63 protein-coding genes (2 of these 63 cut by a window edge) are annotated in these 55032 nt (G+C 69.0%); 5 read left to right on the top strand and 58 right to left on the bottom strand.

What is annotated here, in order from left to right:
- A protein-coding gene (locus AB3M82_RS11000) for a PucR family transcriptional regulator (protein ID WP_412957924.1) crosses the window boundary here: on the top strand, positions 1 to 1006 show its 3' portion. It extends 506 nt beyond the left edge of the window; only the last 1006 of its 1512 coding nucleotides appear in the window; its start codon lies off the left edge, out of view; it ends in the stop codon at positions 1004 to 1006.
- Between the two features lie 61 nt (positions 1007 to 1067).
- On the opposite strand, the gene AB3M82_RS10995 is transcribed toward AB3M82_RS11000, so the two are convergent.
- The 7 genes from AB3M82_RS10995 to AB3M82_RS10965 are packed head-to-tail and all read right to left on the bottom strand — an operon-like array spanning position 1068 to position 6534.
- Positions 1068 to 1481: a hypothetical protein gene (locus AB3M82_RS10995; RefSeq protein WP_412957923.1), complete on the bottom strand. Its 414-nt coding sequence runs from the start codon at positions 1479 to 1481 to the stop codon at positions 1068 to 1070.
- Positions 1482 to 1510: 29 nt separating this feature from the next.
- Positions 1511 to 2371 (bottom strand): MurR/RpiR family transcriptional regulator, encoded by an 861-nt coding sequence (locus AB3M82_RS10990; protein ID WP_412957922.1) that lies wholly within the window; start codon positions 2369 to 2371, stop codon positions 1511 to 1513.
- Positions 2358 to 3203 carry a phosphonate ABC transporter, permease protein PhnE gene (phnE, locus tag AB3M82_RS10985; protein ID WP_412957921.1) on the bottom strand — a complete coding sequence of 282 codons (846 nt, stop codon included), beginning with the start codon at positions 3201 to 3203 and terminating at the stop codon, positions 2358 to 2360. The genes AB3M82_RS10990 and phnE (AB3M82_RS10985) overlap by 14 nt, the downstream gene beginning before the upstream one ends.
- A complete protein-coding gene (phnE, locus tag AB3M82_RS10980; RefSeq protein WP_412957920.1) occupies positions 3200 to 4021 on the bottom strand; it encodes a phosphonate ABC transporter, permease protein PhnE in 822 nt (273 codons plus the stop codon). Before phnE (AB3M82_RS10980) ends, phnE (AB3M82_RS10985) begins: the two co-directional genes overlap by 4 nt.
- On the bottom strand, positions 4018 to 4842 hold the full coding sequence (gene phnC / locus AB3M82_RS10975; RefSeq protein ID WP_412957919.1) for a phosphonate ABC transporter ATP-binding protein: 825 nt from the start codon (positions 4840 to 4842) through the stop codon (positions 4018 to 4020). Before phnC ends, phnE (AB3M82_RS10980) begins: the two co-directional genes overlap by 4 nt.
- A 1-nt stretch (position 4843) precedes the next feature.
- A complete protein-coding gene (gene phnD, locus AB3M82_RS10970) occupies positions 4844 to 5833 on the bottom strand; it encodes a phosphate/phosphite/phosphonate ABC transporter substrate-binding protein (RefSeq protein WP_412957918.1) in 990 nt (329 codons plus the stop codon).
- Positions 5834 to 5835: 2 nt separating this feature from the next.
- Complete coding sequence (locus AB3M82_RS10965; protein ID WP_412957917.1) at positions 5836 to 6534, bottom strand: HAD family hydrolase; 699 nt, start codon at positions 6532 to 6534, stop codon at positions 5836 to 5838.
- A 119-nt stretch (positions 6535 to 6653) separates the two neighbouring features.
- Here AB3M82_RS10965 and AB3M82_RS10960 point away from each other — a divergent pair, with 119 nt between their 5' ends.
- A complete protein-coding gene (locus AB3M82_RS10960; RefSeq protein ID WP_412957916.1) occupies positions 6654 to 7304 on the top strand; it encodes an amino acid deaminase in 651 nt (216 codons plus the stop codon).
- Between the two features lie 166 nt (positions 7305 to 7470).
- Here the strand turns inward: AB3M82_RS10960 and AB3M82_RS10955 are convergent, their stop codons facing one another.
- A complete protein-coding gene (locus AB3M82_RS10955) occupies positions 7471 to 9027 on the bottom strand; it encodes a glucoamylase family protein (RefSeq protein ID WP_412957915.1) in 1557 nt (518 codons plus the stop codon).
- A 235-nt stretch (positions 9028 to 9262) separates the two neighbouring features.
- On the opposite strand from AB3M82_RS10955, the gene AB3M82_RS10950 reads away from it, so the two are divergent.
- Positions 9263 to 9694: a hypothetical protein gene (locus tag AB3M82_RS10950; protein ID WP_412957914.1), complete on the top strand. Its 432-nt coding sequence runs from the start codon at positions 9263 to 9265 to the stop codon at positions 9692 to 9694.
- 156 nt (positions 9695 to 9850) lie between these two features.
- Here AB3M82_RS10950 and AB3M82_RS10945 read toward each other — a convergent pair whose 3' ends face one another.
- Complete coding sequence (locus AB3M82_RS10945) at positions 9851 to 10369, bottom strand: Lrp/AsnC family transcriptional regulator (protein WP_412957913.1); 519 nt, start codon at positions 10367 to 10369, stop codon at positions 9851 to 9853.
- A gap of 105 nt (positions 10370 to 10474) precedes the next feature.
- Between AB3M82_RS10945 and ald the strand changes: the two genes are divergently transcribed.
- Positions 10475 to 11560: an alanine dehydrogenase gene (ald, locus tag AB3M82_RS10940; RefSeq protein ID WP_412957912.1), complete on the top strand. Its 1086-nt coding sequence runs from the start codon at positions 10475 to 10477 to the stop codon at positions 11558 to 11560.
- Between the two features lie 72 nt (positions 11561 to 11632).
- Positions 11633 to 12835, top strand: coding sequence for a pyridoxal phosphate-dependent aminotransferase (locus AB3M82_RS10935; RefSeq protein ID WP_412957911.1), 1203 nt, complete (start codon positions 11633 to 11635; stop codon positions 12833 to 12835).
- A 4-nt stretch (positions 12836 to 12839) separates the two neighbouring features.
- Here the strand turns inward: AB3M82_RS10935 and AB3M82_RS10930 are convergent, their stop codons facing one another.
- From AB3M82_RS10930 to AB3M82_RS10690, 49 genes are all read right to left on the bottom strand, one after another.
- Positions 12840 to 13238, bottom strand: a complete 399-nt coding sequence (locus tag AB3M82_RS10930) for a VOC family protein (RefSeq protein ID WP_412957910.1) — start codon at positions 13236 to 13238, stop codon at positions 12840 to 12842.
- A 34-nt stretch (positions 13239 to 13272) separates the two neighbouring features.
- Positions 13273 to 14403, bottom strand: a complete 1131-nt coding sequence (locus AB3M82_RS10925) for a UDP-N-acetylmuramate dehydrogenase (RefSeq protein WP_412958038.1) — start codon at positions 14401 to 14403, stop codon at positions 13273 to 13275.
- Between the two features lie 14 nt (positions 14404 to 14417).
- Positions 14418 to 14816 carry a MaoC/PaaZ C-terminal domain-containing protein gene (locus AB3M82_RS10920; RefSeq protein ID WP_412957909.1) on the bottom strand — a complete coding sequence of 133 codons (399 nt, stop codon included), beginning with the start codon at positions 14814 to 14816 and terminating at the stop codon, positions 14418 to 14420.
- Positions 14816 to 15262: an FAS1-like dehydratase domain-containing protein gene (locus AB3M82_RS10915; protein WP_412957908.1), complete on the bottom strand. Its 447-nt coding sequence runs from the start codon at positions 15260 to 15262 to the stop codon at positions 14816 to 14818. The genes AB3M82_RS10920 and AB3M82_RS10915 overlap by 1 nt, the downstream gene beginning before the upstream one ends.
- Before the next feature lie 68 nt (positions 15263 to 15330).
- Positions 15331 to 16068: a GntR family transcriptional regulator gene (locus AB3M82_RS10910; RefSeq protein ID WP_412957907.1), complete on the bottom strand. Its 738-nt coding sequence runs from the start codon at positions 16066 to 16068 to the stop codon at positions 15331 to 15333.
- A gap of 15 nt (positions 16069 to 16083) precedes the next feature.
- The gene (locus tag AB3M82_RS10905) at positions 16084 to 16998 is read right to left on the bottom strand and encodes a PfkB family carbohydrate kinase (protein ID WP_412957906.1); all 915 of its coding nucleotides are present in this window, start codon (positions 16996 to 16998) and stop codon (positions 16084 to 16086) included.
- Positions 16995 to 17837 carry a carbohydrate ABC transporter permease gene (locus tag AB3M82_RS10900; protein ID WP_412957905.1) on the bottom strand — a complete coding sequence of 281 codons (843 nt, stop codon included), beginning with the start codon at positions 17835 to 17837 and terminating at the stop codon, positions 16995 to 16997. Before AB3M82_RS10900 ends, AB3M82_RS10905 begins: the two co-directional genes overlap by 4 nt.
- A gap of 1 nt (position 17838) precedes the next feature.
- Positions 17839 to 18723 (bottom strand): carbohydrate ABC transporter permease, encoded by an 885-nt coding sequence (locus tag AB3M82_RS10895; protein WP_412957904.1) that lies wholly within the window; start codon positions 18721 to 18723, stop codon positions 17839 to 17841.
- 62 nt (positions 18724 to 18785) lie between these two features.
- A complete protein-coding gene (locus AB3M82_RS10890; protein WP_412957902.1) occupies positions 18786 to 20069 on the bottom strand; it encodes an ABC transporter substrate-binding protein in 1284 nt (427 codons plus the stop codon).
- A gap of 19 nt (positions 20070 to 20088) precedes the next feature.
- Positions 20089 to 21093 carry an SIS domain-containing protein gene (locus tag AB3M82_RS10885; RefSeq protein ID WP_412957900.1) on the bottom strand — a complete coding sequence of 335 codons (1005 nt, stop codon included), beginning with the start codon at positions 21091 to 21093 and terminating at the stop codon, positions 20089 to 20091.
- A 186-nt stretch (positions 21094 to 21279) separates the two neighbouring features.
- On the bottom strand, positions 21280 to 22086 hold the full coding sequence (locus tag AB3M82_RS10880) for a sulfite exporter TauE/SafE family protein (protein ID WP_412957898.1): 807 nt from the start codon (positions 22084 to 22086) through the stop codon (positions 21280 to 21282).
- Between the two features lie 123 nt (positions 22087 to 22209).
- A complete protein-coding gene (gene rplQ, locus AB3M82_RS10875; protein ID WP_412957896.1) occupies positions 22210 to 22731 on the bottom strand; it encodes a 50S ribosomal protein L17 in 522 nt (173 codons plus the stop codon).
- Positions 22732 to 22765: 34 nt separating this feature from the next.
- Positions 22766 to 23755, bottom strand: coding sequence for a DNA-directed RNA polymerase subunit alpha (locus tag AB3M82_RS10870; protein ID WP_412957895.1), 990 nt, complete (start codon positions 23753 to 23755; stop codon positions 22766 to 22768).
- Positions 23756 to 23906: 151 nt separating this feature from the next.
- Complete coding sequence (gene rpsK, locus AB3M82_RS10865) at positions 23907 to 24305, bottom strand: 30S ribosomal protein S11 (RefSeq protein WP_045249905.1); 399 nt, start codon at positions 24303 to 24305, stop codon at positions 23907 to 23909.
- Between the two features lie 32 nt (positions 24306 to 24337).
- Entirely contained in the window at positions 24338 to 24712 is a 375-nt protein-coding gene (gene rpsM / locus AB3M82_RS10860; protein ID WP_243229806.1) for a 30S ribosomal protein S13, read from the bottom strand.
- A 159-nt stretch (positions 24713 to 24871) separates the two neighbouring features.
- On the bottom strand, positions 24872 to 24988 hold the full coding sequence (gene rpmJ, locus AB3M82_RS10855) for a 50S ribosomal protein L36 (RefSeq protein WP_005050492.1): 117 nt from the start codon (positions 24986 to 24988) through the stop codon (positions 24872 to 24874).
- 61 nt (positions 24989 to 25049) lie between these two features.
- Complete coding sequence (gene infA / locus AB3M82_RS10850; protein ID WP_005050493.1) at positions 25050 to 25271, bottom strand: translation initiation factor IF-1; 222 nt, start codon at positions 25269 to 25271, stop codon at positions 25050 to 25052.
- A gap of 220 nt (positions 25272 to 25491) precedes the next feature.
- A complete protein-coding gene (locus tag AB3M82_RS10845; RefSeq protein ID WP_412957892.1) occupies positions 25492 to 26157 on the bottom strand; it encodes a DsbA family protein in 666 nt (221 codons plus the stop codon).
- Between the two features lie 123 nt (positions 26158 to 26280).
- Positions 26281 to 27129 (bottom strand): type I methionyl aminopeptidase, encoded by an 849-nt coding sequence (gene map, locus AB3M82_RS10840; protein ID WP_412957890.1) that lies wholly within the window; start codon positions 27127 to 27129, stop codon positions 26281 to 26283.
- A 10-nt stretch (positions 27130 to 27139) separates the two neighbouring features.
- A complete protein-coding gene (locus AB3M82_RS10835) occupies positions 27140 to 27736 on the bottom strand; it encodes an adenylate kinase (protein ID WP_412957888.1) in 597 nt (198 codons plus the stop codon).
- Positions 27733 to 29055, bottom strand: coding sequence for a preprotein translocase subunit SecY (gene secY / locus AB3M82_RS10830; protein WP_412957886.1), 1323 nt, complete (start codon positions 29053 to 29055; stop codon positions 27733 to 27735). The genes AB3M82_RS10835 and secY overlap by 4 nt, the downstream gene beginning before the upstream one ends.
- Before the next feature lie 129 nt (positions 29056 to 29184).
- Complete coding sequence (gene rplO / locus AB3M82_RS10825; RefSeq protein ID WP_412957884.1) at positions 29185 to 29820, bottom strand: 50S ribosomal protein L15; 636 nt, start codon at positions 29818 to 29820, stop codon at positions 29185 to 29187.
- Positions 29820 to 30005: a 50S ribosomal protein L30 gene (gene rpmD, locus AB3M82_RS10820; protein ID WP_067121122.1), complete on the bottom strand. Its 186-nt coding sequence runs from the start codon at positions 30003 to 30005 to the stop codon at positions 29820 to 29822. Before rpmD ends, rplO begins: the two co-directional genes overlap by 1 nt.
- A complete protein-coding gene (gene rpsE / locus AB3M82_RS10815) occupies positions 30005 to 30703 on the bottom strand; it encodes a 30S ribosomal protein S5 (RefSeq protein ID WP_412957882.1) in 699 nt (232 codons plus the stop codon). The genes rpmD and rpsE overlap by 1 nt, the downstream gene beginning before the upstream one ends.
- Entirely contained in the window at positions 30700 to 31059 is a 360-nt protein-coding gene (rplR, locus tag AB3M82_RS10810; protein ID WP_096715099.1) for a 50S ribosomal protein L18, read from the bottom strand. The genes rpsE and rplR overlap by 4 nt, the downstream gene beginning before the upstream one ends.
- 2 nt (positions 31060 to 31061) lie before the next feature.
- Positions 31062 to 31598: a 50S ribosomal protein L6 gene (rplF, locus tag AB3M82_RS10805; RefSeq protein WP_412957880.1), complete on the bottom strand. Its 537-nt coding sequence runs from the start codon at positions 31596 to 31598 to the stop codon at positions 31062 to 31064.
- A gap of 6 nt (positions 31599 to 31604) precedes the next feature.
- Positions 31605 to 32003: a 30S ribosomal protein S8 gene (gene rpsH, locus AB3M82_RS10800; RefSeq protein ID WP_412957878.1), complete on the bottom strand. Its 399-nt coding sequence runs from the start codon at positions 32001 to 32003 to the stop codon at positions 31605 to 31607.
- Between the two features lie 133 nt (positions 32004 to 32136).
- The gene (gene rplE, locus AB3M82_RS10795) at positions 32137 to 32727 is read right to left on the bottom strand and encodes a 50S ribosomal protein L5 (protein ID WP_412957876.1); all 591 of its coding nucleotides are present in this window, start codon (positions 32725 to 32727) and stop codon (positions 32137 to 32139) included.
- The gene (gene rplX, locus AB3M82_RS10790; RefSeq protein ID WP_412957874.1) at positions 32727 to 33086 is read right to left on the bottom strand and encodes a 50S ribosomal protein L24; all 360 of its coding nucleotides are present in this window, start codon (positions 33084 to 33086) and stop codon (positions 32727 to 32729) included. Before rplX ends, rplE begins: the two co-directional genes overlap by 1 nt.
- Positions 33087 to 33088: 2 nt before the next feature.
- Positions 33089 to 33457 (bottom strand): 50S ribosomal protein L14, encoded by a 369-nt coding sequence (gene rplN / locus AB3M82_RS10785; RefSeq protein ID WP_053097479.1) that lies wholly within the window; start codon positions 33455 to 33457, stop codon positions 33089 to 33091.
- On the bottom strand, positions 33454 to 33771 hold the full coding sequence (gene rpsQ / locus AB3M82_RS10780) for a 30S ribosomal protein S17 (RefSeq protein ID WP_412957872.1): 318 nt from the start codon (positions 33769 to 33771) through the stop codon (positions 33454 to 33456). Before rpsQ ends, rplN begins: the two co-directional genes overlap by 4 nt.
- Positions 33771 to 34088 carry a 50S ribosomal protein L29 gene (gene rpmC, locus AB3M82_RS10775; protein ID WP_175985212.1) on the bottom strand — a complete coding sequence of 106 codons (318 nt, stop codon included), beginning with the start codon at positions 34086 to 34088 and terminating at the stop codon, positions 33771 to 33773. Before rpmC ends, rpsQ begins: the two co-directional genes overlap by 1 nt.
- Complete coding sequence (gene rplP / locus AB3M82_RS10770) at positions 34088 to 34507, bottom strand: 50S ribosomal protein L16 (RefSeq protein WP_412953179.1); 420 nt, start codon at positions 34505 to 34507, stop codon at positions 34088 to 34090. The genes rpmC and rplP overlap by 1 nt, the downstream gene beginning before the upstream one ends.
- Positions 34507 to 35265 (bottom strand): 30S ribosomal protein S3, encoded by a 759-nt coding sequence (gene rpsC, locus AB3M82_RS10765; protein ID WP_412957869.1) that lies wholly within the window; start codon positions 35263 to 35265, stop codon positions 34507 to 34509. The genes rplP and rpsC overlap by 1 nt, the downstream gene beginning before the upstream one ends.
- Entirely contained in the window at positions 35265 to 35663 is a 399-nt protein-coding gene (rplV, locus tag AB3M82_RS10760; RefSeq protein ID WP_412957868.1) for a 50S ribosomal protein L22, read from the bottom strand. The genes rpsC and rplV overlap by 1 nt, the downstream gene beginning before the upstream one ends.
- Positions 35663 to 35944 (bottom strand): 30S ribosomal protein S19, encoded by a 282-nt coding sequence (gene rpsS / locus AB3M82_RS10755; protein ID WP_017201589.1) that lies wholly within the window; start codon positions 35942 to 35944, stop codon positions 35663 to 35665. Before rpsS ends, rplV begins: the two co-directional genes overlap by 1 nt.
- A 12-nt stretch (positions 35945 to 35956) precedes the next feature.
- Positions 35957 to 36796: a 50S ribosomal protein L2 gene (rplB, locus tag AB3M82_RS10750; RefSeq protein WP_412957867.1), complete on the bottom strand. Its 840-nt coding sequence runs from the start codon at positions 36794 to 36796 to the stop codon at positions 35957 to 35959.
- Positions 36797 to 36816: 20 nt separating this feature from the next.
- Complete coding sequence (gene rplW / locus AB3M82_RS10745) at positions 36817 to 37140, bottom strand: 50S ribosomal protein L23 (protein ID WP_217177655.1); 324 nt, start codon at positions 37138 to 37140, stop codon at positions 36817 to 36819.
- Positions 37137 to 37799, bottom strand: coding sequence for a 50S ribosomal protein L4 (gene rplD, locus AB3M82_RS10740; protein ID WP_412957864.1), 663 nt, complete (start codon positions 37797 to 37799; stop codon positions 37137 to 37139). Before rplD ends, rplW begins: the two co-directional genes overlap by 4 nt.
- 2 nt (positions 37800 to 37801) lie before the next feature.
- On the bottom strand, positions 37802 to 38461 hold the full coding sequence (rplC, locus tag AB3M82_RS10735) for a 50S ribosomal protein L3 (protein ID WP_412957863.1): 660 nt from the start codon (positions 38459 to 38461) through the stop codon (positions 37802 to 37804).
- An 8-nt stretch (positions 38462 to 38469) separates the two neighbouring features.
- Positions 38470 to 38778: a 30S ribosomal protein S10 gene (gene rpsJ, locus AB3M82_RS10730; RefSeq protein WP_192635686.1), complete on the bottom strand. Its 309-nt coding sequence runs from the start codon at positions 38776 to 38778 to the stop codon at positions 38470 to 38472.
- 851 nt (positions 38779 to 39629) lie between these two features.
- Positions 39630 to 39854, bottom strand: a complete 225-nt coding sequence (locus AB3M82_RS10725; protein WP_412957861.1) for a hypothetical protein — start codon at positions 39852 to 39854, stop codon at positions 39630 to 39632.
- Positions 39855 to 39900: 46 nt separating this feature from the next.
- Positions 39901 to 49074, bottom strand: a complete 9174-nt coding sequence (locus tag AB3M82_RS10720; protein WP_412957859.1) for an isopeptide-forming domain-containing fimbrial protein — start codon at positions 49072 to 49074, stop codon at positions 39901 to 39903.
- A gap of 304 nt (positions 49075 to 49378) precedes the next feature.
- Positions 49379 to 50572 (bottom strand): elongation factor Tu, encoded by a 1194-nt coding sequence (gene tuf / locus AB3M82_RS10715; protein WP_412957857.1) that lies wholly within the window; start codon positions 50570 to 50572, stop codon positions 49379 to 49381.
- Between the two features lie 158 nt (positions 50573 to 50730).
- Positions 50731 to 52845, bottom strand: coding sequence for an elongation factor G (gene fusA / locus AB3M82_RS10710; protein ID WP_412957855.1), 2115 nt, complete (start codon positions 52843 to 52845; stop codon positions 50731 to 50733).
- 120 nt (positions 52846 to 52965) lie between these two features.
- Positions 52966 to 53436: a 30S ribosomal protein S7 gene (gene rpsG / locus AB3M82_RS10705; RefSeq protein ID WP_017201608.1), complete on the bottom strand. Its 471-nt coding sequence runs from the start codon at positions 53434 to 53436 to the stop codon at positions 52966 to 52968.
- A 5-nt stretch (positions 53437 to 53441) separates the two neighbouring features.
- On the bottom strand, positions 53442 to 53810 hold the full coding sequence (rpsL, locus tag AB3M82_RS10700; protein ID WP_017201609.1) for a 30S ribosomal protein S12: 369 nt from the start codon (positions 53808 to 53810) through the stop codon (positions 53442 to 53444).
- Positions 53811 to 54017: 207 nt separating this feature from the next.
- A complete protein-coding gene (locus AB3M82_RS10695; protein WP_412957853.1) occupies positions 54018 to 54665 on the bottom strand; it encodes a spermidine/putrescine ABC transporter substrate-binding protein in 648 nt (215 codons plus the stop codon).
- 60 nt (positions 54666 to 54725) lie between these two features.
- Positions 54726 to 55032, bottom strand: the 3' portion of a protein-coding gene (locus AB3M82_RS10690; protein ID WP_412957851.1) for a DUF6121 family protein. 194 nt of this gene lie beyond the right edge of the window; the window shows 307 of its 501 coding nt (coding positions 195-501); the start codon falls outside the window, past its right edge — the gene reads right to left on this strand; its stop codon occupies positions 54726 to 54728.

The raw sequence follows: 55032 nt of genomic DNA, 5'->3' as shown, positions 1-55032 counted from the left end.
ACTCGCCCGGCGCCTCGACGTCTGGACCGGACTGTTCGACGCGGCCGGTTCGCTCGTGCACGGGCATCCGCGGGAGGCGGTCGCCGGGCGAGAACTGGCCGGACTGTCGGCCCGCGTCGGCGACGTCCTCACCCGCGGCCTTGAGGCCGGCCAGTCGCTCGACATGGGCGATCGCACCTTCATGCTCTTCACGATCGGACGCGGCGGCCGACTGCGCGGTGTCATGGCGCTCGCGACCGACGCGCTCGACCCGGAGGCGCGCACGGTCGTGACCTCGGTGATCGCCATGGCCGGCCTTGCCCTGGAGCAGAGCGAGCAGGCGACCCGCAGCCGACGTCGACTGCACGACCAGCTGCTGTCATCCCTGCTCGGCGACGACCCGTCACTGGCCCGCCGCGTGCTCGGTTCGCTTCCGCCCGCGCCGGTCGTGGTCGCCGTCGCCCGCGATGCCCCCGTCGATGCGCTGCACGAATGGTGGGAGCGGCGCCGCACCGAGCATGGCACCGCGGTGTTCGCGGCCGAGTCGGACGAGGGCATGACGATGAGCGTCTCGGCGGCGGACGAGGGCCTGTTCGACGAGGTCGCCGCGCGCTTCGGCATCCGCCTCGGCGTCTCGGCCCCCGAGGGGTACGACGCCTTCTCCCGGGCGCACGCCCAGGCCGTGACGGCGCTGCGCCAGGCGGGCGACGCCGGTGCGGTGCGGTTCACGGATGCCGCGGGCACGAGCATCCTCGCGGCGCTGGCGACCGACGAGGCACGGCTGGTCGCGGAGTCGCGTCTCGCTCCTCTGCGGGATCACGCCGCCGGGGGCACGAATCTGGAGGAGACGCTGCGGGTCTGGCTCGCGCACGATGCCCGGGCCGAACAGGCCGCCGCCGCCCTGGGCATCCATCGGCACACCCTGCGCTCGCGCATCGCACAGGCCTCCGCGCTGCTCGGCATCGACCTGTCGTCGTTTCCCGCCCGCGCCGAGCTCTGGGCCCTCCTCTCCACCGCCCGCGACTAGCCGCCCGCCCGGGGCCTTTCGCTCCCGATCGAACGGATACCGAATCGGATGACAGACGGGTTCAGGCGTCTCCGCGGGTGGCGTCGTCGCGCCAAGTCCGCCAGCTGTCCAGTCCACTCGTATCGGTCGGACCGGTCAGGAGGCTTCCCGCTTGGGTATCCAGAGCTTTCCAGCCCGCAGCGTCGGTCATGGCGAGGATCCGCGCGACGATCGGAGCCCCCGCTCGGACGTGCAGCATCGCCGAGCTCACGGTATCTTCCCTACCGACGTTGAACTCCACCGAACCCTCGTCACCACGCCAAATCCCCCAGGTCGGTTCCGTCCAGTCGACTCCCGGGAAGGCCTCCGCAGAACTCGCGCGGAACTCCTCGACGGAGCACAGCGGAAGCGCGGGAAGCGGCTCGGTCTGCGCTTCCAGGTCAGCTGTGGTCTGGATCGATTCGGGGAATCGCAGAACGATGACGTCCCAGCTCATGGCCGGAAGTGTAATACGGGCAGGCGGAGTCAGGGGCGGTCGTCGAGGTTGTCGGAGACGACCTCGAGAGCGTGCGCGCGCGCCTCGGTGGCCGAGGTGCCGCGAGCGGTGGCGACCGCGGCGGCGAAGACCTCGGTGAACACGAGGTACGCCACGCGCGACGTGTGCTCCAGCTCCTCGCGGAAGCTGACCCCGCTCGGCGCGATCACGAGCGACAGCGTCGCCGCATCGGTCAGCGCCGACGAGGCGAACGACGTGAGCGCGATCACCGTCGCCCCGCCGCGCGCGGCCGCCGTCGCCACGCGCAGGCTGGCTTCGTTCGCCCCCGAGCCGCTGACGATCAAGCACACGTCGTCGGCGGTGAGGTGTCGGGCCGCGATCTGCTGCGCGATCGCGTCGGCGATGAACTCCGCCGACCGTCCGGACGCCGTGAGCCGCATCGCGAGGTCGTTCGCGATCGGTGACGACAGACCGTTGGCGAGCACGAGCAGACGACGGGCGGATGCCGCGACCCGCACGGCCTCGTCGACCGCATCCGGGTCGAGCAGGCTCGCGAGCGCCGGCAGCGACGCCGCGACCCGGTCGATCTCGCCGCGCATGCGGCCGAGCACCCCGGGACCGTGGTCGACACCGGTGTCTCCCGGTGCCGCCCCGAGCTCGGAGGCCAACGCGACCCGCAGCTGCGGGTAGCCGCGGTAGCCGAAGCTCTGGCAGGCGCGTACGACCGTCGCCCGGCCGACCCCTGCGCGCTCGGCGAGCTCCTGCGCGGTCCATTCGACGACGGCATCCGAGGCCTCGACGATGAGCTCCGCCACCCGGCGCTCGGCGGGCTGCAGCGTGTTGAGCACCGCCGCGATGCGGGCGGTGGGCGGCGCGCTAGGCGAGAACACGGGCCCGGGCTCCTTCCATGATGCGGCGACGGATGGCTCCGGATGCCCCGTCGATCAGCATCGTCACGGCCACGACCACGATGAGCAGCACGCCCACCGTCGACCACTCACGGTACTGGGTGTACGAAGTGAGCATGTCGCCGATACCGCCGACGCCGATCAGACCGAGCACGGCCGAGGAGCGCACGTTGATCTCGAACCGGTACAGCCAGAACGACCAGAACGCGGGTTCGGCCTGCGGCCACACGCCCCAGCGGAGCACCTGCGAGGTGCCGCCACCGGCCGCGCGCGCGGCTTCGATCGGTCCGCGCGGCACCGCCTCGACCGCCTCGTAGCCCCACTTGCCGAGCGTGCCGACGCCGTTGATCGCGAGCGCGAGCGCGCCCGTGAACGGCGTGAGTCCGGTGACCGAGAGGATGACGATGGCGATGATGATCTCGGGCACCGCGCGGATGAGCGAGAACAGACCGCGCAGCAGCGAGCGCAGCCACGCGGGCCCGAACCCGCGGGCGGCGAGCAGGCTGAGCGGGGTGGCGAGCAGGATGCCGAGGATCGTGCCGACCCACGCCATCTCGATGCTGCGCCAGGTCTGCCACAGCGCCTCGGGCAGCTTCTCCCAGTTGGGGCTCGCGAACATGAGTCCGAGGTAGCGCACGACTTCGGACGGCAGGTCGGCGAGCCGCGACCAGCTGATGTCGATCGACCAGAACGCGGCGACGACGACGGCGGTGACGAGCACCCATCCGGCGATCAGCCAGGGCCGGCGCGGACGGTCGGGGATCACGGTGAGCGTCGCGTTCGCGCGCGGCGACGCGGCGACGGGGGCGGTCATACGAGCCTCCGTCGCACGGCGTCCGAGACGAGGTCGATCACGATGACGACGATGAGGATCTCCAGGATGATGAGCGAGAGCTGGTCGTAGCGGTAGAACGTGCGCACCGCGTCGATGAGCAGTCCCATGCCGCCGGCGCCGACGAGGCCGAGCACGGTGGAGGCGCGCACGTTGAGCTCGAAGACGTAGAGCGTCTGGTTCGCGAATGCCGGCCACGCGTCGGGGAGGGCGAGGGTGCGGTTGATCTTGGCCTGGGTCGCGCCGACCGCGCGGCCGGCCTCGAGGGGGCCGCGGTCGTTCGTGTCGATCGCCTCGGAGACGAGCTTCACGATGATGCCGACGTTGAACAGCAGCAGCGCGAGAATGCCGGGCAGCGCGCCGACGCCCACCATGGCCACGAGGATCGCCGCGTACAGCAGGTCGGGCACGCTGCGCACGACGTTGAGGATGCCACGGACGACGACGCGCGCCGGCCCGTTCGGATTGGTCGCGCGCGCCGCCCAGAAGCTCAGCGGAAGCGACACCGCCGCCCCGATCGCGGTGGCGATGACCGCCATCTGCAGCGTCTCGATCAGCGGCGGGAGCGTGCGCGGGAAGAAACTCCAGTCGGGCAGCAGCAGCTTCACGACCTTGTCGGCGCCGTTCTGCCAGTTGCGCGCGATCGCGTCGAGGTCGACGCCGATCCCGACGCCCGGCAGGCACATGACGACGGTCGCGGCCACGACGACGGCGACGATCGCCGGTCCCTTCCACGCTCCGGGCGGGCGGGGTGGGATGTCGAGCGGTCGCGCGCCCGTCGCGGAGGCGGGGGCCGTCATGCGTCCAACCGGTCTTGCGGGGTGAGCGAGCGCCCGTAGATGCTCTCGAAGTCGGCATCCGTCGCGCTCGTCGCCGGTCCGTCGTACACGACCTCGCCGGCGCGCATGCCGATCATGCGGGCCCCGTACTCGCGTGCGAGGTCGAGCAGGTGCAGGTTGACGAGCACCGTGATGCCGAGGTCGCGGTTGATGCGCCGCAGATCGTTCATGACGCCGTGCGCCGTGGGCGGGTCGAGGCTGGCGACCGGTTCGTCGGCCAACACGATGCGCGGCTCCTGGGCGAGTGCCCGGGCGATCGCGACGCGCTGCTGCTGGCCGCCCGACAGGTCGGAGGCGCGCGAGTGGAGCTTGGGCAGGATGCCGACGCGGTCGAGCGCCTGGTGGGCCAGCTGCTTGTCGGCCTCGGGGTAGGCACCGAGGAGCGTGCGCCACAGCGGCGTGTGGGCGAGGCGCCCGACGAGCACGTTCTGCAGCACGCTTGCGCGACCGGCGAGGTTGAAGCCCTGGAACACCATGCCGATGTCGCCGCGCAGGCGCCGGAGCGTGCGGGGCGAGGCGCCGGAGACCCGGTGCTCCCCCACGTCGAGCGTTCCGGAGGTGACGGGGACGAGACCGTTGATGGTGCGGATGAGCGTGGACTTGCCCGAACCAGAGAGCCCGACGACGGCGACCATCTCGCCCGCCTCGATGTCGAGGGAGACGCGATCGAGGCCGACCGTGCCGTTCGGGTACCGCACGGTCACCTCGTCGAGGCGGATGGACCACGGCGTGGACGCCGCAGCGGGAGCTGCGGCGTCCACGTGCTGGATCTGGTCGGACAACTTACTGGAGCCCCAGGGCCTCGGCGGCACGGGCGACCACGTCGAGCGAGTCGGGGTCGGCCGGAGCGAGCTTGGTGATCGAGTAGATGCTCGTGAGGATCTCGGAGCCCTCCTCGGTGTTCGAGAAGTCCTCGAGCGCCTTCGTGATGCGCTCCTGCAGCTCGGGCGAGAGCTCGGACGACAGCGCGACGCCGTCGTTCGGGATCTCCTCGGTCATCGCGAAGACGACGACCTTCTGGCCGACGTCCGGGGTGTCCTTCTGCACGATCGTGCGGGCGTCCCAGAAACTGAAGCCGACCTCGGCGTCGCCGTTGTAGACGGCCAGCACCGAGGCGTCGTTCGCCGTCACCGGGATCTGCTGGATGTCGGTGTCGGTGTCGAGGCCGGCCTCCTGCAGCGCGAGGATCGGGTAGATGTAGCCCGCCGGGGAGCCCGGGCCGAGGACGGCGACCTTCGCACCCTCGACCTTGTCGATGCTGTCGAGGCCGGCGGGGCCCGTCATCGCGTCGGCGCCGTTGCAGAACAGCATCCCGTCGCGGTCGACGGGCTCGTCCTCGCAGTACTTGTCGGGGTTGTTCGTCATGAACTGCGCCGGGTACGTGATGTTGCCGTTGCGCTCGGTCTGGAGCACGACCGAGGCGTCGTACATGTCGTTGGCCTGCCACAGCTGCAGCGACGGCAGGAAGCCGATCTGCGCCTGACCGGCTCCCATCGCCTCGACGGCGGCCTGGTAGTCCTTCGAGACGACGCCGGTGACCTCGATGCCGAGCTCCTCGGTGAGGTAGTCGGTGAGCGGGGCGGCGGTGTCGACGAGTCCGTCCTGATCCTGGGACGGGACGAGGGCGAGCACGATCGAGTCGGGGTCGGCGGCCGGGGCGGCCGAGTCCTCGGGTGCCGCGGTGGTCGACGAGCAGCCGGCGAGCACGACGGTCAGCAGTGCGCCGGCGGCGACGATTCCCGCTGCGGGGCGGCGGAACGGAGAGGTACGCATGGTCATCCTTCGAGGTGGTGGGTGTGGGTGAGAGAGGGGACGGAAGGGGGGGAGTCGGGGACGCGCAGCCAGGCTTCGAGCCGGGGAATCAGCTCGTCGAAGGCGGTCGCACGGTAACTGGGGGTGGCCTCGGGGTCGGCGAAGCCCCCGATCAGGGCGGTGGCGTGGCCACGGGCGTGCGCGGGAGCGAGGTCGTTGTGCCAGATGTCTCCGATGCTCAGCACGCGGGACCCGGCGGGCAGCGCGGCGAGCACCGCCTCGAGGCCCGCCGGCTTGCGCGCGTCGGTGACGACGCGATCGAAGAGGCCCGTCAGCCCGAGCGCGTCGAGAGCCTCCGCAATGCGGATGGCCGGCGCATTGGTGACGAGCACCCGGTCCGCGCACGGGGCCGCGCCCGTGAGGAATCGGGCGAGCCCCGCGGGAGCCACCACGGGAGCGGCGGGGGTGGCCAGCTCGCCGCGGCTCGCGAGGTAGGCGGCGCTGAGGAGCGCGGCATCCGCTCCCCTCTCCTCGGCCGCGCGACGGACCGCGTCGTAGCCGTCGAGGGATTCGCCGTCAGCGGCGGCGAGCAGCGTGCGGATGCTCTCGACGAAGCCGTCGCCGTCATCCAGAGCCGAGGCGACGTGCCGGGCGTAGGCCAGCACGGGGCCGTCGCCCAGCGCGATCGTGCCGTCGAAATCGAAGAGGAGGATGGAGGTCACAGGTTTCTTTCTGATGTGGACGCTCCGTCCAGCATGAGCAAGCGTTATGGACAGAAAGTCCCCACCGCGTGAACGCCGCATGAACAATCCGTCCACACCGGTCGCGTATGGTGAGCGCTGTGTCCGACCTGTCCGATCTCACTCGCGCCGCTCTCGCGAGCCAAGACCCGGCAGCCGGGCTGGCTGCCGGGTTCGAGATGCTCCCCTGGCTCGGCGCGTCGATACACCGCGACCGCACCGCCGGTCGGTTCGCCCGATGGGGCCTCTCCACCGTGATCGACGAGAACACCGGAGCGCCCGTGATCTCCCGCCCCCTCTTCGACGACCTGCACCGCCGCGCCGGGCTCCGGGCCGTCTGGCCAGTGGGCAACGCCGGACTCGTGCACTGCTACGGCTACCTCCTCTCCCTGGCCGAGACGCCGTACGGCCTCAAGCGCGATCGCTGGATCGCCGGAGCGCTCGCCTCAGCCTGCGGTCTCCCTTCGGACGCGTTCCACCCCTGGACGAGTGACTCGACCCTGCTCGCGCGGGCGTCGGCCGCAGCATCCGCCCTCCTCTCGACCCCCGCGGCGAGCGCGACGGCCGAGATCGACGGACGCGCGACACGCGTGGCGCTGAGCGTCGCGAACGGCCCGGCGGCGCTCGCCTACACCGTCGCGCCCCGCACCGGTGCCGCACCACTGCTCGTGACGCTGTTCCCCGTCGCCGAGGCATCCGTCCCGCTCGGTGCGTTCACCACCGACCCGCGCCTCCGCTGGAACGCGGTCTGACGCGCCCGGGCGCTCCCGTCGCACGAGCGGTCGTTCTCAGCGCCGAGAAAGACCACTCGCGCGACCGGACGTGCGACGGCAGCGCGGTATGACGCGAACGCTCACCGGCGCGTGCGCCGAGCACCGGGGCCTGCTCGAGACGGCGCGGGACTGAGCGGTCGAGGGATCACGCCGCGCAGCTCTCGCCCCCGGCTCCCCACGACGCTCCGAACTCCTGCTGCCGCATCGCGGGACGCAGACGCTTCTCCATGTCGGGATCCACGAAGTAGTCCTTCAGAAGGTCTCCGGTCAGCTCATTGCCGATCGCCGCCATGATCATGGACTGGTCGAGCGACAGGTACTGCTCGGCGATCGTCCCGCTCCCCACGGCGACCGCGTCGTAGAATCCGCCGGGGCCGTAGACGTCGAGGTCGTCCTCCAGTCCCCGGAGGTTGCTCATCACCGCCTTGCGGTCGTAGGGCAGCGCGAGGAAGGACGCGTGCGGGGTCACCACTCCGTCGCCGAAGTCGGGCGATGGGCGGGCGCCGTCCGAGCACCCCGGCTTGTCGACATCCGCGTCGGTCCGCTCGACGTCGGAGGCGTAGCCGTCGGACCGGATCCCGGCGACGTCGACGCCGTATTCCCCGTACCCGCCGAACGGGTTGCTCGCCGGCGAGAATCCCCAGTAGCCGTACCCGGCGTCATCGAGCCCGTGCTTCTTCTGCACGGCGACGGTGATGGGGTGGTTGAGTCGCCACGACGTCGGGCCCCAGGTCGTCTCCGGGACGAGGAGGTCGGGCATCAACGCCTCGAACATGCTGCCGCCCCAGCTCGGCACGAACGACATGCCCTCGTACCGGTAGACCCCCTCCCAGACCTCGGCGCCGTCGTAGGTGCGATACTCCCCCTGCGGCAGCTGCTCCTGCCACGACCAGCCGCAACCCGGCGGCATCGTGCGCCGTGTTCCGTGCAGCGCCGTCGCCGGGATGTCGCCGTCGGCGATGCCGAGGTAGATCGCGATGCGACTCTCGCTCACCGTCGTGTCGTAGTAGTGGCAGGTGTAATACACGGTGTGACCGGGGTGGCCGTGCATCGCCGAAGCGACGCTGCAGTCCGGCGGCGCCGAATCCCAGAAGCCCCCGCGAATCGAGCCGCCGGGAAGGTCAGCCACCCCGATGGGGTCGAAGAAGGTGGAGAAGTCCATCGAGTCGTACAGGGCTTCGGCCCGGGCAGCGAGCAGCGGCTCCGCTCCGCGCACGATCCTCAGCGCGGCGGCCAGCCATCCGTTGTCCACCGAGCTGAGGAACGGATGAACGGGGTCGCCCGACCCCGGCCAGGACGTCAGCTTCTGGCCCGTCGTCGGGGAGTACCAGTTGTAGAACATCCCGCTCGCGTCATGGCGGTCGAGGTCGGCGAGCGTGTCGAGCGTGGCCGACATGCGGTCGCGGGCCTCATCGGCACCGATGAGGCCGAGGTCGCGCGCCGTCACGGTCGACCACAGGTATCCGCCGATATTGGTAGGCGAGGTATAGGCGCTGAGCGTCGCCAGATCGCCGGAGATGTGGTCCGCCGGCAGTCCCGTCCGCTCGTCGGTCATCGCCGTCAACGACCGCCAGGTGTCCTGCGCCCACCGATGCAGATCGGCGGAGTCCCTCTCTTCGGCATCCGCCGCCACCGGCCCGGCCAGGGTCAGACTGGCCATGACCAGACCGATCGTCGCTGCGGCGCCCATCCATCGTTTCATCGTTCCTCCTCGAGAGCACGTCGCCGACCATGCTCCCCAGCACCGCAAGACTTACATGCCGCCGGTCGGGGGACTCAATATGTGACATCGCGGCGTTCCCGTCGCACGAGTGGTCGCTCTTGGCAGCTGAGAGGGACCACTCGCGCGACCGGAGCGGAGGGTGCGCGACCGACCGTCCCCTCGTCCCGTCGCCCGAGCCGACCGCGGCATCCGTTTCCGGGCGTAGCCTGAAGGCATGACCGAGATCTGGAGCGACATCGCGAGCGAGTTCCTGCACCTGTACCCGACGGGCGCGCGGCTGCTCGCGGTCGCGGGGGCGGATGCCGAGCGCTCCCGTCGCGCGGCCGACGACCTCGCCGCGGCGCTCACTGCTACAGGTCACCGGGTCGAGCGCGCGCACACCGCCGACGGCGACGAGGAGGCCCTGCGCTCCGACGTGATCGCCCCGTTCCGCGCCGACCGCAGCGACCGCGTGCTGATCGTGTCGGGACCTGCGGCCCTCGTGAGCGCCAGCGCGCGCGGCCTGTGGAACTTCACGGTCTGGCAGCTCGCCGGCGACGAGCAGCCGCACACCGCGGCATCCGTGCTCGTCGACGTCACCGACCCGGACGCCCCGACCCGGCGCTTCGCCGACTACTGCGCCCTGCCCAGCGCCTTCGGCGCCTGACGCTTCCCGTCACGCCGCGGCTTCCCGTCGCGCGCCGCGGCTTCCCGTCGCACGAATGGTCGCTATGAGCGCGCATATCGGCCATTCGCGCGACGGGAGCAGTGCGATCACGCGATGGGATGAGCCGCCTCGGATGCCGGAGCGGATGCCGCGGCGTCAGGTGAACGAGGCCGCGACCGAGTTGCGGTGGTAGTCGAAGACGATGCTCGTGCGCGTCGAGGCGACGCTGCTCTGGGCCGAGAGGTGCTCGAGCACGAACTCGCGCATCTCGGAGGAATCGGCGACGGCGATGTGCAGGAGGAAGTCGTCGTCTCCGCCGAGGAAGAACACCTGGATCACCTGCGGCAGCGCCCGCACGCGATCGGCGAACTCGACGATGCTCTCGCGCCGGGCGCTGGGGCGCAGGCTCACGCCGATGATCGCCTGGAGTCCGGCGCCCAGCATCCGCTCGTCGACGCTGGCGTGGAACCCGGTGATGACGCCCCGCTCGAGGAGCGAGCGCAGGCGGGAGTGCGCGGTCGACGGCGCCACGCCGAGCGTGCTGGCGAGCTCGGCGTTGGTGCGGCGCCCGTCCTCCGCGAGGAGCGCGACGAGGCGCCGATCGATCGGATCGAGCGCCGGCGCCCGAAGGCTGTTCGGCTGATCGGGGTCGGCGGAGGTCTCCATGCGAATCATTATTCAGGATGTGGCCTCTGGGCGAATGATCTTCGCCAAATCTGTCGCTCGACAGATGTTTCTGCGATCCTTTCTGCATCCCGCCTCACCCATCCTGGAGGATCGATGAAGATCGGCGTACCCACCGAGGTCAAGAACAACGAGAACCGCGTCGCGCTGACCCCTGCGGGGGTCGACCGCCTTACCCACGAGGGCCACCGGGTGCTCGTCCAGGCGGGAGCCGGCCTGGGGTCGCGCATCGACGACGAGGCGTATCGCGCCGCGGGAGCCGAGATCGTCGGGTCCGCCGCCGAGGCGTGGGGCGAGGCCGATCTGCTCCTCAAGGTCAAAGAGCCGATCGCCCAGGAGTACGGGTTCCTGCGTGAGAACCTCACCCTCTTCACGTACCTGCACCTCGCAGCCGACCGGGCGCTCACCGAGGCGCTGGTCGCCGCCGGGACGACCGCCGTCGCCTACGAGACCGTGCAGCTGCCCGACCGGAGCCTGCCGCTGCTCGTTCCCATGAGCGAGATCGCCGGCCGGCTCTCGGTCACGATGGGGTCGTACTCGCTGCTGCGCTCGAACGGGGGTCGCGGCATGCTGCTGGGCGGCATCGCCGGCACGCCGCGGGCGAAGACCGTCGTGATCGGCGGCGGGGTCGCCGGGGAGCACGCCGCCGCCAATGCACTCGGCCTGGGGTCGAAGGTGACGGTCTTCGACATCTCCCTACCCCGCCTGCGCGAGCTCGAGCACCGGTACGGGGGCGCGCTCGAGACGCGGGCGTCGAGCCGCTACGACATCGCCGAGGAGTTGGCGACCGCCGACCTCGTGATCGGGTCGGTGCTGATCCCCGGCGCCGCGGCACCCAAGCTCGTGACCGACGACATGGTGGCCGGCATGAAGGCGGGCTCGGTGCTCGTCGACATCGCGATCGACCAGGGCGGATGCTTCGAGGGCTCGCGTCCGACCACGCACGACGACCCGACCTTCGCGGTGCACGACTCCATCTACTACTGCGTCGCGAACATGCCCGGCGCGGTGCCGGAGACGGCGACCCGCGCGCTGACCAACGCCACGCTCCCCTACGTCTCGGCGATCGCCGGCAAGGGATGGGAACGCGCCGCGACCGACGACCCGGCTCTCGCGAAGGGGCTGAACGTGCAGCACGGCCGCATCACGCTCGACGCCGTCGCACAGGCGCACGGTCTCTGACCGGTAAGAACCCGAGATCTTCGCGGCATTCACCCCCGCACAACGTTCGCGCCCCCGAGTACGCTCGTAGTCGTGACCGAACGCGCTCCTCTCTCCCGCAAACTGTCCGCGATCGCCGAGTCCGCGACCCTCAAGGTCGACGCGAAGGCCAAGGCCCTGAAGGCGGAGGGCAAGCCCGTCATCTCGTATGCCGCCGGCGAGCCCGATTTCGCGACGCCGCAGTTCATCGTGGATGCCGCGGCCGAGGCCCTCGCCGACCCCGCGAGCTACCGGTACACCCCCGCCGCCGGACTCCCCGCGCTGCGCGAGGCGGTCGCCGCCAAGACTCTGCGCGACTCCGGCCTCGAGGTCTCGCCGAGCCAGGTCATCGTCACGAACGGCGGCAAGCAGTCGGTCTACCAGGCGTTCCAGGCGGTCGTGAACCCCGGCGACGAGGTGCTCCTGCCCGCGCCGTACTGGACGACGTACCCGGAGGCGATCCGCCTGGCCGACGGCATCCCCGTCGAGGTGTTCGCCGGGGCCGACCAGGACTACAAGGTCACCGTGGAACAGCTCGAGGCCGCGCGCACGCCGCGGACCACCGCCCTCGTCTTCGTGTCGCCGTCGAACCCGACGGGCTCGGTGTACACCGCCGACGAGACCGCGGCGATCGGCCAGTGGGCGCTCGAGCACGGCATCTGGGTCATCAGCGACGAGATCTACCAGAACCTCACGTACGAAGGCGCCGAGGCGGTCTCGATCGTGCAGGCGGTGCCCGAGCTCGCGAACCAGACGATCCTCGTGAACGGCGTTGCGAAGACCTACGCCATGACCGGCTGGCGTGTGGGCTGGATGGTCGGCCCGGCCGACGCCATCAAGATCGCCGGCAACCTGCAGTCGCACCTGTCGAGCAACGTGAACAACGTCGCGCAGAAGGCCGCGATCGCCGCGCTGAACGGTCCTCAGACCGAGGCCGAGCAGATGCGCGAGGCATTCGACCGGCGCCGCCGACTGATCGTCGCGGAGCTGTCCAAGATCGACGGCATGGTCGTGCCGAACCCGCTCGGCGCGTTCTACGTGTATCCCGACGTGCAGGGCCTGCTCGGCCGCACGTGGGGCGGCGTCACCCCGACCTCCTCGCTCGAGCTGGCCGACCTCATCCTCGAGCAGGCCGAGGTCGCGGTGGTCCCCGGCGAGGCGTTCGGGCCCAGCGGATATCTGCGCCTGTCGTACGCCCTCGGCGACGACGCCCTGCTCGAGGGCGTCCAGCGACTGCAGCGCCTCTTCGCCTCCTGACGCGCTACTCCGGGGGGAAGCCGATCAGCCAGCGGATGCCGTAGCGATCCACGAGCGTGCCGTCGACGTCGCCCCACGGCCGGGTCTCCAGCGGCGTGATCACGCGGCCGTCGGCGGCGAGCGCGTCGAACCAGCGCGTGAGTGTCCCGGGATCCGCCGTTCCGAGCAGCGAGAGGAACATGCCGCCCATCTGCACGGCGTCGTCGTCTGCGCCGGCATCCGCTCCGGCGATGTCGACGACGCCGCGCAGCTCGCCGTGCGCGATTGCGTCGGCGGGGCCGTCGTGCCGCCCCATCTCGTCGTACGAGTGCAGCTGCAGCTCGCCGCCGAACACGGCTCGGTAGTCGGCGAACGCCTCTGCCGCGTTGCCCGGGAACAGGAGGTAGGGGGTCGGTGCGCTCATCCGGCGAGTGTACGCCCGGGTCGGGCGGCGGGTCCTACAGCTCGACGCCGACGAGCACCGGCTCGGGCTGCAGCACCAGGCCGAACTCGCTGTGCACGCGGCTCTGGATGAAGCGCGCGAGCTCCGCGACCTCCGCGGCGGTCGCCCCGCCCCGGTTGGTGAGGGCGAGGGCGTGCTTGGTCGACAGCGACGCGCGAGATCGCGGCAGCCGGAAGCCCTTGCGGATGCCCGCATGCTCGATCAGCCAGGCCGCGCTCACCTTCACGTCGGCGGGCTCGCGCCGGGGCGCCGGGACCAGCCCGTCGTAGGAGGCGAGCGGGATCACGGTCACGGCGTCGAGATCGGGCTGCACCGGCCAGCGCGGGCACTCCGGCGGCAGCGAGCGGGCCACCGCTTCGGGCACGATCGCGTTCTGGAAGAACGACCCCACGCCGTGGGTGTCGGGATCCTCCTCGTCCCACAGCATCCCCTTCGAGGCGCGTGTCGCGAGGATGCGCTCCCTCACCCAGGCCAGCGGCACGGGGCGGTCGTCGCTGAGGACGAGCGCGCGACGCAGCTGCTCCCCGCGGACCACGCGCTCGTGCGCGACCCGCAGGTCGAAGGTGACCGAGAGGATGACGGCCCGGCGCTGCGGCTCGCTGCCGTAGTGGTGCTTGAGGACGGAGGTGCGGAACCCGAGTCCGAGGTCGCCCGCCGGAACGGTCGACACCTCCCCGGTCGCCTCGTCGATGAGCTCGACCTCGACCAGGGTCTCCTGGATCTCCTGCCCGTAGGCCCCGATGTTCTGCACGGGCGCGGCGCCCACCGTGCCGGGGATGCCGCTCATGGCCTCGAGCCCCGCGTATCCGTGCTCGACCGCGTACGCGACGAGGTCGTCCCAGCCGTGCCCCGCCTGCACCCGCAGTCGGATGCGCCCCTCGTGGGGCGACGGGAGCTCGTCGATGCCCGTGGTGCGCACCCGGATGACGGTGCCCTCGAACTCGTCGTCGCCGACGAAGAGGTTCGATCCGCCGCCGAGCACGAACCACTCGTCGCCGCGGGTCCACGTCGCACGGAGGGCCTCGACCAGACCCTCGGTCGTCGTCGCCTCCAGCATCCGCTCGGGCGCTCCCCCGGTCTCGAGGGTCGTGAGGGCGGCGAGAGGGACCGGCGCGATCTCGTGCATGTCGGCGGCGCCCATCAGAGCGCGACGCGGAGCTGCGCCTTGACCAGCACCGTCGCCTCGCCGAACGTCACCTTCAGGTCGATGCGCATCGACGCCTCGTCGACGACGCCCACCGTCGCCACCACGTGCACGTCGGCCCCGTCGACCGGGTCGACGACGACCGGCTTGGTGAACCGGACGCCGTAGTCGAGGATGCGCGCCTGCGGGTCGAGGGCTGCGACGACCACTGACGACGCGAGGCCCATCGTGAGCATGCCGTGCGCGAGCACGCCGGGAAGCCCGACGGATGCCGCGACGTCATCGCGGTAGTGGATGGGGTTGAAGTCTCCGGAGGCCCCGGCGTAGCGCACCAGCGACTCGCGCGTGAGGTGCACCGTGCGCTCGGCGACCACGTCTCCGACCGAGTAGCCCATCACTCCCCCTCTCCGACCAGCAGGACGCTGGTCGCGGTCACGACATGGGCACCCTCGGCATCCGTGATCTCGGCCTCGCTCGTGATCATGGCGTTGCCGACCATCATCCGGATGCCGGTGACCCGCAGCTGCCCGCGGAGCTCGTCGCCCGCGACGATCGGACGCGTGTAGGCGAAGCGCTGCTCGGCGTGGATCGTGCGGGCGAGCACGATGCCGGAGTCGGGCTGGGCGAGCAGCTGCTGGAGCGTGTGGTCCTGGATCACCATCGCGAAGGTCGGCGGAGCGACCACGTCGGCGAATCCGGCCGCGCGGGCCGCCTCGACGTCGGCGTGCTGCGGGGCGTCGGCGAAGACCGCTCGCGCGAACTCGCGCACCTTCTCACGGCCGACCAGGTACGGGGGCGTCGGCGGGAACTCACGCCCGACCAGTTCTGTGTTCACTGCCACCCCTCGATCCTACCGAGGGGTCCTGACAGCGGACTCCGCGCGGGGCCGGGACAAAGTCCGGCCGCGGCTCAGTCCGAGGCGCGCGCCACCATGTTGAGGGTGACGCGGCTGGGCACGACCTTGACCCGGGAGGTGTGCACCACCGCGCCGTCCTGGTCGAGCGCGCGCTTGCGGATCACGATCAGCGGGTCGCGCTCGGGGCGGTCGAGCCATTCCGCCGTCTGCGCGTTCGTGAAGCCCACGTCGATCTCGCGGTACATCTCCGAGAACTCCACGCCGTAGACGTCGCGCAGCACCTGGTAGGTGGACGTGCCGTGATCGATGTGCCCGTCGAGCCCCGGATACCGGGTGAGCGAGTAGCGGCTGTCGTCGATGGAGAGGGGGATGTCGTCGAGCGCGAACACGCGCACCAGGTGGAAGACGGGCTCCCCCACCGCGATCTCCAGACGGCGCGCGTGCTTCTCCTGCGCCTTCACGACTTCCGCCTTCATGATGCGCCGCGACTTCAGCCCGTCGCCCACGACCTTGTCGGCGAAGCCGCCGACCGTCATCGTGCCCACGACCTCGCGCCGCGGGGCGACGAACGTGCCCCGGCCCTGCTGACGGTGGACGACCCCGAGCGCCTCCAGGTCGGCGACGGCGCGGCGCACCGTGATGCGGCTCACCCCGAAGCGCTCGCAGAGCTCGGGCTCCGAGGGGAGGCGCTCGCCCTCGGCGTACGTGCCGGCGTCGATCTCCCGCATGAGGAGGCTGCGCACCTGCTCGTGCAGAGGGGTCGATCCGACCGCGGACGACAGCTGGGTCACGTCGGCACCTCCCTGCTAGGGCGACGGATACCGTCGGAGCATCTGTGCGCGTGCGTCGTCCCCCGCATGCACAGGGTAGCCGAACGCACCCCGCAGCGTGCAGGCGAGCGCGCCGCTCGTCGCGGCGACGTCGAGGCACCCGGCGAGATCGGCGCCGGCCGCCTTCGCCGCGAGGAAACCGGTGATGAAGGCATCGCCGGCTCCCAGCGCGTCGACCGCCTGGACGGGACGGATGCCGACGGCATGACGCGCACCGCGCTCGAAGGCGCGGGACCCGCGGGAGCCGAGCGTGACGACCACCGAGTCGATGCCGCTCGCCACGGCCGCCGTTCCCAGGTCGTCGACCTGGTCGTCGGTGAGCCCGCCCCCGGAGAAGAAGCCCACGTCGACGTGCGCGCCGGTCGCCGCGACGATGGCACGATCCGCGTCGTCGGAGTAGTCGTACGACAGCAGGCTCCCGCGCTCGGCGATGCCGGCGAGCTCCGGCTCCAACGAGGAGTACACCGAGGTGTGCACCCGCGCGTATCCCGCGAGGTAGTCGTGGTCCGCCGCCGCCAGCCGCAGACGCAGATCCGCCTGCACGCCGCCGCGGTTCGACGCCACGAACCTCCGGTCGCCGTCCTCGTCCAGGGCGACGAACGCCATGCCGTTGGCGCCGTGCACCCGCCTGACCCGCTCGCGGTCCACGCCGACGTCGTCGAGCGTGTCGCGCAGGTGGTCGCCGAAGCGATCGTCGCCGATGATGCCGACGAACCCGGCTTCCCCTCCGAAGAAGAGCCGGCTGTACGCCGCCACGTTCAGGGCGTTGCCGCCCGGATACGCCAGGTCGTCGTCGAGGTAGCAGTCGAGGACGTTGTCGCCCACCCCCACCAGGGAGGGCGACGCGACGGCGGCGAGCGCCTCGCGGAGTTCCTGCTCGGTCACGGTCATCCCTTCACGCTCCCCGCCGCGACACCCGCGACGAAGTACCGCTGCAGCGCGATGAACACGGCCACGATGGGCAGGGCGGCGATCGTCAATCCTGCCAGCAGCACGCCCCACTCCGTCGACAGCGAATCGCGGAACGACATCAATCCAGCCGGGATCGTGCGCAGCGCGTCCGCATCGATGTACACGATCGCGAACAGGAACTCGTTCCAGGCGAAGTAGGCCGTCAGCACGGTCGCGGTCGTGAGCACCGAGGCGCTCAGCGGCAGGTACACGTGCCGGAAGACGCCCAGCGAACGGCATCCGTCGATCGTCGCCGCGTCCTCGAGCTCACGCGGGATGCCGAGGAACACCGAGCGGATCAGGAGGATGGCCATCGGCAGCCGGAAGGCGACGTACGGGAGGATCATCGCCCAGTACGTGTTCAGCAGGCCCATCGCATCGAGCAGCCGGTACAGCGGGATCAGACTCACCTGCGGCGCGACGACCAGGCCGCCCATCGCGACGACCAGGACCACGTTCGCGATCCGGCTCGACAGCCGCACCATGCCGTAGGCGCACAGCGCGGCGACAGCCACGGTGGCGATGGTGGAGACGATGGTCACGATCACCGAGTTCACGAAGTAGTCGGAGATGCCGCGGTCCCAGGCGGCCGCGTAGTTCTGGACGAGCCAGACCGACGGGAGCCCCCACGGGTCGGTGAAGATCTCCGACGACGATTTGAACGACGAGATCACCATCCACAGCAGCGGATAGGCGATCACGATCGCGTAGATCGCGAGGACGACATAGACGGGGAGACGCCCAAGGCGCTCCAGAGGACGCAGGCCGATGCTGCTCATCTCAATCCCTCCCGCTGCGGAACGACAGCATCTGCACGACGGAGAGCACCAGCGTGATCACGAAGATGAGGCTCGCGATCGCCGAGGCGTACCCCATCTGGTTCTGGAAGAAGCCCTGGTTGTACATGTACGTCGCCAGGACCTGCGTGGTGTTGCCCGGACCGCCCTTGGTCAGGATGTACGGCTCGTTGAAGACCGTGAAGGCGCCCGAGACGGTGAGGATCATGGCGACGAAGATCATCTCCTTCGCCTGCGGGACCGTGATGCTGAAGAACTGCCGGATGCGCCCGGCGCCGTCCAGCGCGGCGGCCTCGTAGTACTCCTCGGGGATCTGCTGGAGCGCGACGACGTACAGCATGGTGACATAGCCGATGCTCTGCCACTGCGACACCCCGATGACGGCGCCCATGGCCGTGTCGACGTCGGCCAGCCACGCGGTCTGCAGGTGCCCGAGGCCGATGAGCTCCAGCAGGGAGTTGAGCAGACCTCCGCGCGCGTTGTAGACGAAGGTGAACAGCAGGGCGATCACCGTCATGGAGATGACGGCCGGCAGGAAGTACACGCTGCGCAGGAACGCGCCCATCCGCTTGCCGAGCAGCCGCGTGAGCCAGGCGGCCACCACGAGGCTGCCGCCGACCTGGAACACGATCGACACGACCGCGTACAGCACGTTGTTGCCGATCGCCGTGGCGACCACGGGGTCGGCGAAGAGCCGGACGAAGTTGTCCAGCCCGACGAACCGCATCTCGCCCGCGCCGGCACTGAACGAGAAGAAGCCGAACGCCGCGTTCGCGACGAGAGGGTAGTACACGAACACCCCGATGAGGATGACCGCGGGAAGAACGTAGAGCAGGTTGGACCAGGCTCGTGATCGGGATCTCTTCATGGATCTCTTCCATAGGTGGAAGGGGCCGCCGGCGACAGGACGCCGACGGCCCCGAGGGGGGATCAGGACGCGTCGCGGACCCGCTGCGCCGCTTCCTGCACGGCCGCCATCACGCCCTCCGGCGTCTGCTGACCGCTGAGCATGAGCTGCGTCTCGGCGAGGTACGCCTGCACGATCTGCGGATCGTAGGCGTTGTCGAGCCACGTCGTCATGGCGGAGGCGTCGATGATGCCCTGGGCGAGCTCCTTCGAGATCTCCGGCACGTCGGCCTCCTGCACGGCATCCTTCACCGGGCTGAGCTCCCCCGCCCGCTCGGCGTAGGCGATGCCGTTGTCCTTGCTGAGCAGGAACTCGAGGAACCGCTGCGCCTCCTCCGGGTGCTTCGTGGTCTTCGAGATCGCGAAGCCCTCGGGCGCGCCGGTCAGCTCGTCGGGATCGCCCTTGCCGCCGTCGACGCCCGGGAAGTTGAACGTCCCGTACTCGAACTGCACGTCGCCGAGGTACCCCACCTCGGCGCTCTGCATGTACATGATCGGCGCCTCGCCGGCGATCCACGCGTTGCGCGCGATCTCATGGCCGACCGCGGTGAGATCCTCGTTCATGTACCCGGAGAGCTCCTGGAACCGCTCCAACGCCTCGACGTAGCCGGGATCGGTGAACTCGCCCGTCGCCGGGTCCTGATCGGCCTGGAACACCTCGGGGTCGACGACCCTCTGGTTGAGCGTGCCCACGTAGTGCGCGATCGTCCACTGCTCCTGCGCCCCGTACTCGATGGGGGTCTGCCCCGAGTCCTGGATGGCGTCGAGCACCTCGATGAACTCGTCCCAGGTGGTCGGCACGTCGAGGCCGAGCTCGTCGAAGACGTCCTTGTTGTAGAAGAACAGCTTCGACTGCATCCCCACCGGCAGTCCGTACTGCACGCCGTCCACCTCGAACGCCGTCAGCTGGCTCGGGTAGAAGCTGTCCGCGAACTCGGCGTCCTCCTCCAGCCAGGGCCCGAGGTCCATCAGAGCGTCGTTCGAGACGAGCTCGTCGACGAACGACCCGCTCCACGTGAACAGGACGTCGGGTGCGTTCGCCGATCCGGCGACGACCTTGACCTTGTCCTTGTACGCGTCGTTGAGCACGCTCTCGACGTTGACCTTGATGTCGGGGTTCTCCTTCTCGAACTCCGCCACCAGATCGCTGTAGTAGCTGTTCTTGGGCTCGTTGGGCCAGCGGTGGAAGAAGTTGATCTCCACCTGGCCGTCTGCGGCCCCGCTGTCGCCGCTCGCACAGGCGGCGAGCGGGAGGACGAGGGCCGAGGCGGCGGCAGCCGCCACAGCGATCCGGGTTGACTTTCGCATCGTTGCGATCCTTTCGTTCCTAGTACTCCATGCGCCACATGTAGCGGCGCACGGAGAGCGGGTGTCCGCGGTGATCGGCCAGCGCGTCGGCATAGGCGCGCAGGACGACGTTGAAGAGGAGATGCGCGAAGATGCCGCGCACCTCGGAGGCCACCGAGTCGAGGCCGAAGGACTCGGCGTCGATCACGAGCACGCGCTTCGAGTGCTTCGTGACGAAGTCCACGGCGCGCTGCTCGACCGGCCGGGTCTCGTCGAGGCCCAGGAGCGCGATGAAAGGCACGTCCTCCTCCGTGATCTCGAAAGGCCCGTGGAAGTACTCGCCGGCGTGGATCGCGGCCGAGTGCACCCACTGCATCTCCTGGAGCAGGCAGATGGCGAACGAATAGGCCGAACCGTAGTTCGAGCCGGCGGCCATCGTGTAGATCAGCGGGTCGCGACGCGAGGCATAGCCCCAGGCGTCGGCGTCCTCGCGGTAGGCGGCGCGGGCGTTCTCGGTGAGCACCGGGAGCTGCGCCACGGCCTCGTCGATCGCCGTGCCGATGCCGGCTTGCTCGCGGTCGTCGAGGATGCCGGCGACGAGGCGCAGGATGAGCGCGGGTCCCACGTGGGCCTCGCTCTTCCCCTCGCCGTGCTGGTAGGCGACGACGTACTCGGCGGCCTCGGCCAGCGGAGACGACGGGTCGAAGGTGAACGCGACCGTGAGCGCGCCGCGGGCGCGGGCGTGCCGGGCCGCCTCCACGGTCTCGGGCGTGGTGCCGGAGTGCGAGCACAGGATGACGAGCGTGCCGGCATCCACCCGCGACGAGGCGCGCGAGGTGAACTCGGCGGCATTGAGCGCGAGCGACTCGAGGGTCTTCGCCTTCGTGCCGAAGAGGTACTCGATGGGCTGCATGACCGCGTACGACCCTCCGCAGGCGGTCAGCACGACGCGGGAGATCTCGGTACGGGCGGCGACGGCCTGGCGGGCTTCGGCGACCTGGCTCTCGATCGTGGTGGAATCGACGAACAGTGCGGTGACAGACAAGATGGTCCTTTCTGGTGACCTTTTCCAGACGTCATAATACGTTATATGACGTCCTGTAATGACTGACCGTAGCGGAGTTCGCCCGACGTGTAAAGAGCACGCCCGGTTCTCATCCGGGTACTCGAACAGGGCACACATGAGCGGCCGTCGTCGCGGACGACGACACGACGTGCGGTCGAGGCCGGGTCAGGCCTTCTGGCGGCCGCGGATGGCCTTCAGCGCCATCTGCACGGCGATCACCACGAGATAGGCCGCGAACAGCAGGTTGCCGGCGGTCGGATCGATCAGGGTGGCGATCCAGGCGCCCAGCGCGGTCGTGGTGCATGCGGCGACGCCGATCAGCAGCGCGGCGAGCAGGTCGACGTTGCGATTGCGCAGGTTGCCGATCGTGCCGGACAACGCGGTGGGGATCATCATCAGCAGGGACGTCCCTTTGGCGACCAGATCGCTCGTGCCGAAGGCCAGCATGAGCACGGGGACGACGATCACTCCCCCTCCGACGCCGATCAGACCGGCGAGGATGCCCGTGCCCACGCCGACGCCGACGAGGGCGGCGGCGGTGCCCCAGGTCAGGTCGAACGCCGCGTCGCGCGACGGGATGACTAGGAACAGCGTCACGATCACGACCACGAGGAACCCCACGAAGCCCCACCGCAGCGCGGTCTGGGAGATGCGCGGGAGCAGCCGGGTGCCGATCTGCGCTCCCACGACGGCGCCGGCGGCGAGGATCAGCGCGGGGATCCACGCGACCGAGCCCGAGACCGCGTAGGAGACCACCCCGACGCTCGCCGTCGGGACGATCGCGGCGAGAGACGTGCCCGCGGCGAGGCGCTGGTCGAAGTGGAGCAGCAGCACCAGCAGAGGCACGATGACGGTGCCGCCGCCGACGCCGAAGAGGCCGGAGAGGAGGCCGGCGAGGAGGCCGATGCCGATGAAGGCGGCGTACGCCCGCGGTCCGCGAAAGGAGGTCGTCGCCGCGTCGTTCACAGTCATCCCTCCGGCGGCCCTGATCGATGGCCGCGACTCCGACAGCCTACCTCCGGCGTCGCGGCCGCCCGAACGCGAAGAGGCCCGCCATCCGCGGGGGATGACGGGCCTCTTCCGAGACGAGTGCGATTACTCGGACTTCTCCTCGGCCGGAGCCTCGGTGGTCTCCTCGGCCGGAGCCTCGGTGGTCTCCTCGGCGGGAGCCTCCTCGGCGGGAGTCTCCTCGACGACCTCGGCCGGCTTCTCGGCCTGGGGGGCCGTCGCCTTCTTGGTCGACTTCGCCTTGGGTGTGACGGGCTCGAGGACGAGCTCGATCACGGCCATGGGAGCGTTGTCGCCCTTGCGGTTGCCGACCTTCGTGATGCGGGTGTAGCCGCCCTCGCGCTCGGCGACGAGCGGTGCGATCTCGGCGAACAGCGTGTGCACGACTTCCTTGTCACCGATGACCGACAGCACGCGACGACGTGCGTGCAGGTCTCCGCGCTTGGCGAAGGTGATCAGACGCTCGGCGAGCGGACGGAGGCGCTTGGCCTTCGTCTCGGTCGTCTTGATCGACTTGTGGGTGAACAGAGCCGCCGCGAGGTTGGCAAGCAGCAGGCGCTCGTGGGCGGGGCCGCCTCCGAGGCGGGGACCCTTGGTGGGCTTGGGCATAATCGTCTAACTCCTGGTCAGAAAGGGTCGGTTATCAGAAGGACTCGTCGTCGTTGCCGCCGTAGAAGTGGGCGCCGTCGAAACCGGGCACCGAATCCTTGAGCGACAGACCGAGCGAGATGAGCTTGTCGCGCACCTCGTCGACCGACTTCTGGCCGAAATTGCGGATGTTCATGAGCTGCGTCTCCGACAGGGCGACGAGCTCGGAAACGGTGTTGATGCCCTCGCGCTTGAGGCAGTTGTACGACCGGACCGACAGGTCGAGGTCCTCGATCGGCATCGACAGCTCGCTGGAGTTCACAGCCTCCACCGGCGCCGGGCCGATCTCGATGCCCTCGGCCTCGACGTTCAGCTCGCGGGCGAGACCGAACAGCTCGGTGAGCGTCTTGGCGGCCGAGGCGACGGCGTCGCGGGGGCTGATCGCCGACTTGGTCTCGACGTCCAGCACCAGCTTGTCGAAGTCGGTGCGCTCCCCGGCACGGGTCGCGTCGACGCGGTAGCTGACCTTGAGCACCGGCGAGTAGATCGAGTCGATCGGGATCTGACCCGCCTCGGCGTACTCGTTGCGGTTCTGCGTCGCGGAGACGTAGCCACGGCCGCGCTCGATGGTGAGCTCGAGCTCGAACTTGGCGGTGTCGTTGAGCGTCGCGATGACGAGCTCGGGGTTGTGCACCTCGACACCGGCCGGAGCCGAGATGTCGGCGGCGGTCACTTCGCCCGCACCGGTCTTGCGCAGGTAGGCGGTGATCGGCTCGTCGCGCTCCGAGGAGACGACCAGCTGCTTGATGTTGAGGATGATCTCGGTGACATCCTCCTTCACGCCGGGGATGGTGCTGAACTCGTGCAGCACGCCGTCGATGCGGACGCTGGTGACAGCGGCGCCGGGGATCGACGACAGCAGGCTGCGACGCAGCGCGTTGCCGATCGTGTATCCGAAGCCGGGCTCCAGAGGCTCGATGATGAACCGGCTCCGGTTCTCGACGATCTTTTCCTCGGTGAGTGTGGGACGCTGTGCAATGAGCACTCTGTGTTCCTTTCGATCACATGACCGCTATATGACATGTGGTGGGTGAGGTCTTGAGTTGTGGAAGTCGATGCCCGCATGCGGGCGTGCGAGCCGCTCGGCCCGTCCGCTCATCGAGGAGCGGGACGGACCGAACGGCTCACGAGCCGGATCAGACGCGGCGGCGCTTCGGCGGGCGGCATCCGTTGTGCGCCTGCGGGGTGACGTCCTGGATCGAGCCGACCTCGAGGCCTGCGGCCTGCAGCGAGCGGATCGCGGTCTCGCGGCCGGAGCCCGGACCCTTCACGAAGACGTCGACCTTCTTGACGCCGTGCTCCTGCGCCTGACGCGCAGCGGACTCGGCCGCCATGCCTGCGGCGTACGGGGTCGACTTGCGGGAGCCCTTGAAGCCCACGCCACCCGACGACGCCCAGCTGATGACAGCGCCGGACGGGTCGGTGATCGAAACGATGGTGTTGTTGAACGTCGACTTGATGTGGGCCTGGCCCAGCGCGATGTTCTTCTTCTCCTTGCGGCGCGGCTTGCGCGCGGCGGCCTTGGGTGCAGCCATGAAAATGTTCTCCTAGTCCCTGGGGCCGCTGCTTAGCGGGCCTTCTTCTTGCCGGCGACGGTGCGCTTCGGGCCCTTGCGGGTACGGGCGTTGGTCTTGGTGCGCTGACCGCGGACCGGGAGACCACGACGGTGGCGGATGCCCTCGTAGGAGCCGATCTCGACCTTGCGGCGGATGTCTGCGGCGACCTCGCGGCGCAGGTCACCCTCCACCTTGTAGTTGCCTTCGATGTAGTCGCGGAGGGCGACGAGCTGCTCGTCGCTGAGGTCCTTCACGCGGATGCTCTCGTCGATCTCGGTCGCCTTGAGGATCTCGACCGAGCGGGTACGGCCGACGCCGTAGATGTAGGTAAGGGCGATCACCACGCGCTTGTCGCGCGGGATGTCAACGCCGGCAAGACGTGCCATGCGGTTCTCCTGGATGTTGTGGAGGTATGGAACAGGATCGGTGCCCGGGCCTCCGCCCCGAGGTGTCCTCTCCGGCGGTCTCCCGCCGGAGGATCTGATCCTGCCGTTGTGTATTGAGTTGTCAGATTGCGCGAGTCCTGCTCACGCAGCCCGGGGCGATCAGCCCTGGCGCTGCTTGTGACGCGGGTTGCTCTTGCAGATCACCATGACGCGGCCGTGGCGGCGGATCACCTTGCAGTGGTCGCAGATCGGCTTGACGCTGGGGTTGACCTTCATGTTGTTTCCTGTTCGCTGTCTTCGTACCGCCCCGGAGGGCAGGCCGTTACTTCTCGACCGATCAGCGGTAGCGGTAGACGATGCGGCCGCGGGTCAGGTCGTAGGGGCTGAGCTCCACGACCACGCGGTCCTCGGGGATGATGCGGATGTAGTTCTGCCGCATCTTTCCTGAGATCGTTGCCAGAACCTTGTGTCCGTTGGTGAGCTCAACGCGGAACATCGCGTTGGGCAGAGCCTCCGACACGACGCCCTCGATCTCGATGACACCGTCTTTCTTAGCCATAGCCTCGCTGACGCTTCTGCAGACCGGTCGATCTGCGGTGGGTGGATGGGTTCGGTACGGGCCTCGTCGGACACGCCGAACCAAGGCGCAAAGCACCAAAGATCTATGTTAGACGACGCCGAGGCATCCGGCAAATGGAGCGCCGGCCGCACGGAGTGTCGGGATCACGCGGGAGGGGCGGGCCCGACCGGACCCGCCCCTCCCGTCGTGCACAGTCCGATCAGCCGAGGATCTCGGCGAACCGGGTCTGGATGTCGGCGTTCTCGATCCGCTCGCCGTTGATCTCCACGGTCGGCGTGCCCTGGATCTCGTGCGCGCTCGTCTGGTCGCCCACGAAATCCATGTACGTTCCGTCGGCGATGCAGTCCGCCGCCGCGCCGGCACCGGCCTGCTCGGCGAACGACGCGAGCTCCTCGTCGGTGTATCCGGCGGTGTTCTCCTGCGGCTGGTTGGCGAACATGTAGTTGAAGAAGTCGAGGAACGAGTCGGGCGCGTTCTCCGCGACGCAGTACGCCGCTCCGCCCGCACGCGTCGAGTACTTCGTGTTCTGCGAGTAGCGGTCGAGGATCGAGACCGGGTGCAGGTTCAGGGTGATCTCGTCGTTGGCCGCAGCGGTCTGCAGCTGCTCGCCGTAGGCCTGCTCGAACTGGCCGCAGACCGGGCACATGAAGTCGACGTACACGTCGATCTCGTCCTCGCCGGACCCGAAGCTGACCGCGCCGGTCTCCTCGTTGACGATGTCGCTCGTCGGAGCGACACCGGGGGCCGTGGCCTGGTTGTTCAGGAAGACCACGAGACCGCCGAGCACCACCAGCACCACGACGACGGCGATGGACACCCCGATCGCGAACCAGTTGGTGTTGCTCTTCGCCGCTGCCATTGTCATCCGTTCTCTCGGTATCGCCGCATGTATGCGGACGCAAGTACTTTGCGATTTTCCTGCATCAGCCTATGGGCTTCGTGTGAGGCCACCCGGATCCCGCCGGCGCTCGGAGAGCCCTGCCCGCCGTCAGGCGAGCGGCACCGGCGTCACGCCGAAGGGGGCGAGACCGGCCGCTCCCCCGTCGGGTGCCGTCAGCACCCAGACGCCGCCCTCGTGACGCGCAACGCTGTGCTCCCAGTGGGAGCCGTCGCTGCCGTCGACCGTGGAGACCGTCCAGTCGTCGTCCTCGATGAAGGTCGCCTCGCCGCCGGCGGTGACCATGGGCTCGATCGCCATCACGAGCCCGGGCTTGACCTCGGCGCCCGGGTCGGGCGTGCGGTAGTTGAAGACGCTGGGCGCCTCGTGCATCTTGCGACCGATGCCGTGGCCGACGTACTCCCGGAGGATGCCGTAGGTCTCCCCCGACACGGCCGAGGGGCCCTGCGCTTCGATGTAGTCCTGGATCGCGGCGCCGACGTCGCCGAGATGACGCGCCGTCGCCAGAGCGGCGATGCCGGCCCACATCGATCCCGCGGTCACGCGGGAGAGCTCCTCGCGGTTCGCGATGACGTCGGGGCGCGTGGAGTCGGGAACGACCACGGTGATCGCGCTGTCGCCGTTCCAGCCCTGGTACTGGGCGCCGCAGTCGACCGAGACGATGTCGCCGGGCTGCAGCACCCGCTCCCCGGGGATGCCGTGCACGACCTGCTCGTTGACCGACACGCAGAGCGTGTGGTGGTATCCGCGCACGAGCTGGAAGTTCGGCTCGGCGCCGCGGCCGCGGATGACGCGCTCGGCCTCGGCGTCGAGCTCGAGCGTCGTCACGCCCGGTCGGATCAGAGGACGCACCGCGTCGAGCGCGGCGGCCGTGATCAGCCCCGGCTCGATCATGGATCGCAGCTGCGCCGGGGTCTTGTAGATCGAGCGGCGGAACATGGTCGGCGGCTCAGACGGCGACGCGGAGGCCGCGGGCGTCGAGCGCCGCGAGGATCCGCTGGGTGACCTCGTCGAGGGAACCGGTGCCGTCGACGCGGTCGACGATGCCCTTCTCCTCGTACAGGTCGATGATCGGCGCCGTCTCCTGCTCATAGATGTCGAGGCGGTGGGCGATGCCCTCCTCGGTGTCGTCGGAGCGCCCCTGCTCGATGGCCCGGAGGCTCAGACGCGACATGCTCTCCTCGCGCGGCACGTCGAGCAGGACCACCGCGTCGAGGCTCTCGCCGCGTCCGGCGAGGAACTCCTCGAGGTGACCGACCTGCGCCGTGTTGCGCGGGTACCCGTCGAGGATGAAGCCGTTCGCCGCGTCGTCCTGCGCCAGGCGGTCGCGGACGATCTCCCCGGTCAGCTCGTCCGGCACGAGGTCGCCGCGGTCGAGGATCGCGGTGACCTTCTGCCCGAGCTCGGTGCCGCCCTTGATGTTGGCGCGGAACATGTCGCCGGTGGAGACCACCGGGATGCCGAACGTCTCGGCGAGGCGCACGCCCTGCGTGCCCTTCCCGGAGCCCTGCGGGCCGACGATCAGGAGGCGAGCGGATGCCGTCATCGGAGGAGCCCTTCGTAGTGACGCTGCTGCAGCTGGGCGTCGATCTGCTTGACCGTCTCGAGACCCACGCCGACGATGATGAGGATCGATGCGCCGCCGAACGGGAAGTTCTGGTTGGCGCCGACCGTCGCGAGGGCGATGAGCGGGATGAGGGCGATCAGGCCCAGGTAGATCGAGCCTGGCAGCGTGATGCGGGTGAGCACGTAGTCGAGGTACTCGGCGGTCGGACGACCGGCGCGGATGCCGGGGATGAAGCCGCCGTACTTCTTCATGTTGTCGGCGACCTCGACCGGGTTGAACGTGATCGCCACGTAGAAGTAGGTGAACCCGATGATGAGCAGGAAGTACGCCGCCATGTAGATCGGGTGGTTACCCGTGGTGAAGTAGGTGCTGATCCAGGTGACCCACGGCGCGGGCGTGGAGCCGTCCTGCGGGGTGTTGAACTGGGCGATCAGCGCCGGGATGTACAGCAGCGACGACGCGAAGATGACCGGGATCACGCCGGCCATGTTGACCTTGATCGGGATGTAGGTGTTGGTGCCGCCGTACGTGCGACGACCCACCATGCGCTTGGCGTACTGCACGGGGATGCGTCGCTGCGACTGCTCGACGAAGACGACGAGCCCCATCACGATGATCCCGACGAGCAGCACCAGCAGGAACACCTCGAAACCGCGGGTCTGCCAGATGAGGGCCATGGCGCCGGGGAACGTGGCGGCGATGGAGGTGAAGATGAGGAGCGACATGCCGTTGCCGATGCCGCGCTCGGTCACGAGCTCGGCGAACCACATGATCAGGCCGGTTCCGGCGGTCATCGCCATGATGATGAGCAGCTGCGCCCACCAGACATCGTTCGTGAGCAGGTTCTGGCAGGCCGCGAGATCGGTCGTGCCGAACAGCTGGCCGCTGCGGGCGACCGTGACGAGCGTCGTCGACTGCAGCAGGGCGAGGGCGATGGTGAGGTAGCGGGTGTACTGGGTCAGGCGGGCCTGGCCTGCCTGGCCTTCCTTGTGCAGCGCCTCGAAGTGCGGGATGACCACGCGGAGCAGCTGCGTGATGATGGTCGCCGTGATGTACGGCATGACGCCGAGCGCGAAGATCGACAGCTGGAGGAGCGCGCCGCCGGAGAACAGGTTCACGAGACCCAGCAGGCCCTCGGTGCCGGCGTTGGCCGCCAGGCACTCCTCGACGTTCGGGAAGTTCACGAACGGAGCCGGGACGTTGGAGCCGAGCCGGTAGATGGCGATGATGGCCAGAGTGAAACCGATCTTCCGACGAAGGTCGGGCGTGCGGAAGATCCGCGCGATGGCGCTAAACAAGGACGTTCCTCCTGAAAGGGGTTGCCGTGACTGATCGACGGCTGAGAGACCAGCGTAACCTAAAGCCGCATCTCGGCATCCGTATGCGAAGAAGGGGCCGGAGGAACTCCGACCCCTTCTGCACGGTGGTTACTTGACGGAACCGCCCGCTGCCACGATCTTCTGCTCGGCGGAACCCGAGACCTTGTCGACCGCCACGGTGAGCTTCACGGCGATGTCGCCGTTTCCGAGAACCTTGACCTTCTCGTTCTTGCGAACGGCACCCTTGGCGACCAGGTCGCTCACGGTGACGTCGCCACCGCTCGGGTACAGCTCCGCGAGCTTCTCCAGGTTCACGACCTGGTACTCGACGCGGAACGGGTTCTTGAACCCGCGCAGCTTCGGGGTGCGCATGTGCAGCGGCATCTGCCCACCCTCGAAGCCGACGCGAACGGTGTTGCGCGCCTTGGTGCCCTTGGTTCCCCGGCCCGCGGTCTTACCCTTGGAGCCCTCACCGCGACCGACACGGGTCTTCGCGGTGTTGGATCCGGGGACCGGACGCAGGTGGTGCACCTTCAGGACACCGGGGCGGGATGCCGGAGCATCCGCCTTCGGCGCAGCCTTCTTGGCGGCCGGCTTCTTGGCGACGGCCTCGGCCGGAGCGTCGGACGCCGCAGCCTTCGCCGGAGCCTTCTTGGCCGCGGGCTTCTTCTCGGCGGCGGCCTTGGGGGCCGCGGCCTTCTTGGTGGCCTTCTCGGCCTCGACGGCCTCGTTCTTCTCAGCCATTAGTCGATCTCCTCAACCTTGACGAGGTGGGCGACGGTCTTGACGTAGCCGCGCGTCTGCGCGTCGTCGGGGCGGACGGTGCTGTCACCGATCCGCTTGAGACCGAGGCTGCGCAGCGTGTCGCGCTGGTTCTGCTTCTCGCTCACCTTGGACTTGATCTGCGTGACCTTGAGCCGGGCGGCCATCAGGCACCTACCTTCTGTGCGGCGATGGCGTCTGCCTCCGCACGGACGAGACGCGCAGGTGCGACCTGGTCGAACTCGAGGCCACGACGCGCGGCGACCGCACGGGGCTCCTCGAGCTGCTTCAGAGCCTCCACCGTCGCGTGCACGATGTTGATCGTGTTCGACGAACCGAGGGACTTCGACAGCACGTCGTGGATACCGGCGCACTCGAGCACGGCGCGGACCGGACCACCGGCGATGACACCGGTACCGGCGGCCGCCGGGCGCAGCAGCACGACACCGGCCGCGGCCTCACCCTGCACGGGGTGCGGGATGGTGCTCGCGACGCGGGGCACGCGGAAGAAGTTCCGCTTGGCCTCTTCGACACCCTTCGAGATCGCCAGGGGGACCTCGCGGGCCTTGCCGTAGCCGACGCCCACCAGACCGTTGCCGTCGCCGACGACCACGAGAGCGGTGAAGCTGAAGCGACGACCACCCTTCACGACCTTCGAGACGCGGTTGATGGTGACGACGCGCTCCAGGAACTGGTTGTCGCCACGGTCGCGCGAGTTGCGGTCGCGTCCACCCTGGTTGCGGTCGCGGCCGCCGCGGCGACCGTCCCGCTGGTCACGAGTCGGCTCGGCCTGCGCAGTGCCGGCCGCCGTCTCGGAAGTGGCAGCAGCCGCTTCGGTCACTTCGTTCTCCTTGTTGTCACTCACAGTGCCAGCCCCCCTTCACGGGCGCCTTCGGCGATGGCGGCGACTCGACCGGCGTAGCGGTTGCCGCCACGGTCGAACACAGCCTCGGAAACGCCGGCGGCCTTCGCACGCTCGGCGACGAGCTCGCCGACCTTGCGGGCCTTGGCGGTCTTGTCACCCTCGAAGCCGCGCAGGTCGGTCTCGAGCGTCGAGGCCGACGCCACGGTGTGACCCTTGCTGTCGTCGACGAGCTGCACGAAGACGTGGCGGGCCGAACGGTTGACGACGAGGCGCGGACGCACCTCGGTGCCGACGACCTTCTTGCGAAGGCGGGCGTGACGACGCGCGCGGGCGTCAGACTTTGACTTGAGAGCCATGGTTACTTACCACTCTTTCCGGCCTTGCGACGCACGACCTCGCCGGCGTAGCGCACGCCCTTGCCCTTGTACGGCTCGGGCTTGCGGATCTTGCGGATGTTGGCGGCTGCCTCGCCGACAGCCTGCTTGTCGATCCCGCTGACGGTGAGCTTGTTGGTGCCCTCGACCGTGAGCGTGATGCCGGCGGGCGGGTCGATCAGGACCGGGTGCGAGAAGCCCAGGGCGAACTCGACCGAGCTGCCCTTCTGCTGCACGCGATAACCGGTGCCGACGACCTCGAGACCCTTGGTGTAGCCCTGGGTCACGCCGATGATGTTGTTGTTGATGAGCGTGCGGGTCAGGCCGTGGAGCGACCGGGACTCGCGCTCGTCGTCGGGGCGGGTGACGAGAACCTGGTTCTCCTCGACCGCGACCTCGATGGGGCTGGCCACCGTGAGGGTGAGCTCACCCTTGGGGCCCTTCACCGCGACCTCACGGCCGTTGACCGAAACGGTCACGCCCGCGGGAACGTCGATGGGAAGTCGTCCAATACGCGACATTTCGAATTACCACACGTAGGCGAGAACTTCTCCGCCCACGCCCTTCTGCTCTGCCTGACGGTCGGTGAGGAGACCGGAGGAGGTGGACAGGATGGCCACGCCGAGTCCGCCGAGGACGCGCGGGAGCTCGGTCGACTTCGCGTAGACGCGGAGGCCGGGCTTCGAGACGCGCTTGATGCCCGCGATGGAGCGCTCACGGTTCGGGCCGTACTTCAGCGTCAGGGTGAGGTTGGTGCCCACGCGAGCGTCGGTGGTCTCCCAGCCGGCGATGTAGCCCTCCTGCTGGAGGATCTCGGCGATGTGCGTCTTCAGCTTGCTCGACGGCAGGGTCACGGAATCGTGGTGCGCCGAGTTCGCGTTGCGCAGACGGGTCAGCATGTCTGCGACCGGGTCTGTCATTGTCATGGTGTTGTTCCTTTGTTCAAGCGGTTCCGGCTGCCGTTACACGACAGACGGCCTGCGATGAGCACGCAATCTTCAATTGTACGTGCACATCGACGGGCTCAGTGACGCATGTTCACTGAGCCCGTCGAGGTTGCTACGCCTGGGCGTCGTCCGAGCGGAACGGGAAGCCGAGGTGACGCAGCAGCGCCCGACCCTCGTCATCCGTCTTCGCGGTGGTGACGACGGTGATGTCGAAACCGCGAACCCGGTCGATCTTGTCCTGATCGATCTCGTGGAACACGCTCTGCTCCTGGAGACCGAAGGTGTAGTTGCCGTTGCCGTCGAACTGCTTGGCCGAGAGTCCGCGGAAGTCGCGGATACGGGGCAGTGCGAGCGAGACGAGGCGGTCGACGAACTCCCACGCACGGTCACCGCGGAGGGTGACGTGCGCGCCGATCGCCTGACCCTCGCGCAGCTTGAACTGCGCGATGGACTTGCGGGCCTTCGTGACGATCGGCTTCTGACCGGTGATCTTGGTCAGATCGTCGACCGCGCCCTCGATCACCTTGCTGTCGCGAGCTGCCTCGCCGACACCGGTGTTCACGACGACCTTGACCAGTCCGGGGATCTGCATGACGTTCGCGTAGCCGAACTCGTCCTGCATAGCCTTCTTGATCTCGGCGTTGTACTTCGCCTTCAGGCGGGGCTGGATCTTGCCAGCCGCCGCGGCGTCGGTCGTTGCCATCAGAGGTCCTTACCGCTCTTCTTCGCGAAGCGCACGCGGACGGTGCGCTTGACGCCGTCCTTCACCTGCTCCTCGACCCGGTGGCCGACACGGGTCGGCTTCTTGGTCGAGGGGTCGACGAGTGCGACGTTCGAGATGTGGATGGGAGCCTCGACGGTCTCGAGGCCTCCGGTCTTGGTGCCACGCTGCGTCTGACCGACGCGGGTGTGCTTGGTGACGTAGTTCACTCCCTCGACGATGACGCGGTTCTGCTCGGACAGGATCTCGAGGACCTTGCCCTGCTTGCCGCGGTCTCCGCCGCGCTCGGGCTTGGCGCCCGAGATGACCTGAACCAGGTCGCCCTTCTTGATCTTCGCCATGATCAGATGACCTCCGGTGCCAGCGAGACGATCTTCATGAACTTCTTGTCGCGAAGCTCACGACCGACCGGGCCGAAGATGCGGGTGCCGCGGGGCTCCCCGTCGTTCTTCAGGATGACGGCGGCGTTCTCGTCGAACTTGATGTACGAGCCGTCGGGACGGCGCGTGGACTTGACGGTGCGGACGATGACCGCCTTGACGACGTCGCCCTTCTTGACGTTGCCGCCCGGGATCGCGTCCTTGACGGTCGCGACGATGGTGTCACCGAGACCGGCGTACCGGCGGCGCGAACCGCCGAGGACGCGGATGGTGAGCAGCTCCTTCGCGCCGGTGTTGTCGGCGACCTTGAGGCGGGACTCCTGCTGAATCACTTGGCCTTCTCCAGAATCTCCACCAGACGCCAGCGCTTGGTGGCGCTCAGCGGACGGGTCTCGTTGATGAGGACGAGGTCGCCGATGCCGGCGGTGTTCGCCTCATCGTGCGCCTTGACCTTCGAGGTGCGGCGGATGACCTTGCCGTAAAGCGGGTGCTTCACGCGGTCCTCGACCTCGACCACGATGGTCTTGTCCATCTTGTCGCTGACGACGTAGCCACGACGCGACTTGCGGTAGCCACGGGCCTCCGCGTCGCGGACGTCGTGTGCGGCGTGCTCAGCCTCGACGGCGGCTTCCTTCTTGGTGGCCATCACTCAGCCTTCCCTTCGGCGTCGGCCGAGGTGTCCTCGGTCTTCTTCGCCTTCGACTTGGTCGCCTTCTTGGCCGGAGCCTCGACCGGAGCGGGCGTCGCACGGATGCCCAGCTCACGCTCGCGGATCACGGTGTAGAGGCGCGCGATGTCGCGCTTGACGGCGCGGATGCGGCCGTGGCTCTCCAGCTGGCCGGTGGCCGACTGGAAACGGAGGTTGAACAGCTCCTCCTTGGCCTTGCGCAGCTCCTCAACGAGGCGCTGGTCTTCGAACGTGTCGAGCTCTGCCGGAGCGAGCTCCTTGGTGCCGATCGCCATTACGCGTCGCCCTCCTCGCGCTTGATGATGCGTGCCTTCAGCGGCAGCTTGTGGATTGCACGGGTCAGTGCCTCGCGAGCGAGTTCCTCGCTCACACCGGCGACCTCGAAGAGGACGCGACCCGGCTTGACGTTGGCGACCCACCACTCGGGGGAACCCTTACCGGAACCCATGCGGGTCTCGGCAGGCTTCTTCGTGAGCGGACGGTCCGGGTAGATGTTGATCCACACCTTGCCGCCGCGCTTGATGTGACGGGTCATCGCGATACGAGCGGACTCGATCTGACGGTTCGTCACGTACGCAGGGGTGAGGGCCTGGATGCCGAACTCGCCGAAGGAGACCTTCGTGCCGCCGGTGGCCTGGCCGTCACGCTTGGGGTGGTGCTGCTTGCGGTACTTGACCTTGCGGGGGATAAGCATCAGGCAGACGCTCCTTCTGCGACGGGGGCCTCGTTGCGCGGGGCACGGCGACGGTCGCCACCGCGGTCGTCACGACCACGGGACTTGGGCGCGTTGGCCTGCTCGCGAGCGAGTTCCTTGTTGGTGAGGTCGCCCTTGTAGATCCAGACCTTCACGCCGATGCGGCCGAAGGTGGTCTTGGCCTCGTAGAAGCCGTAGTCGATGTTCGCGCGCAGCGTGTGCAGCGGCACACGACCCTCGCGGTAGAACTCCGACCGGCTCATCTCCGCGCCGCCGAGGCGGCCGGAGACCTGGATGCGGATGCCCTTGGCGCCGGCGCGCTGCGCGCCCTGCAGACCCTTGCGCATCGCGCGACGGAACGCCACACGAGCAGAGAGCTGCTCGGCGATGCCCTGCGCGACGAGCTGAGCATCGGCCTCGGGGTTCTTGACCTCGAGGATGTTCAGCTGGATCTGCTTGCCCGTGAGCTTCTCGAGGTCGCCGCGGATGCGCTCGGCCTCGGCGCCACGACGACCGATCACGATGCCCGGACGGGCGGTGTGGATGTCGACGCGGACGCGGTCACGGGTGCGCTCGATCTCGATGTTCGAGACGCCGGCGCGGTCGAGCTGCGTCTGCAGCAGACGACGGATCTTGATGTCCTCGGCGACGTAGTCGGCGTAACGCTGACCCGGCTTCGTCGAGTCCGAGAACCAGCGCGACACGTGGTCCGTGGTGATGCCGAGGCGGAAGCCGTACGGGTTTACCTTCTGTCCCATTACTTGCTCGCCTTCTTGTTGCTGTCGCCGGCAGCGGTCGCAGCCGCCTCCGGCGTCGAGAGCACGACCGTGATGTGGCTCGTGCGCTTCTTGATCTGGAAAGCGCGACCCTGTGCACGGGGCTGGAAACGCTTGAGCGTGGTGCCCTCGTCGACGTACGCGTTCTTCACGTACAGGTCCTGCTCGTCGAGGTACTCGCCGTCGCGATCCGCCTTCACCTGCGCGTTGGCCATGGCCGACGCGACGAGCTTGTAGATCGGGTCGCTCGCGCTCTGCTGTGCGAACTTGAGGATCGCGAGAGCCTCCTGGGCCTGCTTGCCCTTGATGAGCGCGACGACACGACGAGCCTTCTGCGGGGTCACGCGGATGTGCTTCACGCGTGCGATCGATTCGACCATTAGCGGCGCCGCCCCTTCTTGTCGTCCTTCTCGTGGCCGCGGAAGGTGCGGGTGGGCGCGAACTCGCCCAGCTTGTGACCGACCATGGTCTCGGAGACAAACACGGGGATGTGCTTGCGACCGTCGTGGACCGCGATCGTGTGACCCAGCATGGCCGGGATGATCATGGACCGGCGGGACCAGGTCTTGATGACGTTCTTGGTGCCGGCTTCGTTCTGCACGACCACCTTGCGAAGCAGGTGCTCGTCGACGAAGGGGCCCTTCTTAAGACTGCGAGGCATCTTCTCTTACTCCTACTTGCGCTTCTTGCCGGCGTTACGACGACGCACGATGTACTTGTCGCTTTCCTTGTTGGCGTGACGGGTGCGACCCTCAGCCTGACCCCACGGGGAGACCGGGTGACGACCACCGGACGTCTTGCCCTCACCACCACCGTGCGGGTGGTCGACCGGGTTCATCGCGACACCGCGCACGGTCGGGCGGACGCCCTTCCAGCGCATGCGGCCGGCCTTGCCCCAGTTGATGTTCGACTGCTCGGCGTTGCCGACCTCGCCGATGGTCGCGCGGCAGCGCGCATCGACGTTGCGGATCTCACCGGAGGGCAGACGCAGCTGGGCGTAGGGGCCGTCCTTGGCGACGAGACGGACGGATGCACCGGCCGAACGCGCCATCTTCGCGCCGCCGCCGGGGCGGAGCTCGATCGCGTGGATGACGGTACCCGTCGGGATGTTCTTCAGCGGGAGGTTGTTGCCCGGCTTGATGTCGGCGCCTGCACCCGACTCGACGACGTCGCCCTGCTTCAGCTTGGCCGGGGCGAGGATGTAGCGCTTCTCGCCATCGACGTAGTGCAGCAGCGCGATGCGCGCGGTGCGGTTGGGGTCGTACTCGATGTGAGCGACCTTGGCGTTCACGCCGTCCTTGTCATTGCGACGGAAGTCGATGACGCGGTACTGGCGCTTGTGGCCACCACCGATGTGACGGGTCGTGATGCGTCCCTGGTTGTTACGGCCACCGGTCTTCGACAGCGGGCGCAGCAGCGACTTCTCGGGCGTCGATCGCGTGATCTCGGCGAAGTCAGCCACCGACGAGCCGCGACGGCCCGGGGTCGTGGGCTTGTACTTGCGAATTGCCATGATTGTCCTTATCCCCCGGATCAGCCGATTGCCGTGAAGATGTCGATGGTGCCCGACTTCAGGGTCACGATGGCGCGCTTGGTGTCCTTGCGCTTGCCGGTGCCGAAGCGGGTGCGGCGGGCCTTGCCGACGCGGTTGATCGTGTTGACCGCCGCGACCTTGACGCCGAAGATCTTCTCGATGGCGAGCTTGATCTCGGTCTTCGAAGCACGCGGGTCGACGAGGAAGGTGTACTTGCCCTCATCGATCAGCCCGTAGCTCTTCTCGGACACGACCGGCTTCAGGATGATGTCGCGCGGGTCCTTGTTCAGGGCCGTCTGGAGAACAGATGCCTGCTCGCTCATGCGGAGACCTCCTGGTTGGCGCCGGACTTGGAGGCGATGAACGCCTCGAGAGCGGCCTGGGTGAAGACGATGTCGTCGGAGACGAGCACGTCGTAGGCGTTGAGCTGGTCGAACGACAGCACGTGGACGTGGCTGAGGTTGCGGATGCTCTTGAGCGCGAGCTCGTCGCCGCGCTCGATGACCACGAGCACGTTCTTCGACGAGGCGACCTGGGCGAGGAAGCCCGCGGCGGCCTTGGTCGAGGGCGCGCCCTCGGTGCCGAACGTGTCGATGGCGTGCAGACGGGCACCGCGGAAGCGGTCGCTGAGCGCACCTAGGAGGGCGGCGGCGATCATCTTCTTGGGGGTGCGCTGCGAGTAGTCGCGCGGCTTGGGGCCGTGCACGATTCCACCACCGGTCATGTGCGGCGCGCGGATGGAGCCCTGACGGGCGTTACCCGTGCCCTTCTGCTTGAAGGGCTTGCGGCCGGCACCGGAGACCTCGCCACGACGCTTGGTCGAGTGCGTGCCCTGGCGAGCCGCCGCGAGCTGCGCGACGACGACCTGGTGGATCAGCGGGATGTTCGTCTTGACGTCGAAGAGCGCGGCGGGAAGCTCGATCGAGCCAGCCTTCTTGCCGTCTGCCTTGAGGACGTCGAGCGCGAGAGTCGAGTCAGCCATGATCAGGCACCCTTCACTGCGTTGCGGACGTAGACGATGCGGCCGCGAGCACCGGGGACGGCGCCCTTGACGAGCAGCAGACCCTTCTCGATGTCGACGGCGTGCACCGTGAGGTTGAGGACGGTCACGCGCTCGCCACCCATACGGCCGGCCATGCGCATGCCCTTGAAGACGCGGCTCGGGGTCGACGATGCGCCGATGGAGCCGGGCTTGCGGTGGTTGCGGTGCGCACCGTGCGATGCCGAGACGCCCTTGAAGTTGTGACGCTTCATGACACCGGCGAAGCCCTTGCCCTTGCTCGTGCCGACGACGTCGACGAGCTGGCCGGCTTCGAACGTGCCGTCGACCGTGAGCTCCTGACCGAGTGAGTAGTCAGCAGCGTCCGCGGTGCGGATCTCGGTCACGTGGCGGCGCGGCGTGACGCCGGCGGCCTCGAAGTGAGCCGAGAGCGGCTTGTTCACCTTGCGCGGGTCGATCTGCCCGTACGCGATCTGCACGGCGTTGTAGCCGTCCTTCTCGGGCGTGCGGATCTGCGTGACCACGTTGGGGGCGAGTTCGATGACGGTGACGGGAACGAGCTTGCCGTTCTCGTTCCACACCTGGGTCATGCCGAGCTTCGTGCCGAGCATGCCCTTGGAAATCTTTGCGTTGATGTCAGCCATGTCGAACCTCAGAGCTTGATCTCGATGTTGACATCGGCCGGGAGGTCGAGACGCATCAGCGAGTCGACGGCCTTGGGCGTCGGGTCGACGATGTCGATCAGACGCTTGTGGGTGCGCATCTCGAAGTGCTCGCGGCTGTCCTTGTACTTGTGGGGCGACCGGATGACCGCGACCACGTTCTTCTCGGTCGGAAGCGGCACGGGGCCGACGACGGTCGCGCCCGCACGGGTCACGGTGTCGACGATCTTGCGTGCCGACGAGTCGATGACCTCGTGGTCATACGACTTCAGGCGAATGCGGATTTTCTGTCCCGCCATTGTCTGCTCACTCTCTTTAAGCGTCTTACCGGCCTGGGCCCGGTGACCCAGGGGCATTGGACGCACGTCGGCGCTGTTCACGCCTCGGCACGCGACCGGCTCTCGCGAGCCCGATCTGCTGCACCACTGTTCTGCTGTCATCCCGCCCGTCTCGCGACGACCGGCCGACCTCCGCCGCGCACGGCGGAACCCTCAGCACGAGGGGTGTCGGGGATGGTGTTCTGCTACCCGCGGCCTAGAACCCTGCGCCTCCCGGAGGAGACGCCGCCTATGCACTGCCCTGGCAGTGATCCGGCACGCGCACAGCGCGCCGAAATGTCGAACCTGTCTATTCTGCCACGGCCGATTTCACTTGCGCAAACCCGGGCGTGTCGCGCACGGTTCCGGGAATCCGGACTGCGGCGTTCAGCATCCTCCGAGCGTCGGCGCTCCTGCCGAGAACGGGGCGAGGCATCCCCATGCCTCGCCCCGTTCGGGGAGGGCGTCCGGCGCGAGGGGGCACGCCGAACGCGAGGCTCCCGACGGGAAGGGACGCCGGTCACCTCGTTCGTGGACGGCGGTCCGACCGCCGTGCGGGCGGGAAGGCGGCGCAGACGAGGACGCGGCGGCGCGCCGTGCATGCGCGCGTCGGCAGATGATCCCCAAAATCGCATTCCCCAGATTCGACGCGGCACGAGCCGCGTGTGTTCGGAAGACCGGACCCCTCCGGCTTCCCGACCGCGCAATCCCCAGGCGGTCCCGCTCATTCTATGTGAGGACGCCGTCGTGCGCGAGGGCGAATCTGCGGCGGGGCGGACGCAGAGGACGGCGGCCCTCCGAAGAGGACCGCCGTCCGTGACCTGCGGTCGGTGCTACTGATTGCCGATCGACTTGTCCGCGGTGTCGCGGATCTCGTCGATCTTGTCGGCTGCACCGGGCGCGAGCTTCTTGGCGAAGTCCGCGACCCCGTCGAGGACCTTGTCGCTGATGTCCTCGGCCTGCTCGCTCTTGACCGCCTCGGCGATCTTGCCCTTGTTCTGCTCGAGGAAGTCCTTCCCCTTGTTCACGGCGTCGCCGAATGCGTTCTGTTCAGCCATGCGCGTCCCCTCTGCGATGTGGTGCCCCGGGGCGTCCGAGGCCCCCTCATTCTGCACGGGGAGACCCTTCTGCGGAAGAGCCGCGGCGACGACGGACGGTGAGGAGCACCCCGCCGGCCAGCACGAGCAGGAGAGCGAGGGCGATCACGCCGATCGCCATCTCGCCGCCCGTGACCGCCAGCGGGTCCGCGGCCGCGACCTCGACGGTCTCGTCGTCGGCGAGCCGGGCATCGTCCGTCTGCTCGGAGTCGGACTGCACCGCGGCGACGTTGGTGACCGACGGGTAGGCCGCCTCCCCCACGTCGACGCGCAGGGTCAGGGTCACCTCCTCGTCCACATCGAGACCGTCCTCGATCGTCCAGGAGACGGTCCGGCCGTCGACCTGCACGCCCGCGTCCGGCGAGCCTGCGAAGCTCAGCCCGTCAGGAAGGACGTCCGTGACCGCGACGGGGCCCGGGTCGGCGGTCGGTCCGTCGTTGCGCACGACGATCTCGTACGCGCCGGCCTTGCCGACCTGGAACGCGCCCACGGCGGTCTTGGTGACCACCAGCGCCGCGAGCGGCGGCACCGCGACCGTGTCCTCGACCCGGTTGTCCCCAGGCGTCCGATCGGGCTGAGCGTCCGTGATCTCGGTCGCAGCCGCCTCGGCGACGTTCACGACCTCGGGGTAGGCCGCGACCTCGACGCGCGTCTGCAGGGTGATCCCCGAGGTCGTTCCGAGCGGTGCCACGGGCAACGCGTAGCGCGCCGTCACCCGGGTGCCGGCCGAGGCGTCCTCGGGGTCGACCACGACGATCGACTCGACGGTCCAGTCCTCGCCGACCTCGTCGCCCACCTCGGTGAGCACCTCGAGCCCGGCCGGGACGAGGTCCGTCACGACGATCCCGGTGGCCTCGGAGGGGCCCGCGTTGCCGACCTGCAGGGAGAACGGCAGCACGTCGCCGATGCGCACGGCGGACGCGTCGTGCGTCTTCGTGATCGACAGGTCGACGGCCCGGGCGACGGTGAGGTCGGCGGTGTCGGAGTCGTTCGCGGGAGTGGCATCCGGCGTGCCGGAGGAGACGCCGGCGGTGTTCGTCAGCAGGGCGCCGTTCGCGACGGCCGCATCGATCGCGACCTCGAACTCCAGCGCCGGCGCGGACGAGCCGCTCGTGACGCCCGCGCTCTGCGGGAGCAGCGTGAAGGTCACGGTCTGGGGGTCGGCGTCATCGGCATCCGACGTCCACACCTCGGCGGAGGCGCCGAGGAGCCCGACGAAGCGCACACCCGCGGGCAGCGCGTCGACCACCGCGAGCGGGCCGATCGCATCGCTCGGGCCGAGGTTGTCGACCGCGATACGGTAGCGCGCATTCTCACCCGCGACGGCCGCCGTGGTCTCGGCGCCCTCCTCGTCGACCGCGGTCTTGACGAGCCGCAGATCGGCGTTCGTCGAGACCGTGATCGCCGCAGTGTCGCTGGTGCGGTGGGGCGACGTCGTGCGGCTGTCGGTCCACGACAGGTCCGCGGTGTTCACGAGCTCCGTTCCGGTGGGCACGCCCGAGGCGACCCGGGCGACGACCGTGATGGTGCTCTCCCCCAGCGGATGCGCGGCGCGCAGGCAGCTGAAGTCGATCCGGTCGCAGTCCCAGCCCTCGCCCGTGATCGACACGGCCGTGAGCCCGGCCGGCAGCACGTCGGCGACGAACGCGTCGGCGACCGAGGGGCCGTCGTTGTCGACGGTGATCGTGTAGGTCACGTCGGTGCCGGCGATCCAGGGTCCGGTCGCGACGTCCTTGACGACGGAGAGCGCGGCGAGGGTCACGACGTCGATCGCGACCTCGCTGTGGTTGTTGCTCGGGTCCCTGTCGTCGGCGCCCGTGACGTCGGCCGCGTTGACCAGACGCTGCTCGGGCGCCTCGGGCGCGACGGCGGCGGTCACCTCGACCACGATCGTCGCACCGGCGGCCAGTGTCGCCGCACCCGTCACGGGGGTCCACGTCAACGTGCGTCCGCCGTCGGAGACGACGGGTGCCACCGAGGTCGCGGGCGCACCCGCCACCGACACGCGCGACGAGACGAGGGTCATGCCCGCGGGCAGACGATCCGTCACGACGATCGGTGCGCCTGAGACGCTGGGGCCGTCGTTGGTGACCGTCAGGCGGAAGCGCGTCTGCGTTCCCGCGGTCACCTCGGCCACCTCGTCGGCCGCGACGGCGGCGCCGTCGGCGTCGAGGGCCTGCTTGACGATCGACAGGTCGGCGATGCGCTCGGAGTCGGTCGTGTCGCCGTCGCGCGGCGGTACCGCGACGCGGGCGTTGTCCGCCAGGGCGCGGACCCAGTTCTCGACGACGGATCCGGCGGCGAGGTCCGTGCTCACGCCGTACGTGACCACGAACGCGCGGCGGGAGTCGGTCGCGGACGCGGGGATCGTGCCGGTCAGCGCGAACGTGTCCTCGGTGCCGGGGCCGGCGGTGCGCGTCCAGGTGCCGCTCTCGCCCTCCACGGAGGCGAAGGACAGCATGCCGGGCACCTCGTCGACGATCCGCACGCCGCGGGCGTCCGCGGGGCCGTTGTTCGTCACGACCACGCGGTAACTGATCGTCTCACCGGCCACGACCTCGGGCAGCGGCTCGCCGAGGTCGGCGGCATCCTTCCAGACGTCGCCGTCGCGTACCACGCGCGTCTTGGTGACCGCGAGCGTCGTGCCGTCTCCGGGCGTCGCGACGGCCTGACCGGCGTTGTTCGTCGGAACGGGGTCGGTGGTCGGGCCGGGCTCGACGACGGCGGTGTTGCGGATGCTGCCGCCCACCCACGAGGAATCGACCGTGCCCCTCAGGGACAGGTCCTGAGCCAGCCCCACGGCCAGCTGCGTGCCCGTGTAGGTCCAGGTCACGGTGTCGCCGGCCGAGGCGGGCCAGCCGTCGGACGCCGTGACGGTCCAGGCCGTGAGGTCCGCGGACGGGTCCTGCACGCCGCTCACGCCGTCGGGGATCGTGTCGGTCACGATGATGGCGTCGGACGACGTGGATGCCGCGACCGACGGGCCGTTGTTGACAACACGGATGGCCCAGGTGATCGGACGCCCGGCGGTCGGCTCGGTCGTCGTGACCGACTTCTCGATCGAGAGGTCGGCCGCGCTCGAGATCGCCTTCGACACCGCGGAGGTGTTGTCAACGAGATCGGCCGGGTCCTCGAACGTACGGCCGGTGGCATCGGCGGTGTTGCGCGCCGTGCCGGTCGCGGCCGAGGGGATCGCCACGTCGGCGACGAGCTCGATGCGGTCGGTTCCCGCGGCGTTCAGCACCGTGTTCTGCAGGCCGACCACGAACGGGTCGGACGCGGTGCCGGAGCCCGTGAGAGACAGCGGCTGGCCGCCCCCCGTGCCGCCGGGGAAGTAGCGGGCGCTGAACGTGCCGGTGGTGACCCCGGCGGGCAGCTCGAGCGTGTCGCGCACGACGAACGGTCCGGACGCGGCATCCGGTCCCTGGTTGGTGATCGTGATCAGCCACTGCGGCTGCGTGTAGCCGTTGCCGGGAGCGGCGCCGGCGAGCCAGGCCTTCCCTGCGTCCCCGCCGATGGCCGTCTTGACGACCTCCAGGTCGGCCCGCGCGATCTGCGCCGCGGCCGGGGAGTTCGCGCCGACGTAGGACGCGGTGGCGTTCCGGGTGATCCCGCTGGTGTCCGTGGCCGAGCCCGACAGCATGCTGCCGTGCCAGTGCGACATGCCGGCACCCGAGTTCGTGACGGCTCCCGGGAGGGGCTTGGCGGAGAAGGTGATCCGGATCGTGCGGTCCTCATCGACGCCGGTGTCGCTGCCGAGGAGCAGCGGTGCGCCGGTGGGCGAGCCGATGGTCCACGTCAGGGTCTGGCGGTTGTCCGCCGTCTCCCCGTGCACGAGCAGGACGTCGGCCGTGACCGGCTTGCCCCCGATCGTGATCGTGGGCTCCACCGCCGGGTCGTACGCCCAGTTCACAGGCAGCAGGTCGGTCAGGGTCACGGTCTGCGCCGAGCCCTTGCCCGCGTTGACGGCCGTGAGCGTCCAGGAGAAGGACTCGCCGACGAAGGCCTCGGTGCCCTTCGAGACGGCGTTCTTCAGCGTGATGCTCGGGAACAGCGGAGTCACGTTCGCGGCGGCGGAGCGGGCGACGAGGTTCGCTCCACCCGGCACCTTCCCCTTGCCGGGCAGGTACTGCCATCCGCCCGTGGTCGCGGAGGCGTACTGCGCCACAGCGGCGGTGTTCGCGACGGAGGCGGTGGCGGTCAGGGTGTCCGACGCGGCGAACGTGCCCTGGTAGACGAGGTCGTGGTTCCCGGTCGTGAACGGCCCGGGGATGGTCCACGTGATCCGGCCGCCGCGGCCGTCGCGGATGGCGGTCTCGTTGTCGAACTCGGCTCCGGCGAACACCGACTGCGTGGTGTCGATGCGGACGCCCGCCGACACCTGATCCGTGACGACGATCCCGTAGGCGGCCGTGCCGGAGTTAGCGTTGGTGACGCGCACGCGGTACGTGAAGGACTGGTCGGGGTTGCCCGACTTGGTCGGCCCGTACGTCGAGTCGGCGGCACCGGTCAGCTTCACCGCCTTGGCGATGCGGACGTCCGGGTTGAGGATCGTCACCTGGGCGTTCGCGGTCGCGGTCACCCGATCGGTCTCGACCGTCGACCCGTCGACCTTCTTCCAGGTGAAGCTGGCCCGATTGTCGGGCTTCGCAGCGACGACGGCGGGCGTGAGCCGCGCCTGGAAGGTCACGGTGATGGTGCGATCGTCCTTCCAGGCGTCGAAGGTTGTCGCGCCGAGGGGCCAGGTCAGGGTCTTCCCGTCGCTGCTCAGCGCGGGGCCGCCGATCGACGGCTCCTTCGGCGCGCCCGCCCAGTCGAACGACTGCGTGGCGGTGCCGGTCGGGAGGAACTCCACACCCGCAGGCAGGAGGTCGGTCAGAGCGACGTCGTAGAAGTTCGTCTGCGCGGGGAGCGTCGTCGTGACGGTGTACGTGACGACGCTGCCGACCGGCGCCTGGGCCGGGCTGACCGACTTGACCATGGTGGCGTCCGGCATCCGCACGGTGGCGCTCGCCTTCGTGCGGAGCATGCCGCGACGGTCCGTGGTGTCGGTGTCGGAGCCGACGGCCGTGCGCAGGGTGTACCCGGTGAGCTCGGCGCGGTTGGTGAACTGCGAGCCGCCGCCGGCCTGCTGCTGCACGGTGCCGGTGTAGGTGAGCGTGGGTGCACCGGTCGTCCCGGTGCCGCGGATCTCGGGGATGGTCCACTCGATGAGCTTCCCGGTGCCGGACCCGGTCTGGATGGAGTCGTCTGACGCGATGGCGCAGTCACCCACCACGCGCGCGGTCCCCACGGACGCCTGCGGCGCACCCGGGACGATCTGCGCGGGGACGCAGTCGATCACGACGACGTCGTACAGCGCCGGGCGCCCGGAGGTGTTGCTCGCGGTGAGGGTGTAGGTCACCTCGCCGTTGGCCTGGACCACCGGGGTGGACGACACCTTGGCGAGCGTGACCTCGGGCTCGATGAACGTCACGTCCGCGGTCGCGGTGCGCGGGGTCCGGCTGCGGCCACCGTCGTTAGGGTCGTAGAACGTCACCGTCGCCGTGTTGGTCAGTCGGGTCTGGTTCGCGATCTGCGGCTCACGGCTGTTGGCCGGGGCGGCGTCCTGATCCTTCACCCACACCGTGATCTGCACGCGGAACGTCTGCGACTTCTCGGTGCTGTTCGTGTAGGTGTCGGGGAACGTGAGGATGCCGTGCTGCGAGGTTCCCGCCCGCGAGTCCTCCGTCCGGAAGCCGTTCTCGCCATCGGTGATCTCGAGATCGCCCGGTCCGAAGTACTTCGCGCTGCCGCTCACGTACTGGTAGGCCACGCCGGTCGCGTCGGTCGCCAGCATCCCGCCGTCCGAGATCACGGCTCCGCGCACGGACGTCTTCGCGGGGATCGTCACGGAGTACTCGAACGTCGCGTACTCCCCCTGGACGATCTGCCCTGCGGTGTTGCGACTGCCGTCGCCGAGGTCGACGGCGCGCGTCGCCACGTCGTCCGGGCTCACCTCGGTCGAGAGGAGCTTCTTGCCGACGGTGAGGTCGGGGAGCACCACGGTGGCGCTGCCGTAGGTGTCGATGTCGGATGCCGCGACCTCGCCGTCCCGGAGCGTGCGGTTCGTGAGCTGCTGTCCGCCGCCCTCGCGCTGCGGCACGACGGTGGTCGTCGCGGAGGGGGAGTTTCGGATGGCGTAGCTGACGAGGCCGGCGTCGTTGACGTAGCGCTGCGTGAGCTGGGCCGCCGGGCCGCCGTCCTCCGCGCCCGTGGGCACGGTGAGCGTGTAGCCGAGGCTGAGTCCGCGCGTGGTCGCCGTGGCGCCGTCCTTCGCCGGAGTGGTGCCGTCCACGTCGGCGCCGACGGTCCACACGACGACGGCGCGCCCGCTGTGATCGGGACGGAGGGAGATGCCGTCGGGAAGCTCGTCCCCCGGGTTGTACACGCGGACGTCGACGTCGTCGTCGCCGAGCTTCGCGGATGCCGTGGAGCTGCTGTCGTACGTCCAGGCGCCGAGTTCGGCGAGGTCGGCCTCGAGCACGCCCGTGGGCAGGACGTCCCAGACGACGTAGTCGGTGGTGGTGTTCTGCGGAGCGGTGACATCGAGGCGGTATCCCACCCGGTCGCCCTGGACGACCGTCCGCTCCTTCTCGCGGTCGGCGAAGTCGGGGCCGATCTCCTGGCCGTTGAGGGTGCGGATGCCCTTGGCCAGGGTGGCGCCCCAGTCGAGGTCGATGCCCGCATCGTCACGGTCGAACCAGATGTCGCCGTGCACGTTGACCTGCTGGTACTTCGCGTGGTTCCGCGGGCTGTCGACGTCATCGCGCGTGGCCGACTGGCCGGTCACCTGCGCGTGCACGTACATCGTGACGGTGCTGCCCGCCGGCATGAACTTGTCGTCGCTGCCGGCGCGGTTGCGGGAGCCGAAGTGCCACGTCAGAGCGTTGCCCGAGACGCCGGCCTGCGGAAGGTAGTCCGAGGGGAAGGTCGCGCCGTCATAGGCCGTCGGCGACGTCTCGTCGTCGAATCCCGGCATGCCCCGGTAGGAGTACAGCGTCTCGACGAGGCGCACCCCTTCGGGCAGGTAGTCCGTCACCTGCGCGTTGCGGGTGTCGATCCCGGTGGCGAAGTTCGCCTCGACCCGGTACCAGACGTCGTCGCCCGGCGAGAACGGCTGGTCGCCGTCCTTCGCCCACACGGCGTCCTTCTGGCCGGGCGTCTGCCCGCGCTGCAGGACCGTCTTGGTGAAGGTCGGGGTGCCGGAGGCGATGGTCGCCGACGAGCCGTCCGAGACGAAGCGGGTCCCGCCCACGCGCTCGGCGAGAGTCGGCTCTCCCGCGATGGCGGCGACCGACTCGGTCTCCGCCGTGACCGTGACCCGGTTGACGAAGCTGTCGCCCGAGCTCGTACCGCCGTCACCGCCGGTGTAGCTGATGCGCTGCATCGCCGAGTACCGGGCGGTGAACGAGCCGCCGGCGGGGATGTCCTCCGCCGTGAAGACGACCTCGAACGTACCGGCGGCGCGGTGGTAGTCGATCGATCGGACCGTGAGCTCCGGGGACAGCACGGCACCGCCGGCGGTCGTGGGGAACGTGCATGCCCCGCCCGGGATCTCGTCGTTCCAGTCGCCGTCCGACGCCGGCGAGCCGTCGATCATCAGGGCGACGTCGTCGGAGTCGATCGGGAACGCCGGGCACAGCCCGTTGGGGATCACGTCGGTGAGAGTCACGGCCGTCGCGTCGGTGTACTCGCTCGCGTCGACCGTGACGGAATAGGTCGCGAGGCGTCCGGTGGCGAAGTCGCCCGTGTCGACGGACTTGGCGACGCGCACGTCGACCGCCTCGACCGTCTCGGAGTCGCTGTCGCTCACGGCGCGCAGCGCGGCGTCGCCGTTGAGGACCGCACCGGTGTACGAGCCGGAAGCGCTCGCGAGGTTGCGGAGGGACTGGCCGTCCTGCGGGGTGCTCGTGCCGCCGTGTCGCGTGGACGCGCCGGTGTTGTTGTCGAGGTTCGCGGCCTGTGCCCCGGTGACCGCCGGCGCCGTGCCCGCGGCCCACAGCTCGTTCTCGAACAGCGGGACGGCGGCGCGGTACGTGAGCTCCCTCGTCGCGCCGGACGCGAGGGTGCCGAGCGTCCACGTCACCTTGGTGTACACGCCGGCCCCGGAGAGCTTCAGCGCGGCGGCCTGGGTCGCGTCGAGCCGCACGGTCTCGACGGTCTCTCCGCCGACCGCTCCCCCGCTGAGCGCCCGGGCGCCCGGGTATTCGCGGGCACCCGTGGTGTTGTCGCCCGCGCCGAGGCCCAGGTACTCCAGGCCGGCGGGGAGGTAGTCGGTGACGATGACGCCGTCGGTGGCCCCGCGGGTCGTGTTGCGCACCGTGACGGTGTAGCGCGCGGCCTCGTCGTGGACGCCGCGGAGCAGCTCGCTCTCAACGGTTCCCTCGGTCACGTTCTTCGTGACGCGGAGCGCCCGCACGGGAACGTCGTCGTCGGCGATGCCCGCACCGGAGGTGTGATCCACGGTGCGTGCGACGCTCGGCGAGCCGTCGTAGGTGGGCAGGCGCGTGGGGTCGTTGCTCGTGAAGGCCCGGGCAGCGAAGCCGACCCGGCTGCCGACCGGGTAGAGGTCGCGGTCGGGACGCACCGTCACGGTCGCCGAGACGGCGGCGCCCTGCGGCAGGTCGTTGACGTCGGACCAGATCCAGACCTGCTGTCCGTCGGGGACCGCGCACAGCTGCGGCTGACCGACGACGGTCGGGGCGTTCACCAGTCCGAGCGCGCTGCACTCGGTGAGCGGCGCGGTGGGCTCGACCGTGCGTGTGCGGTTGGGGAGGACGTCGCCCGCGACCAGGATCTTCGGGGCCTCGAAGCCCTTGCCGTCGACGCCGACGAAGGACACGGATGCCGGGAGGAGCGCGAACACGCTCAGGTTGAACTGCGGTCCACCGGTCGTCTTAGGGTCGCTGGGGTTGCTGGCGGTGAGCTGGAATGCGACATCCTCGCCGGCCAGGACGAAGTCCTTCCCCGCGGCGTCGACGTTCTGCACGGTCAGCGTGGGCGACCACGCCTGTTCCGCGGCTGCGGCCGGCGCGGCGACGCCGACGGCGAGTGCCCCGCTCAACAGGGAGACGACGGCGGTGAACGCCGTCAGTCTCCGGGCACGCTGATTCTCCTGCCGACGCACGGTCGAACGCATGGCGATGCTCCCCTTTCCCGGACGCCTCCCCGACGTCTGGGCTCTCCCCCTTCACGCGCAAGCGCGCACGCAGCCGTGCTGGAGGGAAGCTTCGGGTTTCCCTCGCCGACTGCGGCGCTGGTCCGACCAGGGCTCGGACTGCTTGCTCGATGAGCCTGCGCTCAACGTGACGAGCTTATACGACACTTCGTGTTTTATTCAAGGGAATGCATGCGAAATCGTCCGGTCGGTGGCATCGCCGGTCACCGGGAAACACACAGGGGCCGGACCCGAAGGTCCGACCCCTGTGCGAGGAAGCAGATGCTTACTTGATGATCTTCGTCACCGTACCGGCGCCGACGGTGCGTCCACCCTCACGGATGGCGAAGCCGAGGCCCTCCTCCATGGCGATCGGCTGGATCAGCTCGACCGTCATGTCGGTGGTGTCGCCGGGCATGACCATCTCGGTGCCCTCGGGCAGCGAGATGACGCCGGTGACGTCGGTGGTGCGGAAGTAGAACTGCGGGCGGTAGTTCGTGTAGAAGGGGTTGTGGCGGCCACCCTCGTCCTTGGACAGGATGTACGCGGTGCCCTCGAAGTCGGTGTGCGGCGTGACCGAACCCGGCTTCACGATGACCTGGCCGCGCTCGACGTCCTCACGCTTGGTGCCGCGGAGCAGCAGACCACAGTTCTCGCCGGCCCATGCCTCGTCGAGCTGCTTGTGGAACATCTCGATACCGGTGACGGTCGTCTTCTGCGTCGGGCGCAGACCCACGATCTCGACCTCGGAGTTGATGGCCAGCGTGCCACGCTCGGCGCGGCCCGTGACGACGGTGCCACGACCGGTGATCGTGAAGACGTCCTCGACCGGCATGAGGAAGGGCTTGTCACGGTCGCGCTCCGGGTCCGGAACGCTGTCGTCGACAGCCTGCATGAGCTCGAGAATGGCGTCGGTCCACTTCTCGTCGCCCTCGAGAGCCTTCAGAGCCGAGACGCGCACGACGGGAGCGTCGTCGCCGTCGAAGCCCTGGCTGGAGAGAAGCTCGCGAACCTCGAGCTCGACGAGCTCCAGGATCTCCTCGTCGTCGACCGCGTCGGACTTGTTCAGCGCGACGAGCAGGTACGGAACGCCGACCTGCTTGGCGAGCAGAACGTGCTCACGGGTCTGGGCCATCGGGCCGTCGGTGGCGGCGACCACGAGGATCGCGCCGTCCATCTGAGCCGCACCGGTGATCATGTTCTTGACGTAGTCAGCGTGACCCGGGGCGTCGACGTGCGCGTAGTGGCGCTTCGGCGTCTCGTACTCGATGTGCGAGATGTTGATGGTGATACCACGCTGGCGCTCTTCCGGCGCCGAGTCGATGGAAGCGAAGTCGCGCTGCACGTTGGTGTCGGACGGGTACTTGTCGGCAAGCACCTTCGAGATCGCTGCGGAGAGCGTGGTCTTGCCGTGGTCGACGTGACCGATCGTTCCGATGTTGACGTGCGGCTTGGTCCGCTCGAACTTGGCCTTAGCCACTGGGTCCTCCTCAGGACGTCGTTGTAGAGGTGCCGGGCACTGGATTGCGACCGGTTCTCTACGGGTTAGGTTCTCAGTTTAGTAGAGAGGGAATGTGAAGTTGTAGGTGACCTGGGAGCCGGCCCGTCGCCGGGCTCGGGAACCGGCTCCCAGAAGTGTTACTCGCCCTTGGCCTTCTGGACGATCTCGTCGGCCACGGCGCGCGGGACCTCGGCGTAGCTGTGGAACTCCATCGAGTAGACCGCACGACCCGAGGTCTTCGAGCGCAGGTCGCCGATGTAGCCGAACATCTCGGACAGCGGCACCTGGGCACGCACGACCTTGACGCCCGCGGCATCCTCCATCGACTGGATCTGGCCACGGCGCGAGTTCAGGTCGCCGATGACGTCGCCCATGTACTCCTCGGGAGTGCGGACCTCGACGGCCATCAGCGGCTCGAGCAGCACGGGGTTGGCGCGGCGCGCCGCCTCCTTGAAGCCCATGGAACCCGCGATCTTGAACGCCATCTCCGAGGAGTCGACGTCGTGGGCGGCACCGTCGACGATGGTCGCGCGAACGCCCACCATCGGGTAGCCGGCGAGGACGCCGACGTTCATCGCGTCCTGGAAACCGGCGTCGATCGAGCCGATGTACTCGCGCGGGATGCGACCACCGGTCACCGAGTTGACGAATTCGTAGGTCTTGTCGCCGTCGAGCTCGAGGGGCTCGATGGTGAACTGGATCTTCGCGAACTGTCCGGAACCACCGGTCTGCTTCTTGTGCGTGTAGTCGTGCTTCTCGACGGCCTTCTTGATCGTCTCGCGGTAGGCCACCTGCGGCTTGCCGACGTTGGCCTCGACGCGGAACTCGCGCTTCATGCGGTCGACGAGGATGTCGAGGTGCAGCTCGCCCATGCCCTTGATGGTCGTCTGACCGGTCTCGGGGTTGAGCTCCGTGCGGAACGTCGGGTCCTCTTCGGCGAGCTTCTGGATCGCGGTGCCCAGCTTCTCCTGGTCGGCCTTGGTCTTCGGCTCGATGGCGACCTCGATGACGGGCTCGGGGAAGGTCATCGACTCGAGGACGACGGGCGCGTCGATCGCGGAGAGGGTGTCACCGGTGGTGGTGTCCTTCAGTCCGATCACGGCGTAGATGTTGCCCGCGGTGAGCGAGTCGACCGGGTTCTCCTTGTTGGCGTGCATCTGGAAGATCTTCCCGATGCGCTCCTTCTTGCCCTTGGTCGAGTTGATGACGGCCGAACCCGAGTCGAGGTGACCCGAGTAGACGCGCACGTAGGTGAGGCGACCGAAGAACGGGTGCACCGCGACCTTGAACGCGAGCGCGGCGAACGGGTCCTTGGCGTCGGGGTGACGCTCGATGACCTTCTCCTCGTCCTTCGGGTCGTGCGCCTCGATGGCGCCGACGTCGAGGGGGTTGGGAAGGTAGTCGACGACCGCGTCGAGCATCGGCTGGACGCCGCGGTTCTTGAACGCCGAGCCGCAGAGGACCGGGTAGATCTCGCTGGCGACGACCATCTTGCGGATGGCGCCCTTGATCTCGGCGACCGTGAGCTCCTCGCCGCCGAAGAACTTCTCGAGCAGGGCGTCGTCGGACTCGGCGACGGTCTCGAGCAGCTGCTGACGGTACTCGTCGGCCTTGTCCTTGAGGTCGGCCGGGATCTCCTGGATCTCGTACGACGCACCCATGGTCACGTCACCCTTGGCATCGCCGGGCCACACGAGGGCGCGCATCTCGATCAGGTCGACCACGCCGACGAAGTCGTTCTCGGCGCCGATCGGGAGCTGCAGCACCAGCGGCTTGGCGCCGAGGCGGTTGACGATCGTGTCGACGGTGAAGTAGAAGTCCGCGCCGAGCTTGTCCATCTTGTTGACGAAGCAGATGCGGGGGACGTTGTACTTGTCGGCCTGACGCCACACGGTCTCGGACTGGGGCTCGACGCCCTCCTTGCCGTCGAAGACGGCGACGGCACCGTCGAGCACGCGGAGCGAGCGCTCCACCTCGACCGTGAAGTCCACGTGACCGGGGGTGTCGATGATGTTGATCTGGTTGTTGTTCCAGAAGCAGGTCACGGCGGCAGACGTGATCGTGATGCCGCGCTCCTTCTCCTGCTCCATCCAGTCGGTCGTCGAGGCGCCGTCGTGCGTCTCGCCGAGCTTGTGGTTGACGCCCGTGTAGAACAGGATGCGCTCGGTCGTGGTGGTCTTGCCGGCATCGATGTGCGCCATGATGCCGATGTTCCGAACCTTGCTCAGGTCGGTGAGCACGTCTTGTGCCACAGGAGTGTCCTTATCGTTTGTGGGGTGAAGGGTCGTGGCCCTTCGTCTCGCTCCGCACGCTCAGGAACCGGGATTCGCGGCCCGGTTCCTGAGCGGGATGCGGAGCATCGAGACGAGGGATTACCAGCGGTAGTGAGCGAACGCGCGGTTCGACTCGGCCATCTTGTGGGTGTCCTCACGGCGCTTGACCGCGGCGCCCAGGCCGTTCGACGCGTCGAGGATCTCGTTCTGCAGACGCTCGGTCATCGTCTTCTCACGACGACCCTTGGCGTAGCTGACGAGCCAGCGCAGCGCGAGGGTGTTGGCGCGGTGAGGCTTGACCTCGACCGGCACCTGGTAGGTCGAGCCGCCGACGCGGCGGCTGCGGACCTCGAGGGTCGGGCGCACGTTGTCGAGCGCCTTCTTGAGCGTGGCGACGGCATCCTGACCGTTCTTCGCCTCGACGCCGCGGAGGGCGCCGTAGACGATCGACTCGGCCAGCGACTTCTTGCCGTCGACGAGGATCTTGTTCACCAGCGAGGTGACGATCGGCGCGCCGTAGACCGGGTCGTTGACGACGGGGCGCTTGGGGGCGGGACCCTTACGAGGCATCTAACTCAACCCTTCTTCGCGCCGTAGCGGGAACGAGCCTGCTTACGGTTCTTGACTGCCTGGGTGTCCAGGGCGCCACGGACGATCTTGTAACGCACACCGGGGAGGTCCTTCACACGACCGCCGCGGACGAGCACCAGCGAGTGCTCCTGCAGGTTGTGGCCCTCACCGGGGATGTACGCGGTGACCTCGGTGCCGTTGCGGAGCTTCACACGGGCGACCTTGCGCATCGCCGAGTTCGGCTTCTTCGGGGTGGTGGTGTAGACGCGGGTGCAGACCCCGGCCTGCTGCGGGTTCGACTTGAGCGCGGGCGCCTTGGTCTTGGTGACCTTGGGCGAGCGACCCTTGCGAACCAACTGCTGAATGGTTGGCACGTTCTCTCCTCATAGTGCTGCACGGTGACAGCGTGATGGGTTTCACATCATGACCCACCGGCACGCCTGAACAGACGGGCTTTTGGTGTGATGGGTATGCCGTGGGGGCGAACCGGCGAGGTGCCGACGCCCAGCGCGCACGTCAAGACGTGCACACACCTGATCAAGTGTAATGCCGCGTAACGTGCCGGTCAAATGGCCGTCGGCCTACGAGGGGTCCGGATCGAACGGGGAGTCCAGCGACTGCGTGAGCTCGGCGAGCAGGGCCTCGATCTGCGGTTCGACGTGCCGGGAGACCGCGGCCTGGATGGCGATCCGGTGGGCCAGGAGCAGTCCGCAGATCTCGCGGCCCACCATGTTCGCGTACTCGTCGGCAAGGGCCACCTCCTGCCGCAGCGCCACCTTCGCGTCCTCGCTCAGCGGAGGAAGGGGCGGCAGCGCCTCGGCCGTCTCGTCGGCCAGCCCGGCGATGGTGAAGAGGAACGGCGCGCCGGGCACGGGCTCCGGGTCGAGCGGCAGCCCGTCGAATTCGGGGTCCAGGTCCTCCGCCGGGCGATACGCCCGCGCACGGTTGCGCGCCGCCTGCTGGTCGAGCTCGCGCTGGAGCATCGGCAGGTTGCGCGCCGTGTACTCGGCGACGGCCTGGTCGACGATCGTCTTCAGCCGCGTGGACAGTCCGTGCTGCACGCCGTGCGGCACGTTGGCCCCGATGCCCGCCGCCGAGAGGAGCGGAGAGCCGAGGCATCGGCGGCACGGGGCGACGCGACCGCGGTGGGTCGCCGGCTCCCAGCGCGGCACCCAGCGGAGCCAGGCCTCGACGGCCTGCTCCACCTGCGTCTCCAACGAGCGCTCCACCCCACCAGGGTACGCGGATGCGGCGACCTCACCGCCGATTTCGCCCGCGTCGGCGGGGCGTCACTCCTCCTCGTCGCGCTCCCAGGGCCAGCGCGGCCGCTGACTGCGCGTGCGCCGGAGGGCGATCCCGCCCCAGGCGCCGACGCCCGCGGCCACCACCAGCACGATGCTCGTGCCGTTCCGCACCAGGCCGCCGGCGACCGCCGTGCCGATCAGGAGGCTGCCGGTGACGCCGGCGGCCGCGATCCACACCGCGACGAGATGAGCCAGCGACGTCGACACCGCGATCACGGCCGCGGAGACGAACGACGGATGCTGTCGCCGAAGCGCCACCGCGAGCAGGAGGGCGAACACGACGACGGCGACC

Origin of the sequence: Microbacterium californiense, from assembly GCF_047246625.1 — a bacterium.
Classification (GTDB): domain Bacteria; phylum Actinomycetota; class Actinomycetes; order Actinomycetales; family Microbacteriaceae; genus Microbacterium.
This window is presented reverse-complemented; position numbering and strand designations above follow the sequence as displayed.

What these genes read in the sequence shown, in the direction of transcription:
- AB3M82_RS10995 (WP_412957923.1), bottom strand. Translation starts at nt 1,481, where the DNA reads ATGAGCTGGGACGTCATCGTTCTGCGATTCCCCGAATCGATCCAGACC.
- phnE (WP_412957921.1), bottom strand. Translation starts at nt 3,203, where the DNA reads ATGACCGCCCCCGTCGCCGCGTCGCCGCGCGCGAACGCGACGCTCACC.
- phnE (WP_412957920.1), bottom strand. Translation starts at nt 4,021, where the DNA reads ATGACGGCCCCCGCCTCCGCGACGGGCGCGCGACCGCTCGACATCCCA.
- phnD (WP_412957918.1), bottom strand. Translation starts at nt 5,833, where the DNA reads ATGCGTACCTCTCCGTTCCGCCGCCCCGCAGCGGGAATCGTCGCCGCC.
- AB3M82_RS10955 (WP_412957915.1), bottom strand. Translation starts at nt 9,027, where the DNA reads ATGAAACGATGGATGGGCGCCGCAGCGACGATCGGTCTGGTCATGGCC.
- AB3M82_RS10950 (WP_412957914.1), top strand. Translation starts at nt 9,263, where the DNA reads ATGACCGAGATCTGGAGCGACATCGCGAGCGAGTTCCTGCACCTGTAC.
- AB3M82_RS10945 (WP_412957913.1), bottom strand. Translation starts at nt 10,369, where the DNA reads ATGATTCGCATGGAGACCTCCGCCGACCCCGATCAGCCGAACAGCCTT.
- ald (WP_412957912.1), top strand. Translation starts at nt 10,475, where the DNA reads ATGAAGATCGGCGTACCCACCGAGGTCAAGAACAACGAGAACCGCGTC.
- AB3M82_RS10930 (WP_412957910.1), bottom strand. Translation starts at nt 13,238, where the DNA reads ATGAGCGCACCGACCCCCTACCTCCTGTTCCCGGGCAACGCGGCAGAG.
- AB3M82_RS10925 (WP_412958038.1), bottom strand. Translation starts at nt 14,403, where the DNA reads ATGCACGAGATCGCGCCGGTCCCTCTCGCCGCCCTCACGACCCTCGAG.
- AB3M82_RS10920 (WP_412957909.1), bottom strand. Translation starts at nt 14,816, where the DNA reads ATGGGCTACTCGGTCGGAGACGTGGTCGCCGAGCGCACGGTGCACCTC.
- AB3M82_RS10905 (WP_412957906.1), bottom strand. Translation starts at nt 16,998, where the DNA reads ATGACCGTGACCGAGCAGGAACTCCGCGAGGCGCTCGCCGCCGTCGCG.
- AB3M82_RS10900 (WP_412957905.1), bottom strand. Translation starts at nt 17,837, where the DNA reads ATGAGCAGCATCGGCCTGCGTCCTCTGGAGCGCCTTGGGCGTCTCCCC.
- AB3M82_RS10895 (WP_412957904.1), bottom strand. Translation starts at nt 18,723, where the DNA reads ATGAAGAGATCCCGATCACGAGCCTGGTCCAACCTGCTCTACGTTCTT.
- AB3M82_RS10890 (WP_412957902.1), bottom strand. Translation starts at nt 20,069, where the DNA reads ATGCGAAAGTCAACCCGGATCGCTGTGGCGGCTGCCGCCGCCTCGGCC.
- AB3M82_RS10880 (WP_412957898.1), bottom strand. Translation starts at nt 22,086, where the DNA reads ATGACTGTGAACGACGCGGCGACGACCTCCTTTCGCGGACCGCGGGCG.
- rplQ (WP_412957896.1), bottom strand. Translation starts at nt 22,731, where the DNA reads ATGCCCAAGCCCACCAAGGGTCCCCGCCTCGGAGGCGGCCCCGCCCAC.
- rpsK (WP_045249905.1), bottom strand. Translation starts at nt 24,305, where the DNA reads ATGGCTGCACCCAAGGCCGCCGCGCGCAAGCCGCGCCGCAAGGAGAAG.
- rpsM (WP_243229806.1), bottom strand. Translation starts at nt 24,712, where the DNA reads ATGGCACGTCTTGCCGGCGTTGACATCCCGCGCGACAAGCGCGTGGTG.
- rpmJ (WP_005050492.1), bottom strand. Translation starts at nt 24,988, where the DNA reads ATGAAGGTCAACCCCAGCGTCAAGCCGATCTGCGACCACTGCAAGGTG.
- infA (WP_005050493.1), bottom strand. Translation starts at nt 25,271, where the DNA reads ATGGCTAAGAAAGACGGTGTCATCGAGATCGAGGGCGTCGTGTCGGAG.
- AB3M82_RS10845 (WP_412957892.1), bottom strand. Translation starts at nt 26,157, where the DNA reads ATGACAATGGCAGCGGCGAAGAGCAACACCAACTGGTTCGCGATCGGG.
- map (WP_412957890.1), bottom strand. Translation starts at nt 27,129, where the DNA reads ATGTTCCGCCGCTCGATCTACAAGACCCCGGCGCAGCTGCGATCCATG.
- AB3M82_RS10835 (WP_412957888.1), bottom strand. Translation starts at nt 27,736, where the DNA reads ATGACGGCATCCGCTCGCCTCCTGATCGTCGGCCCGCAGGGCTCCGGG.
- rplO (WP_412957884.1), bottom strand. Translation starts at nt 29,820, where the DNA reads ATGGCTGAGAAGAACGAGGCCGTCGAGGCCGAGAAGGCCACCAAGAAG.
- rpmD (WP_067121122.1), bottom strand. Translation starts at nt 30,005, where the DNA reads ATGGCCGCCCGGCTCAAGGTCACGCAGATCAAGTCCAAGGTGAGCGAG.
- rplR (WP_096715099.1), bottom strand. Translation starts at nt 31,059, where the DNA reads ATGGCTCTCAAGTCAAAGTCTGACGCCCGCGCGCGTCGTCACGCCCGC.
- rplF (WP_412957880.1), bottom strand. Translation starts at nt 31,598, where the DNA reads ATGTCGCGTATTGGACGACTTCCCATCGACGTTCCCGCGGGCGTGACC.
- rpsH (WP_412957878.1), bottom strand. Translation starts at nt 32,003, where the DNA reads ATGACAATGACAGACCCGGTCGCAGACATGCTGACCCGTCTGCGCAAC.
- rplE (WP_412957876.1), bottom strand. Translation starts at nt 32,727, where the DNA reads ATGGCAACGACCGACGCCGCGGCGGCTGGCAAGATCCAGCCCCGCCTG.
- rplX (WP_412957874.1), bottom strand. Translation starts at nt 33,086, where the DNA reads ATGGCGAAGATCAAGAAGGGCGACCTGGTTCAGGTCATCTCGGGCGCC.
- rpsQ (WP_412957872.1), bottom strand. Translation starts at nt 33,771, where the DNA reads ATGGCCACCAAGAAGGAAGCCGCCGTCGAGGCTGAGCACGCCGCACAC.
- rpmC (WP_175985212.1), bottom strand. Translation starts at nt 34,088, where the DNA reads ATGGCGATCGGCACCAAGGAGCTCGCTCCGGCAGAGCTCGACACGTTC.
- rplP (WP_412953179.1), bottom strand. Translation starts at nt 34,507, where the DNA reads ATGCTTATCCCCCGCAAGGTCAAGTACCGCAAGCAGCACCACCCCAAG.
- rpsC (WP_412957869.1), bottom strand. Translation starts at nt 35,265, where the DNA reads ATGGGACAGAAGGTAAACCCGTACGGCTTCCGCCTCGGCATCACCACG.
- rplV (WP_412957868.1), bottom strand. Translation starts at nt 35,663, where the DNA reads ATGGTCGAATCGATCGCACGCGTGAAGCACATCCGCGTGACCCCGCAG.
- rpsS (WP_017201589.1), bottom strand. Translation starts at nt 35,944, where the DNA reads ATGCCTCGCAGTCTTAAGAAGGGCCCCTTCGTCGACGAGCACCTGCTT.
- rplB (WP_412957867.1), bottom strand. Translation starts at nt 36,796, where the DNA reads ATGGCAATTCGCAAGTACAAGCCCACGACCCCGGGCCGTCGCGGCTCG.
- rplW (WP_217177655.1), bottom strand. Translation starts at nt 37,140, where the DNA reads ATGAGCGAGCAGGCATCTGTTCTCCAGACGGCCCTGAACAAGGACCCG.
- rplD (WP_412957864.1), bottom strand. Translation starts at nt 37,799, where the DNA reads ATGGCTGACTCGACTCTCGCGCTCGACGTCCTCAAGGCAGACGGCAAG.
- rplC (WP_412957863.1), bottom strand. Translation starts at nt 38,461, where the DNA reads ATGGCTGACATCAACGCAAAGATTTCCAAGGGCATGCTCGGCACGAAG.
- rpsJ (WP_192635686.1), bottom strand. Translation starts at nt 38,778, where the DNA reads ATGGCGGGACAGAAAATCCGCATTCGCCTGAAGTCGTATGACCACGAG.
- AB3M82_RS10725 (WP_412957861.1), bottom strand. Translation starts at nt 39,854, where the DNA reads ATGGCTGAACAGAACGCATTCGGCGACGCCGTGAACAAGGGGAAGGAC.
- AB3M82_RS10720 (WP_412957859.1), bottom strand. Translation starts at nt 49,074, where the DNA reads ATGCGTTCGACCGTGCGTCGGCAGGAGAATCAGCGTGCCCGGAGACTG.
- rpsG (WP_017201608.1), bottom strand. Translation starts at nt 53,436, where the DNA reads ATGCCTCGTAAGGGTCCCGCCCCCAAGCGCCCCGTCGTCAACGACCCG.